Below are 57671 nucleotides of genomic sequence, written 5' to 3'. Positions count from 1 at the left end.
TCTCGCCCGCCGACAGGTCGAAGGCGTCGAAGGCCGGGGTGTTCTTCTTGCGGGCGCCGACGTGGGTGAGGAAGTCCGCCCAGGAGAAGGAGGCCCTGCCGTTCTCCCAGGTGATGAAGGTGTTGGCGGCGAGGTACGTCTCGCGGGCGGTGTCGGAGAGGGCCGCGAGGTAGCTGGTGGCCGACGGCTCCAGGTACTGCTTGACCAGGTATTCGTCGTAGTTGCGGGCGTTCAGCGTGCCGAAGCCGTTCAGGCCCTTGAGCTTCAGTGCGGCCTGGTACTCGGCGAACTGCGACCGGAGTGCCTTCGACACCGTCTGGTCGACCTGCTTGCCCGTGTTGAGGGCGTTGTCGCCCCAGTTCCACTCGTAGGAGCCGTCGGCGTGCTCCAGGTCGGTGATCGGGCACCAGGTGCCGGTCGCGAAGATCGCGTCGGAGGCGTCGGCCGCGCCGAGCTCCTCGAGGTACTTGTCGTAGAGCGGGCTGTCGCCGGACGCGCCGAGCAGGGCGGACACGGCGCCGCCCGCGCTGGTGCCGGCGGAGACGATCCGGTCGGTGTCGCCGGGGATGCGGCCCTTGTTGGCCCGGACGTACCGTACGGCGGCCTTGAGGTCGACGATCACGGCGGGAGCCACGCCGTAGTACTCACCGGCGGAGTTCTTGAGGGTACGGCCGCGGGCGCCGGGCTCGACGACGACGTAGCCGGCGCCCAGCGCCAGGTACTGGTTGGTGTTCAGGGCGCCGCCGTTGGCGTTGGTGTTGCCGTTGGCACCCGGAGCCGAGGCCGAGGCGCCGGGTGCGGGGCTGCTGGAGGCGGTGCCGCCCCCGGCGCCGCCCCCGCCGCCGACGGGAGCGCCGGACGCGCCGACGCCGGTGGCCTCGGTGACCGTGGACGGCATGTAGCCGCCGACGGTGTTCGCGAGCAGGATCGGCGCGTCGCTCGCGTCGACGGCCACGCCGTCGATCTCGACCGGCACGCTGACGTTCAGGCTCTGGTACTTCTCGTCGACCGGCTTGGCGACGTAGGTGATCGCCTTCCAGAAGTGGTACTTGACCTCGTGGTCGGTGCCGGCCGTGTCGGTGACGGTCGTGGTCAACTCGGTGTAGCCGTCCGGGTCGAAGACCAGGGAGTCCGAGGCGGACGCCGAGGACGACGTGTCGTCGGAAGCCTGCGCGCTCAGGGCGATGCCGCCCACTGCCGCGACGCCCGCGGTGGCGCCGAGCCCCAAGACGACCGACCTGCGCTTGACTGCCCTGTGCTTCACGATGCTGCCCCTTTGCGGATGGCGTGCCGACTCCGTGCCGGAGTGCGCGTCGAGTACGCGCTCCGGGCTTGCGTCGGTGAACGTAATTCGCGGCCAACAAAATCGTCAACAATCTGCGCGACATTCACGGGGGACGCACAGCTTCATGGCGGACGCACAGGGATCTCTCATGCGAATGGCGCGGTCTTCCCGGATCCGACTGCCTGACGTACCGTCAGATCCATGGAGATGGGCAACCGTTTCGACGTCCCCGAGGTCGACGCCTTCACGCGCGCCTACTGGGACGCGGCCGCCGAGGGGAGGCTGCTGATCCGGCGCTGCGGGGCCTGCGGACGGGCCCACCACTACCCCCGGGAGTTCTGCCCGTACTGCTGGAGCGAGGACGTGACCTGGGAGGACGCGAGCGGCCTGGCCACGCTGTACACCTGGTCCGTCGTCCACCGCAACGACCTGCCGCCCTTCGGGGGGCGCACGCCGTACGTCGCGGCGGTGGTCGACCTCGCGGAGGGGCCGCGGATGTCCACGGAGATCGTGGGGGAGGCGGCCGGGGAGCCGTCGGCGGGGCTGCGGGCGGGGCTTGAGCTGGCGGTCGCGTTCCGGGACGGGATACCGGTGTTCCGGCCCGCGCCGTGAAAGACCGGCGGTGTTCAATGGCCGGATGACCGACATACGCGAGCCGTACCCGGCCCCTCTCGCCCCCGGTCTCCGCGGCCACGGCCTGGCCCTGCGGTCCTGGGACCCGGAGTCCGCCACCGACGTGGACGCCTGGCTGCGCGGGCACGTCGACCCGGAGTTCGTGCGCTGGAACACCCCGCTGCGGACGATCGCCGACGCCGCCGGAGCCCGGGCGTCCCTGGAGGGCAGAAGCGCGGACGCGGCCGCCGGGCGTGCCATGGCGTTCTGTGTCACGGACGCGGCCGATGGCACGATCCTCGGGCAGGTCGGAGTCAACATGATCGACCACGTGCTGAGCTTCGCCAGAGTCGGCTACTGGATCCTGCCGGAGGCACGCGGCCGGCACGTCGCGACCCGCTCCCTGCTGCTCGCGGCCCGGTGGGCGTTCACCGAGATCGGTCTGCACCGGCTGGAACTGGGCCACGCGCTCGGCCACGACGCGTCCTGCCGGATCGCCGAACGCTGCGGCTTTTGGTGCGAGGGGACCCTGCGCGGCGCGATGTGGGAGTCGGGCCGCCGAGACGCCTTCCGGGACGTCCACCTGCACGGGCGACTGACCACGGACCCGGAGCCCGTGTGGCCGTGAGGCCGTGGGGCAGCTGGGTTGTGGGGCCGTGGGGGCCGTGAGGCGGGATCCCTGACGGGCCGTGGGGGAGTCGTGCCGTCTCCCGCGTCCTATGTCACCGTCGGATCACCTTCGCCGGGACGGGCCACCGTCGTGCCACGGGCCACCGTCGTGCCACGGGCCACCGTCGTGCCACGGACCACCCCCGCGGGGCGTCCTCAGGGCCACAACTGTTCCCTGGACCAGGACTCTCCCGACCGGCGGTAGCGCAGCCGGGCGTGACGGCGGGCGCTGTCCCCCTGGAAGAACTCGACCTCGTCCGGACGCAGTCGGTACAGGGTCCAGGTCGGGGACGGGGCCGTCGGGTTCGCGCGGGCGTGCTCCCAGGCCGCCTCCGACGCGCGCGCGAGCTCCTCCGCCGAGGCCAGGATCTCGCTCTGCCGTCCGGTCAGGGCGGCGGCCAGGGCACCGGTCGAGCGGGCGTGCAGATCGGCCTGGGCCTCCTCGGACGGGGCGGAGGTGACCGGGCCGCGCACCCGGATCTGGCGGCCCAGCACCGGCCAGTAGAAGGTGAGGGCCGCGTACGGGCGCGCGGCGAGCTGACGGCCCTTCCGGCTGGTGGCGTGGGTCGCGAAGGCCCACCCGTCCGCGTCGGCGCCGTGCAGCATCACGATGCGGGCGTCCGGAAGGCCGTCCTCGCCGACGGTGGCGAGGGTCGTCGTGTGCGGCTCCCGCTCGCCCGCCGCCACCGCCTCGGCGAACCAGTCCGTGAAGAGGGACAGCGGCTCGGCGGGAGCCTCCTCCGGAGCGAACGTCGGCAGCGCGGTCACCTCCGGGTCCCACACCCGCAGCGACCTCAGCAGTTCGTGAAGATCCTTGGCCATACCGCGAGGGTAAGCGGTCAGTGCCGCGCGAACTGGACCCGCGTCGACTGCACCACGTCCGCCCGGACGGCGATCCCCTCGACCGTCAGCCGCTCCCCGTAGATGTCGGTGAGCCGCAGCGCGCTGCCGCAGCCGGTGCCCTGCTCGGAGAGGAAGTAGTTGTAGTCGGTGCGCGCCAGACGGGTCCAGCCGGCGCTCGTGCGGACCTCCAGCCGGGCCAGCGGATTGCGGTGGCCGATCGCCTGGATGCCGCACCAGTACCGGGTGGAACCGGTCTTGTAGCGGATCGAGATCGTGTCGGACGTGGCGGGGCTCAGCAGGCTCCACGTGACCGGGATCCGGCCCGCCGAGAGCGGGGCCAGCTTGGCGAAGGCCTGCCGGCTGAGGTCGAGCTGACCGGCCTCGCAGGGCGCCGGGCACTCGTTGGTGATCCGGACCGTGATCGACGCTCCGCTCCCGGCCCGGACGAGGACGTACGCGCCGCACGCCTTGGACGTCTCGTAGTCGGCGGTGTTCATCGCCGCGGTCATGACGTCGGAGGTCGGGCCGTAGGAGCAGGCGCCGTTGCCGTCTCCGGCGTCGTACGAGGTGGCGACGCCCCGGTAGGAGGTCCCGGGCGCGATCCGCCCCGCCGACGGTGCCGCGCCGGACGCGGTCCGCGCGGCGGGTGCGGCAGAGCGCCCGCCCGACGCGCCGGACGCACCGTCCGGGGTGGCGGCGGGCGTGGACGCCCGGCCCGCCGTCGCGCTCGGGGACGCGGTGGACGGCCTGGGCTTCGGCGACGGCGACCCGGTGCTCCCGGTCGCCGTCGGCGAAGCGCTCACCCCGGCCCCGGCGGCGGGTTCGACCGCGCGGGCCCCGCCGTCCGCCCCGGTGCCGGCCCCGCCGTCCGGACGGAAGGCCACGACCAGGGACACGACGAGGGCGACGGCCGCCACGGCGACCACCGTGACGACGGGAACGCGGCGCGTGCGTCTCTCGGGGCGGGCTCGACGGTGTGAGGAGGAAGCCACGGATGCATCCTTTAGCGGTTCGGCGGAGCACGTACGGGAAAGCTTTCGACTCGTCAGTCGCCACCGGTCCCGGAAAGGTTGCCGTGCCCGGCGGAACTCCCGGGCACGCCTGAGTACGCGTACTCAGTGGGGCTGGGTCGCCCGGCCCTGACGTGACCGGTCCACGCTCCCGACGATGGGTGTCCCCGCGTCGAGAGAGGTGCCCATGGGCCGTGACCTTCAGCTGCGTACCGCCACTTCGGAGGATCTGGAGTGGATCCACGCGTTGCGTCACCGGGTGTACGCCGAGGAGTTGGGCCAGCATGCGCCGCATCCCGCCGGGCAGCTCCGTGACGGGCTGGACGGCGACAACGTCTACCTGGTCGCGGCACGGGGAGCGGTACGGATCGGCTTCGTCAGCCTGACCCCGCCCTGGCTGGGGCGGTACGCGCTGGACAAGTACCTGACCCGGGACGAGCTGCCGCTGCTGGACGACGGCGACCCGTTCGAGGTGCGCATCCTCACCGTCGAGCCCCGCTGGCGGGCGACCGCGGCGGCACCGCTGCTGATGTACGCGGCCCTGCGCTGGATCGCCTCCAGGGGCGGCCGCCGGGTGGTGGCGATGGGACGCGCCGACCTGCTCGACATGTACCTGGCCGCCGGGCTGCGCCCGGTCGGCCGTACCGTCCACAGCGGCGCGGTCACGTTCGAGGTGCTGACCGGCGGCGTGACCGAACTGACCAAGGGGGCGACGGACCGCTACCGCGCCCTGCTGCGGCGCTTCGAGTCCGCGGTGGACTGGCGGCTGGACATGCCGTTCACCCCCCGGCCGGACGGCTGTGAACACGGCGGCGCCTCGTTCACCGCCATCGGCGCGGACTTCCGCAGCCTGCACCGGCGGCATCGGATCGTCGCGGCGGATGTGCTGGACGCCTGGTTCCCGCCCGCCCCGGGGGTGCGGGCGGCGCTCACCGAGGATCCGGCCTGGGCCGCGCGGACCTCGCCGCCGACCGGCGCCGAGGGACTGCTGGCGGAGATCGCCACGGCCCGCGCGCTGCCGGTGGAGACCCTCGCGGTCGGCGCCGGTTCGTCCGACCTGATCTTCAGGGCGTTCGGCCGCCTGCTGACCCCGGACAGCCGGGTGCTGCTCATGGACCCGGGCTACGGCGAGTACGCCCATGTCACGGAGCGGGTGATCGGCTGCCGGGTGGACCGGTTCCGGCTGCGCCGAGAGGACGGCTGGCGGATCGACCCCGACCGGCTGTCCGCCGCCGTCGGGTCCGGCCGCTACGACCTCGTGGTGGTGGTCAACCCGAACAACCCGACCGGACGTCACGCGCCGGCCGCCGAGCTGCGCGCGCTGATCGCCGCCGCGCCGGCCCGGACCCGCTGGTGGATCGACGAGGCCTACCTGGGCTATGTCGACCCGGCCGAGTCGCTCGCCGGGCTCGCCGCGACGGACCCCCGGGTGGTGGTCTGCACCTCGCTGTCCAAGATGTACGCGCTGTCCGGGATGCGGGCCGCGTACCTGGTGGCCGAGCCGGACACCGCGGCGCTGCTGCGCCGGTGGACCCCGCCCTGGCCGGTCAGCCTCCCGGCGCAGCTCGCCGCGGTGGCGGCCCTGCGCGACCCCGAGCACTACACCGGGTGCCGACTGCGCACCCACGCGCTGCGCCGACGGCTGGCCGCCGACCTCGCCGCGCTGGACGGGTCCGTGGTGGTCGAGGAAGGTGTCGCCAACTTCCTCAACCTGACCCTGCCCCCCGGCGGACCGAGCGCCGCCCGCCTGGTGGCCGAGTGCCGCCGCCACGACGTGTACCTCCGCGACCTGTCGCCGTTGTCGTCGCAGTACCAGGGACGCACGGTGCGGGTCGCGGTGAGGGACACCGCCGAGAACGCCCGCATCGTGGACGCGTGCCGAGCAGCCCTGAACGCGCTGAGCCCGCGTCCGGCCTCGGGACCGGGACCGGCCCTGGCCCTGGTCTCGGCCTCGGCACCGGCACCGGCACCGGCACCGGCACCGGCCTCGGCCCCGGCCCTGGCCTCGGCCCCGGCACCGGCACCGGCCTCGGCCCCGGCCCTGGCCTCGGCACCGGCACCGGCCTCGGCCCCGGCCCTGGCCTCGGCCTCGGCCCCGGCCCCGGCACCTGCCATGACCGTGGCACCGGACCCTGCCGTGGCACCTGACCCGGCCCTGGCACCGGACCCGGACCCGGCCCCGGCTCCTGTGCCTGCCCCTGTCCCGGCCCCGGTCCCTGCCCGAGACGCGGGACCGGCACCTGCCCCGGACCCTGCCCGGGACGCGGACCCGGTTCCGTGCGTCGCGACGCGCGCGGATGCTTCCACCGTGGCCGGATCAGGTGTCGGACCCGTCGCTGAAACCCTCTCCGGGCCCGCCGTTGCAAGCTCCGGTGCCGGACCTGTCTCTGCATCCGTCGTCGGGCCTGCCGGCGGGTCCGACGACGGTCCCGCCGCCGGATCCGGCCGCAGACCCGACGTGGGATCCGCCGCCGGAACTGGCGCCGGTACCGGCCGGTGATCACCGTGGCCTCGCTGGCGCCCTACCTTGGTGGGGCGCTGGCGTTGGGAGGTGTCGCTGTGGTGGCGTCCCGGCGGCGCGAGCTGCTGATCCGGTGGTGCGCCTGGGCGGTCGGCGTGCCCCTGGTGACCGCCGCGTTCTGGTGGGGTCGGCCGGGCGCGGCGCTCGTGGCCCTCGCGGCCGGGGTGATCGCGGTGTTCGAGTTCGGCGGGCTGCTGCGGCTGGGCCGGCCGGACCGGGTGGTGCTGGCCGCGGCCGTGGCAAGCGTGGTGCTGGCGGCCTGGCTGGCCCCCGGACAGGTCCTCCGGGTGGTGGCGATCGGGGCGCTCGCGGTGGCCGCCGTGCCGCTGCTGGCCGGCGACGCCGAACGCGGCCTGCACCGGGTCGGCGCCGGGCTGCTCGGGCTGGCCTGGCTGAGTGTGCTGGCCGCGCTGGTGCCGCTCGGGGCGAGCGCGCTCGCCCTGTTCGTGGCGGTGTCGATCGCCGACATCGTGGCGTACTTCGCCGGGCGGCGGCTGGGCGGGCCACGGCTGTCACCGCTGTCACCGGCCAAGCGGTGGAGCGGGACCCTGGCGGGGTCCACGGCCGGGCTCGGGGCGCTGGCCGTGCTGTCCGCGCTGAGCTGGCCGACGGCGGTCGCCGTCGCGGTCGGCGGTCCGGCCGGGGACCTCCTCGAATCCATGGTCAAGAGGGGCGCGGGGACGAAGGACGCAGGCCGTTGGCTGCCCGGCTCCGGTGGTCTCCTGGACCGGATCGACTCCCTGCTCGTCGCCCTGGCGGTGCTGCTGGTCCTGACCTGACCCTCGTCGGCGGTGCCGTACTGGCCGGACTGGCAGGACTGGCTGGGGTGGCCGGGGTGGCCGGGGTGCACTGGACTGCGGTGGCCGGAGTGGTCGGGCTGGGCTGGCGGGCTGGCCGGGTCGGCCCTGGCTGGACTGGGCTGGCCGGGTTGGACCGGGCCGGGGCTGATCTGCCGGGAGGGGCGGCGCGGCGCGGCGGGGCTCAGTCGCGTCCCAGGACCACCGTGCCCGACGAGCAGAACCACCCGCCGGTCCCCGAGGCGACTCCCAGGCGGGGCAAGCCCCCGTCCTTCGCCGTCACCTGACGGTCCCCGCCCTCGCCCCGCAGTTGCCGCACCGCCTCCACCAGCAGGAACAGCCCCCGCATGCCCGGATGCTGGGCCGAAAGACCGCCCCCGTCCGTGTTCACCGGCAGCGCGCCGGACAGGGTCAGCCGCCCCTTCTCCACGAACGCGCCGCCCTCGCCCTTCGCGCAGAAGCCCAGGTCCTCGAGGGTCACCAGCGTCATGTAGGTGAACGCGTCGTAGATCTCGGCGAAGTCCATGTCCTCCGGCCGCAGCCCGGCCCGTTCGAAGGCCAGCCGGCCGCTCACCGCCGCCGGGGAGACCGTGAAGTCGTCCCACTCGGACATCGAGGCGTGCGAGACGTGCTCTCCCGTGCCGAGGATCCACACCGGGGCCGTGCGGCAGTCGCGTACGTACTCCTCGGCCGCCAGGAGCACCGCCGCGCCCCCGTCGGAGCGCAGACAGCAGTGCAGTTTCGTGAAGGGGTCGGCGATCATCGGGCCGGAAAGGACGTCGTCCACCGTCACCGGGTCGCGGAACATCGCGTCGGGGTTCAGGGCCGCGTTCGCGCGTGCCTGGACCGCCACCTCCGCCAGCTGCTCGATCGTCGTGCCGTACTGGAGCATGTGACGGCGGGCGGCCATCGCGTACTTGGCGATCAGGGTGTGGCCGTAGGGGACCTCGAACTGGAGCGGGCCGCGGCCGCCGAAGGCGAAGGTGCCGGTGCGGCGGCCCGCCTTCACGTCCGCGCGGGCCGTCGAGCCGTACGCGAGCAGGACCGCGTTCGCGTGACCGGCGGCGATCGCGTCGGCCGCGTGTGCCGCCATCACCTCCCAGGCCGAACCGCCTACGGAGGTGGAGTCGACCCAGGTGGGCCGCAGGCCCAGATAGTCCGCCACCTCGACGGGGGCCAGCGTGCCGAGCCCGGCGGACGCGAAGCCGTCCACCCGTGACCGGTCGAGTCCCGCGTCCGCGAGCGCCCGCCGGGCCGCCTGGGCGTGCAGGGTGTAGGGGGTGGCGTCGTCCGCTCGGCCGCAGTCGGAGAGGGCTACGCCGACCACGGCCACTTTCCGGGTCCCGGACGCGGATGCGGGTGCGGATGCGGATGCGGATGCCATGAATCTGACGGTACATCAGATGATGCTCGCCCTGACAGGCGTCGCCTCTCTGGGCATTCCCGGCCCCTCGCCCTAATATGACGCCCCGTCAGATCAGGATGAGAGGGGTGGCCATGGACCCCGGCTTCACCGCCGAACAGGACGGGATCCGCCGCACGTTGCGCGAACTGCTGCACAAACGCTGCGGCCCCGAAGAGCTGCGCGCGGCCCTGGACACGCCCCTCGGCCACGACCCCGCCCTCTGGGCCGCCCTCGCCGAGCGGCTCGGGCTGCCCGGCCTCGCGCTGCCCGAGGCGTACGGCGGTGTCGGCTGCCCGGTCACCGACCTCGCCCTCGCCGCCGAGGAGACCGGCCGGGCGCTCGCGCCCTCCCCGCTCCTCGCGACCTCCGTCCTCGCCGCGCCGCTGATCCTCGCCCTCGGCACCGACGCCCAGCGCGCCGACCTGCTGCCCCGGATCTCCGACGGCACCCTGACCGCCGCCCTCGCCGTGCCCGCGCCGGCCCTGGCCACCGCCCTCGCCCTGACCGGTCCCCAGGACGGCGACTGGGCCGGCGGCGGGCGCGCGGGCGGGATCCAGGCCCGGCGGGTCCAGGGCGTCTGGCGGCTGTACGGGGAGGCCGCGCAGGTGCTCGACGGGCACAGTGCGGGGGCGTTGGTGGTCGCCGCGCACACCGGGGGGTTCGTGCGGTCGCGCACCCTGCTGTTCGTCGTGGCGGGGGACGCCGTCGGGCTCGTCCGCACCCGGCAGACGGCCCTGGACGCCACCCGCCCGCAGGCCCGGGTCCAACTTCGCGAGGTGCGGGCAGAGTTGCTCGGCAGCGAGGAGGAGGATGCGGGCGCGCCCGAGGCTCTCTCCCGCGTCGGTGACTTCGCGGCTGCCTTCCTGGCCTGCGAGGCCGTCGGCGCCGCCGACCGCGTGCTGGAGCGGACCGTCGAGTATCTCGGCCGACGGGAGCAGTTCGGGCGGGTGATCGGCTCCTTCCAGGCGGTCCAGCACCGGCTGGCCGACGTGTACGTGCGGATCCAGGCGGCCCGTTCCGCCGCGTACTACGCCGCCTGGGCGGCGGGCGGCTCGGGCGGCTCGGGCGGTCCCGCCGGCCCGGACGGCCGGGTCGGCGGGCTGGCGCTGGCCCAGGCGCTGGAGGCGTTGCGCAGGGCCGCCGCCGAGGGCATTCAGCTGCACGGTGGCATCGGCTTCACGTGGGAGCACGAGGCGCACCTGTTCTTCAAGCGGGCCGCAGGCGACGAGCTGCTGTTCGGGCCCGTGCACCGGTTGCGGGCGCACGCGGCCGAGGGGGCCCGGCTCTTCGAGCGGACGGAGGTGTCGGTGTGATCGGCGTCCGTTTGGTGCAGAAGGTCTCCTCGACGAAGGCCTTCGCGAAGGTCGCGCCCCGTGTCATCCCAGCCCTCGACCGGGCCGTCCATCGCCTCACCCGGGGAAAGGTGCTGCTCAGCGCCCAGATGCTGCCCGGCGTGATCCTGACGTCCACCGGGGCGAGGAGCGGGCTGCCTCGGCGTGCGCCGCTGGCCTGCATGCCCGAGGAGGGCGGCGGGAGCTGGATCCTGGTCGGCTCCAACTTCGGCCGGACCGGCCACCCCGCCTGGACCGGCAACCTCCTGGCCCACCCCGACGCCGAGATCAGCTGGAAGGGCAGGGACATCCCGGTGACGACCGTGCTGCTGACGGGGGAGGAGCGGGCGGCCGTATGGAAGACGCTGCTGACCTTCTGGCCGCCGTACGCGACCTATCAGGCCCGGGTGGAGCGCGAGATCCGCCTGTTCCGCCTCACCCCGAGGACTTCGAGAGGCTAGGTGCCCCCCGGCGCCACGGGCCAGGGGGCAGCGGCCCGCAGGGTGGGGAGGGCCCGGGGGCAGCGGCCCGGAAGGTGAGCAGGGCCCGGGTGCAGCGGCCCGTATGGCGTCAGAAGGTGTGCTGGATCAGCAGGAAGGTGCCGATGCCCAGCATCGCCGCGCCGGATGTGCGGGTCACCGCCCGTGCCGCCGCCGGGCGGGCGCCCAGCAGTCTGCGGGCCAGGACGCCCACCGCGAGGTAGACGGCGGCGCAGCACGCCATGTGCAGCAGCCCGAGGGCGGTCGTCTGGGCGGCCACGGGCAGCCGCCCGTCCCCCGTGGTGAGGAACTGCGGCAGGACCGAGAGGTAGAGCAGCAGACCCTTGGGGTTCAGGCCGCTGATCGTGGCCCCGCGCAGGAACACCCGGGCACCGCCTTGGGCGATCTCCGCGCCCGCGCCCGGGGTCCCCGGCCGCCGCAGCACGGCCCACCCCAGCCACACCAGGTACGCCGCGCCCGCCACCGTCAGTCCGGTGAGCAGCGTCGGCGACCCCGCGACCAGCACCGCGAGGCCCGCCGCGGCCAGCACCGTGTGCAGGGCGTACCCGCTCACCAGGCCGCCGACCGCCGCGCCCACCGAACGGCCGCGCAGCCCGGCGGAGATCACGTACGCCCAGTCGGCGCCCGGCACACACACCAGCAGCAGGTCGACGGCGAGGAAAGAAATCAGCGTTCCCGAGTCCATACCGGGGACATTAGGCGCTATGCGGCCGAAAGTGTTCCCGAAGTTTTCGCAGATCAGGGTGATCTGGGGGAAGATCTGTCTCATGGATGACGTGGACCGGAAGATTCTTGCCGAGCTTCAGCAGGACGGGCGGCTGACCGTGACCGAGCTGGCCGCGCGGGTGCGGCTGAGCGTCTCGCCCTGTCACCGGCGGCTGCGGGAGCTGGAGCGGTCCGGGGCGATCAGCGGCTACCGGGCGGTGGTGGAGCCGGCCGCCGTCGGGCTGACCTTCGAGGCGCTGGTCTTCGTCTCGATGCGGCAGGAGGACCGGGACACCGTCGCCGAGTTCGAGCGGGCGGTGGGCGAGGTGGAACACGTCCTGGAGGCGCAGCGGCTGTTCGGGGAGCCCGACTATCTGCTGCGGGTGGCCACCGCCGACCTCGCGGCCTTCCAGCGGCTGTACGACGAGCGCCTCGCCACCCTGCCGGGGGTGCAGCGGCTGACGTCGACGCTGGTGATGAAGCACGTGGTGAAGGACCGGGCGCTGCCCGCCTGAGGCCGGGAGCGCGGCAGGCGGCAGCTCACCCGGGTGAGCTGCCGCCTGGCAGACAGGACTTGACCGAAAATCGAGTGGGGGCCGGGCTACTTCGTCGGCTTCTTGCCGGTGATGCCCAGGTGCACCAACAGGGCCAGATTCGGCTTGAGTTCAGCCTGCTTGACGCCCCACGTCTGGAAGCCCTTCTGGTGCGAGGCGACCGCCGCGAGCATCGCGACGAGCGCGCCGGCGACCGCGGCCGGGTTCACGTCCTTGTCGACCTTGCCCTTGGACTGCAACTCGGCGACCGCGTCCGAGAGGGAGTTGTTCACCGAGTTGAGGATCTTCATGCGGAGTTTGTAGAAGCGCTTGTCCCCCTCCGCGGCGCCGAGGTCGACGACCCGGAGGATCGCGTCGTTCTTCCGCCAGAACTCCAGGAAGCCGTCGACGAGTTCCTGCGCCGTCTGCCAGCCCGCCTTGCCGACCCAGGACCGCCCTTCGACGAGGCCGGTCAACTCGGCTCCCTCGGCGGCCATTTGCTCGGCGATCTCCAGTACGGCACCTTCGACGTCCGGGAAGTACTGGTAGAAGGTCGCGGGCGAAGTGCCCGCCTTCCGGGCGACGTCGATGACCTTGACGTCGCGGTACGGAGAGGAGCTGAGCATCTCGCTGAGGCAGTCGAGCAGCTTCTGCCGCGTCGCCTGCCCGCGCCGACCGGCCACGCGGCCGTCGACGGTACGCACTTGTCCTGTCATGCCGTCAGCTTACCGAGGGGTGATCGGAGCGCTATTCGGCCGACTGCAAATGGGGTGCGAGGGGGTGCGGAGGCGGGTGTGCCTGGTCTGCGGCTTGCGTGCGGCGCCGTTAGTTTGGCTGTATGGCCGAAAACAGGGCATCGGTGTACGCAGAGGGCGTCCCCTGCTGGGTGGACGCGCAGCTCCCCGACGTGGACGCGGGCAAGCGTTTCTACGGTGAGCTCTTCGGGTGGGATTTCGAGGAGGCGTACGGCTCCTCCGTGTGGGCCCGGCTGGCGGGCGAGCCGGTGGCCGCGCTCGCCCACAAGACGGACGGCCGCATGCCCACCGTCTGGACGGTGTACTTCTCGACGCCGGACGCGCAGAAGACCGCCCGTCGTATCCAGCACGCGGGCGGGCAGGTCATCATGGCGCCGCTGCCGGTCGGCGGGGCGGGCACCACCGTGCTCGCCGCCGACCCCGAGGGCGCGGTGTTCGGGCTGTGGCAGCCGGCCGGCCACCCCGGCTTCGGCGTACGGCACCGGCCCGGGGCCTTCGCCTGGGCGCAGCTCTACGCCCGGGACACCGAGGCCGCCAACACCTTCTACGGGCATCTCTTCCACGAGGCCCTGTTCGGGCCGGGCGCCGAACCCGACTTCGGGCGGGCGCCGGTCGGCGATGTCTTCTCGGAGGTCATGCCGCCGCACTTCCTCGTCCACTTCGGTGTGGAGGACTGCGAGGCGGCCCTCGGCGCGGTGAGCCGGCTCGGCGGGCGGGTGCAGGCGGGCCCGTTCACCGCTTCGTACGGAATCGTGGCGGTCGTCACGGACAATCAAGGGGCGTCGTTCGCGCTGCTGCAGCGCTGACGGGTGCCGTATGCGTGCTGTATGCGCGGATATGAAATGAGACACCCCGATTGCCCCCGGGTTCGCAACCGGCCGTCCGGCCAGGAAGAATCAGGGTGCGTGCCGCCATGGCGGTGCGGTGGTGAGACGCTGCACGGGGCCGTGTACACAAGTGGGTGACGCGGTTCGTACGGGGAGGTGGCAGGCAAGTGGTGGATCAGCTGACGCAGCACGATCCGCGGCGGATCGGGCCGTTCGAGGTGCTGGGACGGCTGGGTGCCGGCGGCATGGGGCTGGTCTATCTGGCCCGCTCGGCCTCGGGCCGGCGCGTGGCGATCAAGACGGTCCGGACCGAGCTCGCCGAGGACCAGCTCTTCCGGGTCCGCTTCACGCGCGAGGTGGAGGCGGCCCGGGCGGTCTCCGGGTTCTACACGGCCGCCGTCGTCGACGCCGATCCCCGCGCCGCCGTGCCCTGGCTGGCCACCGCGTACGTGCCCGCGCCCTCCCTCGAGGAAATAGTGAACGACTGCGGGCCGATGCCGGCCCAGGCGGTGCGCTGGCTGGCGGCGGGCGTCGCCGAGGCGCTGCAGTCGATCCACGGCGCGGGGCTGGTCCACCGTGACCTCAAGCCGTCCAACGTGCTCGTCGTCGAGGACGGGCCCCGGGTGATCGACTTCGGTATCGCGTCCGGCGTCTCGAACACCCGTTTGACTATGACGAACGTGGCGGTCGGCACCCCCGCCTACATGTCCCCCGAGCAGGCGAAGGACTCGCGCAGCGTGACCGGCGCGAGCGATGTCTTCTCGCTCGGCTCGATGCTGGTCTTCGCCGCCACCGGACACCCGCCCTTCCACGGCGCCAACCCGGTCGAGACGGTCTTCATGCTGCTGCGCGAGGGACCTGACCTGGAGGGCCTGCCGGACGAGCTGCGTCCGCTCATCGAGTCCTGTATGCAGATGGAGGCCACGGCCCGGCCCAACCCGGCCGACCTCCAGGCCCAGCTCGCCCCCCACCTCTTCGGTTCCGGCTCCGACGACAGCGGCACGGCGTCGGCGTGGCTGCCCGAGAAGGCGGTCACCCTCATCGAGACCCGCCGTGGCGGCCGCCAGGTGAAGCCGGCGCCGCCGAGCCCCCGCAGCGGCGGCGGAGGCGGCGTGGGCATGGCCCGGCCGGCGGTACCGCCCCCGCCGCCCCACGCGCCCGTGGTCCTCTCCCGCCCGGCACCCGCGCCCGTGGCCGTCGGCGCCCCCGACATCGGTCCGGTCCGGCTGGCGGGCGCCGCCGTGCCGATCGGACCGGGTCCGCGCGTCGCCGACGTCCGTGCCACGGCCGCCGTGAAGGCGCCGGTGGCCGAGCCCGGCCTGGTCGCCAACTGGTCCCGCCCGCGCCCCGGGGTCAACGGCGCCGACACGACCGTACCGGCTCCGCAGGGCGCCCCCTCGGAGACCCCGGCGGGCTGGCGGCCCTGGCGTTTCCGCATGTCGAACGATGTGTGGGGCACGCCGTCCGTCGCCGGGGACCTCGTCTACGTGACCTCCTTCGAGGTGCACGCCCTGGATGTGGCCACCGGTCGCCGTCGTTTCAAGACGCGGGACGTGGCCTGGTCGATGGCGGTCGCGGACGGCAGGGTGCACGCCTCCGACGGGCCCACCCTGTTCGCCCTGGACGCCCGTGAGGGCGCCGACCTGTGGCGGCTGTCGACGGACGCCTGGGTGTACTCGCTCAAGGCCGACCGGGGCACGGTCGTCACCGGCACGCGCGGCGGCGGCGTCCAGGCCTGGGAGGCCTCGTCCGGCCAGCGGCTCTGGGAGATCACCGGCTGCCAGACCGACTTCGAGTCCCCGGAGGCCGGCCCCGTCCTGCACGAGGGCACGGTCTATGTCTGGCAGGACGCCCGGCTCAGAGCCCTGGACGCCCGCACGGGCGAGGAACGCTGGTCGTACCCCATCGGCGACACGGCCTCCTGCGGCGGTGTCCCGGTCCGCGTCACCCCCGCCCCCGACGGCTATGCCTATGTCGCCGCGGGCACCCGTGTCCTCGCCGTCGACGTCGCGAGCGGCATGGTGCGCTGGCACTTCGAGGCCCCGGCGGTGTTCCTGTCCCCGCCGACGTTCGTGCCCGGCCCGGCGGTGACCGGCGGAGGCGTCTACCTCGCCGACTACCTCGGCACCGTGTACGCCATCGACGCCACCGACGGACGCGACCGCTGGCGCATCGCCACCGAGGCCCGGTCGTCCGTCGACCCGGTGCTGGTGGCCGCCGGTCACGTCCACGTCGGCAGCGGCAAGGGGCTCTACACCCTGGACGCGGTCACCGGCACCCCCAAGTGGCGCTTCCAGGCGGGCGGCGACATCGTGGGCGCCCCGGCGGTCGCGGAGGGCCGTATCCACTTCGGCTCCACGGACCATCTGCTCTACACCCTGAAGGCCGACGACGGCCGGCTGCGCTGGAAGCTGGCGACCGGCGGCGAGATCACCGGCTCCCCGGTGGTCCGCGACGGCGTCGTCTACGCGTCCAGCAAGGACCGGTGCGTGTACGCCCTGGACGCGGAGAAGGGCACGGGCACGGCCCGGACGGCCTGAGCCGACCGCTCACCGCCGGGGGGACGGCCGTCGTACCGGGACGGCCGTCGTGCCGGGTGCACGGAAGGGACCTGGACGGCGGCCGCCACCGCAGACGCTACGCCGGGGACCGGCCGGTCGCCACGCGGTGACATGGTCGTGACAGGCGGTGCCTACGCTGTCCGTATGGATCGACGGGGGCAGCAACTCAAGTTGGCGGCGGTGGCGGTGTGCGTCGTGCTGGCGCTGACCGGATTCTCGACGAGCAAGGGCCACGGCAGGAGCCACAGTGGCGGGGGCGGCGGCGGGTGCAGCAGCTCCGGCCAGGACCACGACAGCTCGTCGTCGACGTCGGGTTCGACGTCGAGCGGTTCGTCCGGCAGCACCTACCACGACTACGACGATGACGACTACTCGGACGACACCTACGGCGACGGCGGCTCCTCGGGCACGTCCACGGCGCAGAAGGACGCCACGGTGGAGCTGATCGACTGCGCGACGCCGAGCGAGGCGTACGCGACGGTCGAGGTCACCAATCCGAACGCGACCGGCGGCTACTTCACCGTAACGGTCGATTTCCTCGACGCGGGTTCCCGGCGGGTGGAGCAGCGGAGCGCCGAGGAGTACGTCGCCGCGAACGACACGTCGACGGTCCAGGTCGACCTGTCCGCCCCGGGTGTCGCGGCGAGGGTCGACACTTGCGACCCGGAGCCCTACGCGCCGGCCCGCTGACCGCACCTCCTCGTCGGGCCGACGCCTCCACGGGCACCTCCGCCCAATCCGTCCTGCCCACGGGCACGCGCGGACACCCGGGGCGGAACGGCGGGCGGCCGCTCGGCGGAGGGGCGTCCGCGACCGGACGCCCTCGGGGGTGACCGCCGGGCCGGAGCGGCTCCGCGCGGCCGGCTGAGGCGAGGACCGGGTGCGGGGTCCACCCGCGGTGTGAACCGGCGGGTGTTCCGCCCACCGGAGCCGGGATCCTCCGCACCCGTCGGCTCAGCGGACCCGGGGTTCGGCGGCCGAGCGGCCGGCGAACAGCTCCGCCTGGTCCTCGGTCGGCAGGTTCCCCAGCGAGATGAGATGCGGTGCCTGCGCGAAGCCCATCGCGCGGGCCGCCTCCTTCGCCGACCAGAGCGCCCGCACGGTGCCCTGGACCCCGGCGGGGGGAAACCCGGCGACGACCGCGGCGCGGGCGACGGCGGCGGCCGAAGCCCCACCGGTGTCGGTGAGTTCGGACACCAGCCCGACGTCGAAGGCGCGCCGGGCGGAGATCCGTTCCGCCGTCCCCATGAGCATCATCCGCGCGACCTCCCCGTACGGCATCCGCTGCGCCAGGAGCACCGACTCGTACGCGCTGACCATCCCGTACGTGGTGTGCGGGTCGAAGAACACGGCGCCGGCGCCCGCGACGACGAACTCGCACTCGCCGAGCAGATAGAAGGCGCCCCCGCAGGCCATCCCCTCCACGGCGGCGACGACCGGCTTCCACAGGTCGTTCGCCTTCGGGCCGACGGTGAGCAGCGGATCGTCCTGCATGTACGGGGAGCCGGGCTGCGGCACGACGGCGTCCCGGTCGAGGCCGGTGCAGAACGCCCGCTGTCCCGCCCCGGTGAGGACGACGGCCCGCACCGAGTCGTCGAAGCGCAACTCCCGCCATATGCGCTGCAGTTCGCGGACACTCTCGAGGTCGAGGGCGTTCAGCCGGGCCGGCCGGTCGAGGGTGACGACGGCGACCCCGGTGTCCTTGTCGATGTCCAGTCGCACGCTCACGGCCGCTCCGGAACCCACTGCGGGAGCCCGTCGCCGTCGAAGACGACCTGTACGCGGGCGCCGATGCGGATGCGGTCGGGGGAGAAGGAGTCGATCGCCGCCCCGGGGCCGCTCACCAGGTTCCCCACCAGCCGGATGCGGGGCGCCTCGGCCAGCTCGACGAGGATCACGTTGTAGGGGGCGTGGGCGGCGTAGTCGGGCAGCAGGGGTGGATGCGGGACGACGTAGGACCAGATCCGGCCGCGTCCCGACGTCCGCCGCCACTCGCTCGCGAAGGACTGGCAGTGCGGGCAGCAGGGGCGGGGCGGGAAGCGGGGTTCGCCGCAGTCGGCGCAGGCCTGGACGCGGAGTTCGCCCTGGGCGGCGTATCGCCAGAAGGGGGCGCCGTCGGCGTCGGTGACGGGGGTGAGCATCGCGGGATCGACTCCTCGGTGGGTTCTCCTCGGTGCGGTCAGTTCCTGAGCAGCAGGGCGGAGGTCGGGACGCCCTCGCCGGCGGTGACGAGGCAGGTCGCGGCGCCGGGCACCTGGGCGGTGCTGGTCCCGCGCAGCTGCTTGACGCCCTCGTTGATGAGGTTGAAGCCGTGCACATAGGCCTCGCTGAGCCCGCCGCCGCCGGTGTTGAGGGGCAGCCGTCCGCCGGTCTCCAGGGCCCCGCCCTCGGTGAACGCGCCCCCCTCTCCCCGGCCGCAGAACCCGTACCCCTCCAGGGAGAGCGGGACGAGGGGCGTGAAGGCGTCGTAGATCTGCGCGACGTCGACGTCGGACGGGGTGAAGTCGGCGTGCTTCCACAGGTGCCGGGCAGCCGCCCAGGCGGGGCCGGTGAGCGGATCGTCGTTCCAGTAGTTGACCATGCCGTGGTGCTGGGCGGGCAGGCCCTGGGCGGCGGAGTGGACGTAGACGGGTCTGCGGCGGCAGTCCCGGGCCCGCTCGCCGCTCACGACCACGCACGCCAACGCCCCGTCCGTCTCCAGGCAGTTGTCGTACAGGCACAGGGGCTCGCTGATCCACCGGGACGACATGTACATCTCGCGGGTGAGCGGCCGTTCGTACATCACGGCGGCCGGGTTCTGGTTGGCGCGGTTGCGGCAGGCGAGGGCGACGTTGAAGAGGTGGTCGCGGGTGGCGCCGTACTCGTGCAGATAGCGGCGGGCGAGCATGGCTATCTCGTCGGCGGGCCGCAGCAGCCCGAAGGGCCGGGTCCACTGGGCGGGGGTGGGGAGCTGGACGGCCGTGTTGGTCCACGGGCGCGGCCCGGAGCCCCGTTTGCGCGACCGCCAGGCGACCCCCACCGTGGCCTGCCCGGAGGCGATGGCGGCGGCGAGGTGGGCGACGGTGGCGCAGGAGCCGCCGCCGCCGAACCCGATCTTGCTGAAGAAGGTCAGGTCCCCGAACCCGACGGCCTTGGCGAGCTCGACCTCGTCGGTCTCCTCCATGGTGTAGGAGGCGAGGGCGTCGACCTCGCCGGGGGCGATCCCGGCGTCGTCGAGGGCGGCGAGGACGGCCCGGCAGGCGAGGGTCCGTTCGTCCTCGGGGAGGTGCTTGGCGAAGGACGTCTGCCCGATGCCGACGATGGCCGTGGCGTCCTTGATTCCGGTCACTGCGGGCATGCCGCACCCACCTCCACACGGCGACAGTGCTGCTGACAGTCCGTCAGGTTACCGCTAATCTGACGGTCAGTCAGCTAGTGCTCGCGTGTGGGGAGGCCGGTCGTGCGTGGTGACGTGGAGTGGGGGACGATCCCCGGCCTGGTCCGCTGGTCCGCCGAGAGGTACGCGACGACCGAGGCGGTGGTGGAGGGCCGCACCCGGATCTCGTACACCGAACTCGGCGCCCGCGTCGAACGCGCGGCGGCGGCCTGTCTGGCGAACGGAGTGCGGGCGGGCGACCGGGTCGCCGTCTGGGCCCCCAACTCGCTGGACTGGATGGTGGCGGCGCTCGGCGCGGTGGGCGCGGGAGCGGTGCTGGTGCCCCTGAACACCCGTTTCAAGGGCACGGAGGCGGCGGACGTGCTGCGCCGCAGCGGGACGCGCCTGCTGTTCGTGACGGGCACCTTCCTCGGGACCTCGTACGTGGCGTCCCTGCGGCGGGCGGCGGCGGAGGGCCCCGGTGGCGGCCCGCTTCCGGGACTTCCCGCGCTGGAGCAGGTGGTGGTGCTCTCGGACGACGCCCCGGCGGACTTCCTGACCTGGAAGGACTTCCTGGCGAGCGGGGAGGGCATCGGGGCGGCGGAGGTCCGGGCGCGAGCGGACCGGGTCGCGGGCGAGTGGCCCTCGGACATCGTCTTCACCTCGGGCACGACGGGCCGCCCCAAGGGCGCGGTGATCACCCACGCGCAGACCCTGCGGGCGTACGGGATCTGGACCGACCTGGCGGGGCTGCGGCAGGGCGACCGCTATCTGATCGTGAACCCCTTCTTCCACACCTTCGGCTACAAGGCGGGCGTGATCGCCTGTCTGATGCGGGGCGCGACGATGATCCCGCAGCCGGTGTTCAACGTGGACACGGTCCTCGCGAACGTGGCGTCGGAGCGGGTGTCGGTCCTCCCCGGGCCGCCGACCCTGCACCAGTCGCTCCTGGACCACGCGTCCCGGGACAAGCACGACCTGTCGGCGCTGCGGCTGGTCGTGACGGGCGCGGCGGTGGTGCCGCTGCGGCTCGTCGAACGCCTGCGGGGCGAACTGGGCGTGGAGACCGTCCTGACGGCGTACGGCCTCTCGGAGGCGAGCGGTGTCGTCACGATGTGCCGTCGCGGGGACGACCCCACGGTCATCGCCTCGACGTCGGGCCGCGCGATCCCCGGCACCGAGGTGCGGGTGGACGCGGCACCGGGCGAACCCGGGGAGGTCCTGGTCCGGGGCTTCAACGTGATGCGCGGCTACTACGAGGACGAGACGGCGACGGCGGAGGCCCTGACGGAGGACGGCTGGCTGCGCACCGGTGACGTGGGCGTCCTGGACGCCTCCGGCAACCTCCGGATCACCGACCGCCTCAAGGACATGTTCATCGTCGGCGGCTTCAACGCCTACCCGGCGGAGATAGAGCAGCGCCTCGGCCTGCACCCGGACGTGGCCGACGTGGCCGTGATCGGCGTCCCCGATCCCCGCCTGGGCGAGGTGGGCAAGGCGTTCGTGGTGCGGCGGCCGGGCGCGGTCTGCACGGCCGACGACCTGATCGCCTGGGCCCGGCGGGAGATGGCCAACTACAAGGTGCCGAGGGCGGTGGAGTTCGTGACCGCCCTGCCCCGCAACGCGAGCGGCAAGGTGGTCAAGGGCGAGCTGCGCTCCCGGTGACCGCGCGGCCCCCGGACGCGCGTCGGCCGCGGCGGCTCCCCTCCGCGCCGCCGCGGCCGATCCCCGTCGAAGTGGTGACGGGTGGTGCCTACTTGCCGCCCAGGGCGGGCGGGACCGGCGAGTGGTTCTCGAGCGTGGTGATCTCCTCGCCGGCCGACGTGGCGGACGCGGTGGACGCGGTGGTCTCCTGCGTCGTGGTCTCCTGCGTCACCACGTCCTTGAGGGCCGGCGGCACGGGCGAGTGGTTCTCCAGTGTGGTGATGTCCGTCGTCTGCTTCTCGGTGCTGCTCATGTTCCCGCTTCCCCTGTGAATGGTGTTCCAAGTGAATGAGACGCCTCTGTCCGGCGATTCCCCCGAGTATCGCCGGACAGAGGCGTGGACCGGAGTCCACCCCCATGGACTCCCCGGCCCGCATGCCCCCCGACGCGACGGACCGTTGGGTCGATTCTGCCGACCGGTCATAAACGTTTGATGAACGCCGTCCGCGCCGGGCTCATGACGCGTCCAGCGGGGCCAGCAGCCGACGCACCTCGGCGGCCTCGGGCGCCCCCGCATTCTCCAGCAGGAGCAGGGCCTCGTGCCAGCAGGCTCGCGCGCGGTCCGACTGGCCCAGCGCACGCAGGCTCTTGCCCAGCGTGTTCAGGACGCTGCCGCGGATCAGGTCCCCTCCGATGACCCCGATGGCGAGGGACTGCTCCGCGTGCTGAGCGGCCTGCGCGGGGCGCTGGGCGGCCAGATGCAGCTGGGCGATGCGCAGATGCGTCGTGCCCTCCCACAGCCGCTGCCGGTTGGAGGCGAAGATCAGCATGGCGTCGGTGAGCTGGGCCAGCCCCTCCGGCAGGCGCCCGGCGCGGGTGAGCGCCACCCCCAGGGAGTAGCGGCCGTTCGCGAGACGCAGGCTGAGACCGAGCTGCTGGAAGATGTCGACGCCCTGCTGCGCGAGCGAGACCGCGCTGTCGGCACGGTCCATGCGCTGGTGCAACTGGGCGAGATTGCAGAGCGCGCTGGCCTCGCCGGGGCGGTTGCCGTCGGCGCGATACCCGTCGCGCGCCGTCGTCAGCAGCCGCTCCGCCTCCTCGTACCGCCCCTGGTTGAGGGCGATGATCCCCCGGTCCGTCGCCGCCCAGCTCACCGGCGTCGCGTCCTGCGCCGCCGTGGCGAGCTCGATCGCGCGCCGGGCCTCCTCGTCCGCCTCGGAGTAACGTCCGGCGGCCAGATGGACGTTGGACAGCGCCGTCCGCGCGCGGCTCTCCGCGCGGATGTCGGCGGCGTCCTGCGCGGCGTCCCGCAGGGCCGTGGCCGCCCACTCGTACTGCTTCGCGTTCGCGCCCGACTCCGCCAGGTCCTTGGCGGCCCACAGCAGATCGACGGCACGGCGCAGCCCACTGCCCGACTGCTGCTGCCGTGCGCACGCCAGCAGGCACTGCGCCTCGGCGAAGAGCCAGTCGAGGGCCTGGGCCCGTTCACCGAAGGACAGCCCCCGGTACGACGTGGGCTCCAGGTGGACGACCGTGCGGTCGCCGGGCCGCTCGATCGTGTAGACCCCCGCCGCCGTCGCCAGATAGAAGTCCAGCAACCGCGACAACGCCGCGTCGCGCTCGCCGGGTGGCTCGTCGCGGTCGGCGCAGGCACGCGCGTAGAGCCGTACCAGGTCGTGGAACCGGTAGCGGCCGGGGGCCGCCGATTCCAGCAGGGAGGTGTCCACCAGGGACTCCAGCAGGTCCTCGGTGTCCTCCGCCGGCAGGTCCAGGACCGCCGCGGCCGCCGCCAGGGAGGTGTCCGGGCCGTCCGCCAGGCCGAGCAGCCGGAACGCGCGGGCCTGGGCGGGCTCCAGCGCGCCGTAGCCGAGTTCGAAGGTCGCCTTCACCGCCAGGTCGCCCGCCTGGAGCTCGTCGAGCCGGCGCCGTTCGTCGGCCAGCTTGGCGGCGAGGACGGACACCGTCCAGGTGCGGCGGGCGGCCAGCCGGGAGGCCGCGATCCGGATCGCCAGCGGCAGGAACCCGCACGCGGCCACCACGTCCAGCGCGGCCTTCCGCTCCGCCGCCACCCGCTCCTCGCCGACGATCCGGGTGAAGAGGGCGAGCGCCTCCTCGGGGGACATCACGTCCAGGTCGACGAGATGGGCTCCCGCCAGGTCCACCATCCGCACCCGCGAGGTGACCAGTGCCGCGCAGCCCTCCGTGCCCGGCAGCAGGGGGCGTATCTGGGCCGCGTCCTTCGCGTTGTCCAGCAGTACCAGCACCCGGCGGCCGTCCAGCACCGAGCGGTACAGCGCCGCCCGCTCCTCCAGGGAGTCGGGGATCGCCGAGTCCGCCGTGCCCAGGGCCCGCAGGAACGACCCGAGGACCGTCTCCGGCTCCGCCGACCGAGGCCCCGCGCCCTGGAGGTCGACGTACAGCTGCCCGTCGGGGAAGGCCGGACGGGCCTGGTGGGCCACGTGCACGGCGAGGGTCGTCTTGCCCACGCCCCCGATGCCCGCGAGCGCGGACACCGCCATCACCCGGCCGCCCGCGCCCGTGCCGTCACCGGCCCCGGCCAGCACCTCGCCCAGTTCCCGCACGAAGGCGGAGCGGCCGGTGAAGTCGGGCACCGTGGCCGGGAGCTGCGCGGGCCGCACCCGTACCACCGCCGGTTCCGCCGCCGGTGCCGAGGGCTCCGCCAGTTCCGGGTCGGCCTGGAGGATGCGGTGCTGCAACTGCCGCAGTCCGGCCCGCGGATCCACGCCCAGTTCCTCGGCCAGCAGCCGCCGGGTGTCCGCGTAGACCGCGAGCGCCTCCGCCTGCCGGCCGCTGCGGTACAGCGCCAGCATCAGCAGTTCGCGCAGCCGCTCGCGGAGCGGGTAGGCCGCGGTGAGCGCGGTGAGTTCGGAGACGGCCTCCGCGTGGCAGCCCTGCTCCAGGTCCATGTCCAGCCGGGACTCCAGCAGTCCCAGCCGCCATTCCTCCAGCCGGACGCGCTGCGCCTCCGCGTACGGCCCGGGGACGCCCGCCAGGGCCTCCCCGTCCCACAGCCCCAGCGTCCGGTTCAGCACCTCGCGGGCGTGGGACAGGTCCCCGGCGTTCCGTGCCTTCTCGGCCTCCGCCGCCCACTCCTGCGCCACCGCCAGGTCCAGCGCGCCCTCGGCCAGGCCGCGCACCGCGTAGCCGCCGGACTCGCTCACCAGGACGCCCGGGTCGAGCACCTTGCGCAGCCGGGAGGCGTAGGTCCGTACCGCCGCCAGCGCCTGCGACGGAGGCTCCTCGCCCCACAGCGCGTCGATCAGCTCGGCGGCCGTCGCCGTACGGCCCTCGCGCAGCAACAGGGCTGCCAGCAGGGCGCGTTGCTGCGGTGAACCGGTGGCCAGCGGCTCGTCGCCGCGGCGTGCGCGCACCGGGCCGAGCACGTCGAAGCGCAGCGTCGCCGGCTCCTCGGTGGAGCCGGGACGCCTCTGCTCCGGCACACGCGGGCCGCGGTGTCCTACCCGGTCGTCCATCAGGGCTCCCCTTAGGCATCCGAATTACCAGGCCAGTTTGCCCTGTCCATGCCGGAAGCGTCAGCTTGCCCGGCAGGTGCACGGGAGTCCACACACCCCTCACATCCGGTGTGCACACATCCCCACAGAGTCGATCAACTCCGGCCCCCGCCCAGTAGCTGACGATCCGTCAGATCGGCGCTACCGTGCCCCCATGGAGAACGCATTGGAGACCGCGAAGACCGAGAAGACCGCGAAGGCCACGGAGAACCTCCCGCTGATCATCTCCGTCGACGACCACACCGTGGAGCCGAGCACCGTCTGGCAGGACCGTCTCCCGAAGAAGTACCTCGACACCGGACCCCGCGTCGTGCGGGCCCCGCTGAAGGAGATGACCTTCCTCGGCGGCCGCTTCAAGCCCGTGATGGGCGAGCCCGGCGACGACGGCCCGATCGGCGACTGGTGGGTCTACGAGGACCTGCACCGCCCCCTCACCCGCCTGGACACCGCCGTCGGCTTCAGCCGGGACGAGATCAAGCTGGAGGTCATCACCTACGAGCAGATGCGCCCGGGGTCCTTCGACGTCCCGTCCCGGCTCGCCGACATGGACGTCAACCACGTCCAGTCCGCCGTCTGCTTCCCCACCTTCCCGCGCTTCTGCGGCCAGACCTTCACCGAGGCCGCCGACCACGAACTGGGCCTGCTGTGCGTGCGCGCCTACAACGACTGGATGGTGGAGGAGTGGTGCGGCCCGCAGGCCCGGGGCCGGCTGATCCCGCTCACCCTCATCCCGCTCTGGGACGCCGAACTGGCGGCGGCGGAGGTCCGGCGCAACGCCGCCCGCGGGGTCCGCGCGGTCGCCTTCTCCGAGATACCCCCGCACCTCGGCCTGCCCTCCGTCCACACCGACGACTGGGACCCCTTCCTCGCCGCCTGCGACGAGACCGGCACGGTCGTGGCCATGCACATCGGCTCGTCCAGCCGGATGCCCTCCACCTCCGCCGACGCGCCGCCCGCCGTCGGCTCCACCATCACCTTCGCCAACTGCTGCTTCTCGATGGTCGACTGGCTGATGAGCGGCAAGTTCGAGCGCTTCCCGAACCTCAGGGTGATGTACGCGGAGGGCCAGATCGGCTGGATCCCCTACATCCTGGAGCGCGCCGACGTGGTGTGGGAGGAGAACCGGGGCTGGGGCGGGGTCGCGGACAAGGTCCACCGTCCCCCGTCCGAGCTGTTCGCCGACCACGTCTTCGGCTGCTTCTTCGACGACGCCTTCGGCCTCAGGAACCTCGACTCCATCGGTGTCGGGAACGTCCTCTACGAGACCGACTACCCCCACTCCGACTCCACCTGGCCGAAGTCGCGCGAGGTCGGCGAGGCGCAGATGGGCCACCTGGCGCCGGACGTGGTGGAGCGGATCGTCCGGGGCAACGCTATCGAGCTGCTGGGACTGACCCCGGACGGCCTCTGGAGCCCGCGGTGAGCCTCGACTACGGCATCCAGCTCCCGGTCCAGTCCCAGTCCACGCTCTACGCCGAACCCTGGGAGGCGGACGCGGGCCCCGCCGACCTCGTCGAGATCGCCCGCGCCGCCGACCGCGCCGGATTCGCCTATGTCGCCGCCTGCGACCACGTGGCGATCCCGCACCGGCTGGCCGAGGCCATGAGCACGGTCTGGTACGACCCCGTGGCCACCCTCGCCCACCTGGCCGCCGTGACCGACCGCGTCCGGCTGCTCGCGCACGTCGCCGTCGTCGGCCTGCGCCACCCGCTGGTCACCGCCAAGCAGTACGCGACCCTCGACCACCTCAGCGGCGGCCGGCTGATCCTCGGCGTCGGCGCCGGTCACGTGCGGGAGGAGTTCGAGGCGCTGGGGGTGGACTTCGAGCGGCGGGGCGCCGTGCTCGACGAGACGATCGACGCGCTGCGCGCCGCGCTCGGGCCGGACGAGTTCCCCTCCCACCACGGCAAGTCGTACGACTTCGAGGGGCTCGGGCAGCGGCCTCGGCCGGCCCAGGCGCGGGTGCCGCTCTGGGTCGGCGGCTCCTCCCCGGCCGCCGTCCGCAGGGCCGCGCTCAAGGGCGACGGCTGGCTGCCCCAGGGCGACCCGAGGGACCGGCTGCCCGCGCAGATCGAGACACTGCGGCGGCTGCGCGGGGACGACGCGCCGCTCACCGTCGGCGCCATCACCGAGCCGCTGTACGTCGGCACCCCCGGCTGGGAGGTGGGCCGCCGCACCCTCACCGGCCCACCGGAGGCCCTCGCCGAGTCGCTGCGGGCCTACGGGGCGATGGGCGTCCACCAGATCCAGGTGCGCTTCCGCTGCCGCGGACGCGCCGAACTCATCGACCAGATTGCCCTGTTCGGAGCCGAGGTGGGGCCGCTGCTCGCCGACGCGTCGTGAAGGGGGCTCCGTCGGGTGAGGACCCGACGCGCGCCGGTTCGCCGCCCGCCTTCTCCGCGCACGTATCTGACGTTCCGTCAGATACGGCGTTACGATGCTGAGCTCCACCGAGGCGAAGGGAGCCGGCATGGGCAAGCTCGACGGACGGGTGGTCCTCGTCACCGGATCGGCGCGCGGCCAGGGCGAGCAGGAGGCGCGGCTGTTCCGCCAGGAGGGTGCCGAGGTGATCGTCGCCGACGTGCTCGACGAGCAGGGGCGGGCGCTCGCCGAGGAGATCGGCGCGCTGTACGTCCACCTCGACGTGGGGGTGGAGGGGGAGTGGACCGCGGCGGTGCGGGAGGCGAAACGGGCGTACGGCCATCTCGACGGGCTGGTCAACAACGCCGGCATCCTGCGGTTCAACGCCCTCGTCGACACCCCGCTCGACGAGTTCATGCAGGTCGTACGGGTCAACCAGGTCGGCTGCTTCCTGGGCATCCGGACCGCCGCGCCGGAGTTGTCCGACGGCGGCACCATCGTCAACACCGCCTCCTACACCGGGCTCACCGGCATGGCGGCCGTGGGCGCGTACGCGGCGACCAAGCACGCGGTGCTCGGCCTCACCCGGGTCGCCGCCCTGGAGCTGGCGCCCCGCCGCATCCGGGTCAACGCGGTCTGCCCCGGAGCCGTCGACACCGCGATGTCCAACCCGTCCCGGCTGGAGCCGGACTCCGACCCCGAGGAGACGACCCGGGCCCTCGACTCCCTCTACCGCAAGCTCGTACCCCTGGGCCGGATCGGGCGCGCGGACGAGGTGGCCCGGCTCGCGCTCTTCCTCACTTCGCAGGACTCGTCGTACATCACCGGACAGCCGTTCGTGATCGACGGGGGATGGCTGGCGGGCGTTTCGGTCATCTGACCGTTCGTCAGCTATTGACCATCCGGGAGCCCGGTGCCACAGTCGGCGGCATCCGCTGAATCTGACGAACCGTCAGTTAATCGCGACCCAGGAACCGGGACGGTGAACCTCCGTGGAATTCGGGCTCTTTGTACAGGGATACGTGGGCAAGCGCGCCGAGACCGATCCGCTCGCCGAGCACAAGGCGCTGATGGAGGAGACCGAGTACGTCATCCAGGCGGACAAGTCCGGCTTCAAGTACGCCTGGGCGTCCGAACACCACTTCCTGGAGGAGTACTCGCACCTCTCCGCCAATGACGTCTTCCTCGGCTACCTGGCCCACGCGACCGACCGCATCCATCTCGGCTCGGGCATCTTCAACCCGCTCGCCCAGGTCAACCACCCCGTGAAGGTCGCCGAGAAGGTCGCCATGCTCGACCATCTCACCGGCAACCGCTTCGAGTTCGGCAGCGGACGCGGCGCCGGCTCGCACGAGATCCTCGGCTTCCTCCCCGGCATCACCGACATGAACTACACGAAGGAGATCTGGGAGGAGACCATCGCCGAGTTCCCGAAGATGTGGCTCCAGGACGAGTACGTCGGCTTCCAGGGCAAGCACTGGCAGCTGCCGCCGCGCAAGATCCTGCCGAAGCCGTACGGGAAGTCGCACCCGGCGATGTGGTACGCGGCCGGGTCGCCGCCCTCGTACGCGATGGCCGCCCGCAAGGGCCTCGGGGTGCTCGGCTTCAGCATCCAGAAGGTGTCCGACATGGAGTGGGTGCTGGAGCAGTACAAGACGGCGGTGGTGAACGCCGAGCCGATCGGCGACTTCGTCAACGACAACGTGATGGTGACGACGACGGCGATCTGCGCGCCCACGCACGACGAGGCGATCCGGATCGCCGTCGAGGGCGGGCTGCACTACCTGCCCTCGCTGGTGTTCCGCTACCACGACACCTTCCCCCGGCCCGAGGGCTTCCCGGTCTGGCCGGAGACGCTGCCCGAGTACAACGCCGAGTTCGTCGAACTCCTCGTCGAGGAGGAGCTGCTGATCTGCGGCGACCCGGACGAGGTGCTGCGGCAGTGCAAGCGCTGGGAGCAGGCGGGGGCCGATCAGCTGTCCTTCGGGCTGCCGGTGGGGGTGCCGAAGGAGGAGACGCTCCAGACGATCCGGCTGATCGGGGAGCAGGTCATTCCGAAGATCGACACGGATCCCGTCCACCGGACGACGCGGTTCCGGCAGGGCGCGTAGTCGCCGCCGCGGACCTGCGGGCGCGTGGTCGCCGTCGTGTGCGGGCTCTCCTGCGGCCGCGGGTCCGTCGTGGCCGGTCGCGCCCACGCGGCGGAGCCGCACGGCGACACAGCCCGGCGCCCCTTGGGGGGCGCCCATCGCATCGGAGTCGAGAAGGAGCCCTCATGCTCGATCACGTCATCAAAGGGGCGACCGTCGTCGACGGGACGGGCGCGCCCGCCTTCACCGCCGACGTCGGGATCCGGGACGGGCGGATCGCCGTCGTCGGCCCGGTCACCGAGGAGGCGCGGACCGTCGAGGACGCGCACGGGCTCGTCCTCGCCCCCGGGTTCGTCGATCCGCACACGCACTACGACGCCCAGTTGTTCTGGGATCCGTACGCCACCCCGTCCCTGAACCACGGGGTGACCACGGTCGCGGCCGGGAACTGCGGGTTCACGCTCGCGCCGCTGAACCCGGACCGTCCCGAGGACGCGGACTACACGCGCCGGATGATGTCCAAGGTGGAGGGCATGTCCCTGGTCGCGCTGGAGGAGGGGGCGCCCTGGAGCTGGCACGGCTTCGGGGAGTACCTGGACGCGCTGGAGGGGCGGATCGCCGTCAACGCCGGGTTCATGGTGGGGCACTGCGCGCTGCGCCGGTACGTGATGGGCGCGGACGCGGTGGGCGGGCAGCCGAGCGAGGAGCAGCTGGCCGACATCGTCCGGCTGCTGCACGAGGCCATGGACGCGGGCGCGTGGGGCTTCTCCACCACCCAGTCCTCGACCCACTCCGACGGGGACGGACAGCCGGTCGCCTCCCGGCACGCCCGGCCGGAGGAGCTGCTCGCGCTGTCCAGGGCCGTCGGCGAGCACGAGGGCACCCAGATCGAGGCGATCGTGGCGGGCTGTCTGGACCAGTTCAGCGACGCCGAGATCGATCTGTTCGTGGAGATGAGCGCGGCCGCCGGACGACCCCTGAACTGGAACGTCCTCACCGTCGACGCGGCCGTCCCGGAACGCGTGCCCCGGCAGCTCATGGCGAGCGAACGGGCACGGAAGGCCGGCGGCCGGGTCGTCGCGCTGACCATGCCGATCCTCACGCCGATGAACATGTCCCTGGGCACGTTCTGCGCGCTGAACCTGATCCCGGGGTGGGGGCCGGTGCTCGGCCTGCCCGTTCCGGAGCGGATCGGGCGGCTGCGCGACCCGGAGGTGCGGGCGGAGCTGTTGCGGCGGGCGAACTCCAAGGAGGCGGGCGTCTTCCGGCGGCTGACCAACTTCGGCCGGTACGTCATCGGCGACACCTACAGCGCGGCGAACGAGGGCCTCACCGGGCGGGTCGTCCGCGACATCGCCGCCGAACGCGGCCTGGACCCCTTCGCCTGTCTCGTCGAGATCTGCGCCGCCGACGAACTGCGTACGGTCCTGTGGCCCATGCCGACGGACAACGACCCGGACTCCTGGGCGCTGCGGGCGGACACCTGGAGCCACGAGGACGTCCTGCTCGGCGGCTCCGACGCGGGCGCGCACCTGGACCGGATGTGCGGGGCGCCGTACACGACGCGCTTCCTCGGCGACTGCCTGCGCGGCCGGAGACTGGTGGGCCTGGAGCAGGCGGTGAAGATGCTGACGGACGACCCGGCGCGGCTGTTCGGACTCCGGGAGCGGGGCCGGATCCAGGAGGGCTGGCATGCGGACCTGGTCCTGTTCGACCCGGCGCGGATCGACGCCGGCAAGGCCACCCTGGTGCACGACCTGCCGGGCGACAGCCCGCGGCTGGACTCGAAGGCGATCGGCGTACGGGCGGTCTGGGTCAACGGCGTGGCGGCCATCCGGGACGACAGGGTGACGGGCGCCGTCCCGGGCCGGGTGCTGCGCTCGGGGCGGGACACCAGGACGGTGAGCACCAGATGACCGACGGAAGCGGCACGACCGACGGGTCCGGCGGGTCTCGCGGCTCCGGCGGGTCTCGCGGCTCCGGTGGGTCCCACGGGGTCGACGAGTCCCACGGGGTCGACGGGGCCCAGGCGTCCCAAGGGTCCGGTGGGTCCCACGGGGTTGGCGGGTCCGGCGACTCCCACGGGTCCGGCGGGTCTCGCGGCTCCGGTGGGTCCCACGGGGTCGACGGGGCCCAGGCGTCCCACGGGTCCGGCGGGTCTCCCGGTTCCGGCGGATCTCGTGGCTCCAGTGGGTCCCGTGAGGACGGCGGGCAGCGGCTGTTCGTCGGTGGGGCCTGGGTGGAGCCCGACGGCGGACACTACGAGGTCGTCGACCCGGCGACCGAGGGGACCGTCGGTCTGGCTCCGGAGACCTCCCGGGAGCAGGTGCGCGCTGCCTGCGCGGCGGCCCGGGAGGCCTTCGGGCCCTGGTCGCGCACCCCGCCCGGGGAACGGGCGGCGATCCTCGCCCGGGCGGCCGACATCATGCGCGCCCGGCTGCTGCCGTACGCCGAGCTGGCCCAGGCGGAGACCGGCGCCACGACCGGCACCGCGCGCGGGATGCAGGTCGGGGTGGGAGTGGCCCGCTTCCGGCGCTACGCGCGCGTGGAGCCCGCCGAGTGGCCGATCGCGCCCCAGATCAACGAGGCCGGGCCGATGGGAAAGGCGGGCGTGATGGGCGCGGTCGCCGTACGGCAGCCGGTCGGCGTCGTCACCTGCGTCACCTCCTACAACAACCCCTGGGCGAACCCGGCCGGAAAGGTCGCCCCCGCACTCGCCATGGGCAACACGGTGGTCGTCAAGCCGGCCCCGCAGGACCCCCTGTCCGTCTACCGGATGGCGGAGGCGCTGGAGGCGGCGGGCGTGCCGCGCGGGGTGGTGAACGTCGTCTCCGGGCAAGCCGTCGAGATCGGCGAGACGGCGGTGTCGTCGCCGGACGTCGACATGGTGAGCTTCACCGGCTCGACGGCGGTCGGACAGCGCATCGCCGAGGTGTGCGGCCGGGACATGCGGCGCCAGCTGATGGAGCTGGGCGGCAAGGGTGCGGCGGTCGTCCTCGACGACGCGGACCTCGCCTCGGCGGTGGCCGGCATCGGCACCACCTTCTCCTTCTACAGCGGCCAGATCTGCACCGCCCCGACGCGGGTGCTGGCGCAGCGCGGGGTGTACGACCGCCTGGTGGAGCAACTCGCCGCGTACGCGGGCCGGTTGGCCGTCGGTGATCCCCGGGCGCCGGACACGGTCGTCGGTCCGGTGATCTCGGCCGCCCATCGCGACCGGGTGGAGTCCTACGTCGAACTCGGCCGCAAGGAAGGGGCGGTGGTCGTAGCGGGCGGCGAACGTCCGCCGCTGGAGCGGGGTTTCTTCGTCGCGCCCACCCTCCTCGCCGACTGCACGAACGACATGCGCGTGGCGCGGGAGGAGATCTTCGGCCCGGTGGTCACGGTCATCCCCTTCGACGAGGAGGAGGAGGGCGTCGCCCTGGCCAACGACAGCGACTACGGCCTGATCGACTACGTCTGGTCGGCGGACGTGGCCCGGGCCTTCCGGGTCGCCCGCGGGCTCCGGGCCGGCGGCGTCGGCATCAACACCGTGGGACGCAACATGGAGGCGCCCTTCGGCGGGTTCAAGCGCAGCGGCGTCGGGCGGGACGTCGGCTCGTACGCGCTGCACGCGTACAGCGAGGTGCAGTCGATCGTGTGGCCGGGGTGAGAACGCCCGCAGGGGTGTGGCTACTTGCCCTTTGAGCCCAGGGAAGTGTCCTCGGCGTGCAGACAGCGTGGTGCCGGAGAGTCGAATTCCTTTGACGGGCCCCGGAATCGGCGGCGGGCCCGTAGCGTCCCCGCGCAAGGGCACGGACGGCGTCGGGGACGCGGACCGCGTCGGGAACACGACGGTGCCGGGAACACGACGGCGCCGGAACGCGGTCGGCGTCGACTTCCCGCCTCGTGCACATGTTCGGAAAACGTTCTGGAGAACAGCCGATGAAGCTCGCCGAGCGACTCGTCCTCACCACCACCGCCCTCGCCGCCGCCACTGCCGGCACCCTCCTCGGTACGACGGCCGGTCACGCCGCGCCCGCCGGGTCCGCCCCCGCCGCGGTCCACGCTCCCGCGGCGCTCAAGGTTCCCGACGGCAACCGGCTGACCGGAGTCTTCGCCGCCCGGGGCGTCCAGACGTACAGCTGCGCCGACGGCGTCTGGAAGCTCCTGGAGCCCGCCGCCACCCTGTCGGACCGGAGAGACCGGGCCCACCGCCCGGTCGCCCTGCACTCCCGCGGCCCGGTCTGGGTGTCCACGGTGGACGGCAGCGCCGTCAACGCCACCGCCGCCGTCAGCTCGCCCAGGACCGGCACCATCCCCGAGCTCCTCCTGAAGACCACCGCCACCCGTGGCACCGGCGTCTTCGCCGACGTCACCTACATCCAGCGCCTCGACACGAGCGGCGGCGTCGCCCCCACGACCGCCTGCACCGGCACCGACCAGGTCAGCGTCCCTTACACCGCGACGTACGCCTTCTACAAGCCCGCCAAGTGACCCCGGCCGAGCGGTAGTCGGCGCGGCGGCGGCCTCCGGACGACCTGGGGCGGCCGCCGTCGTGTCCGGCCGCCGTCGTGTCCGCCCGTCCCGTCCCGCCGAGGGCCCGCGCGTCCGTCAGTCGGCCAGATCCACCCGGATGGTGAGCAGACCCGTGCCCAGCGCCCGGACGGCCGCGCTGTTGCCCCGGGGCAGGGTGCGCAGCCGGGCCACCGGGTCGTCGTCGGGGAGCAGCCGGGCCGTGCCCGAGTGCCACCGTCCCCCCAGCCGCACCCGCACCCGCGGATCGGCCTTGATGTTGCGGACGTACTGGGACCGTTCGCCGAACTCCGAGACCAGCCAGAAGACGTCACCGACCCGGCGGCCGCCCAGCGGGGTGCGCCGGGGCAGACCGGAGACACGGCCCGTGGTCTCCAGGAGCGTGTGGAACGGCAGGCGGCGCATGAGGGGGTTGGCGACGTGCCGCTGGAAGGCGGTGGTCGCGCGGAAACGGAGGTCGCTGGAACGGGTCATGATCCGTGGGACTCCTTCACGCACAGGTTTGTTGCTTCAATGGTCCCCGACGCCGTCGGCGCGACGAGAGCGGGTGGCTGCACATGCGCGTGGTGACCTGGAACCTGTGGTGGCGGTTCGGGCCCTGGCGGGAACGCCAGAAGGCCATCCTGGCCGTACTGCGCGAGCTCGACCCCGACGTGGTCGGCCTCCAGGAGGTGTGGGCGGCCGGCGCCGAGAACCTCGCCGAGTGGCTGGCCGACGAACTCGGTCTGCACTGCACCTGGGCCCCGTCACCGGCCCCCGAACGCTGGCGGAAGCGGATCGAGGACCCCGACGCCGGTTCGGTCGACATAGGCAACGCGGTGCTGAGCCGCTGGTCGGTGGTGGAACGGGAGACGCTCGTGCTGCCCGCGCCCCCCGACCTGGCCGACGGCCGCGCGGCCCTCTACGCGCGCGTGGCCGCCCCCTCCTTCGACATCCCCTTCTTCACCACCCACCTCACCTCGGCCGGCCACGCCTCGGCGGTGCGCCGCGCCCAGGTCGGCGCCCTCGCGGAACTCGTCGCCCGGCACCGCGACGGCACGCCCTTCCCGCCCGTCGTCACCGGTGACTTCAACGCCCGGCCGGACTCCGACGAGGTGCGTCTGTTCGGCGGCACGAGGACCGCTTCGGCCGTCCCCGGACAGGTCCTCCACGACGCCTGGGACTACGCCGACCCGGCCGCTCCCGCGGCCACCTGGAGTCCCGAGAACCCCTACGCGGCCCGCCTGCTGGAACCCGCCGTCCGTATCGACTACATCCACGTGGGCCCGCCCGGCCCGGTCGGCGAGGGCCACGTCCGGCACGTGCGCCGCGCGGGCCACGGTCCCGTGGACGGCGTCTGGCCCTCGGACCACGCGGCAGTGGTCGCGGACCTGGCGGACGAGGAGACGGCGATCATCTAGGCCTTCGCGCCTCGCGCCTTCGTACCTTCGCGCCTTCCTCGCCCTCCCAACCCTCCTAACCTTCCCCGCCTTCCTCGCCCGTCCCCTCCGTCCCGAACGCGCGGGCGACGGCGAGGCTGTCCTCGTACACGTGGTGCCGGGTGACCAGGCCGCCCTCGATCGTGAGGTGCAGCGCGAACCGGGCGCGATAGGCCCGCCCGGTGGAGCGGGCGGTCTGTCGGATCTCGCCGAGCACGACCGCGTCGTCACCGTCGACGAGGACGCGTTCGATCACGGTGGCCGCCCGGCCGGGCACGTGGTGCTCGACGAGTTCGCGGTAGTGGGCGGCGGCGTCGGCACGGGTGGCCCGGTGGCGGATCCACGGGGTGGCGCTGCGCGCGCGACCGTGCTCGTCCTCCGGCCAGTCCAGCCTCCAGTCGCTCCGCTCGGCGTACAGCTCCGCGACGCGCTCGGGGTCCCCTTCGCCGATCCGGCGCAGCAGTTCCCGCACCACGGCGCGGGGAGTCGTGGGCGTGGCTGAGGACACGGGGGATCCTTCCGACGGGGAAGCCGCGTCCCGCTGACGCGACGAGGCCGCCATCATCACCGGCGGCCACGGCCCGGAGCCATTACCTCCGACGTAACCGCCGCCCCAGCACGGGGATTTGAGCATCCCGTCGAGCGGCCGACCGGATGCGGATACGGCAGTGAAAGCCGACAGGGACTGCCGGTGTCCGGCAGCCGGGACCGCCGGGCTCGCGTCACCGGCCCCGAACGCCGGTGGACGACATGTCCGAGGAGGACCTCCGTGTCGCGATCGCTCGCATCCTGGCGGACGAGGACAGCGGCAGGCGGGTCCTCCGCGAGGCCGACGAGGCCCTCGACGGCACCGTGGAGGACATGCGCACGTTCCTGAAGACCGGCTACCGCCTGGCCCGGGCCGAGGATGACGCCGTCGCCATCGCTCGCATCCTGGCGGACAAGAACTCCGGCAAGGGCGTCGTCCGGGAGGCCAACAAGGCCCTCGACGCCGGCACCCCGGAGGCGCTGCGCGCGTTCCTGGAGACGGGCTACCGCCTGGCCCGGGCCGAGGACGACCGCGTCGCCGTGTTCCGCATCCTGGCCGACCCGACCAGCAGCGCCGCCCTGCGCGCGGCCGCCGAGGAGGTCATCGACGGGACGCCGGAGGAGCTGCGGTACTTCCTGGAGGTCGGGCGGTACGAGGTCGACGGCTAGGACTTGTCCGCCGGGTGGGTGCTACCCTCCCGGCGGTCAAGATCGAAACGGGGGAGCCGATGGCGGCCGGACCGAGCAGGGGCACGCGGGCCGTCGCGGCGGCACTCTGCACCGTCACGCTGGTGGCGGGCTGCGCGTCGGGCTCCGGCGCGGACGAGCCCACGAGTCACCCCACGCAGGACAAGAGCATCACCGCCGAGGTGGGCGAGCGCTTCACGCTCTCCGTCCCGGAGAACGCGTCCACCCGCGAGCACTGGCTCGTGGTCGCCCCGCAGCCGGACGCGTCGGTGGTCCGCGCCGCCGACCGCGACTACGAGTCGGCCGACGACGGCAGGTCGGTCGGTGGCGGCGGCACCCTCGTCCTCACCTTCGAGGCCACCGGCAGGGGCAGCACCCGGATCGTGCTGCTGCACTGCACGTTCCCCACGGCGGGCACCGCGGCCTGCGGTGGCGGCGCGGGCCCGTCCCCGACCCCGACCCCGACGACCGAGCCGGAGCGGGTCACCTACCGGGTCGACGTGCGCTGACCGCGTCGAGCAGGGCGGCGAAGGCGGTGCGGGTGGTGGTGAGGACGGAGTGGGAGGGGTCGGCGGATTCGGTGAGGTGGATGGTGCCGGGGTCGGCGGATATGTGGACGCAGGATTCGCCTTGCCCGCAGTAGGACGACTTCTGCCAGGCGTGGGTGGGCATCGGTTCCCCTTACAGGTCGTGGATGAGGTCGTGGATGAAGTCGCGGGACTTCGATGGCTCCAGTGCCACGCGCTCCATGCGGTCCAGCAAAATGCGGTACATCTCCAACTGTGCCTCCGCGTCCAGGAGTACGGGGCCATGGGACTGGTCGAGTGAAACCGTGTCGAGCTGGGGCAGGAGGCCGCACGCGTAGTGGATGTTCTGTCCGGATCCGGGGTAGGCGCCGATGGCGAACGGGATCACCTGGACAGTGATGTGCTCGCGTTCGCTCTGCTCCAACAGGTGCTCAAGCTGCCGCTTGGCGGCGGAGGCGGTGGTGAGGACGAGGGCCAGCGGCAGCGTCGCGGATCGCAGGGCGGTGCGGCCCCAACCCTGCCCGCGGGCGCTCCCGTTCCCGCTCGTACGCATCGGCATCCCTCCTTTTCACCGAAGTTGAACCAAGTCGACGGCTCGGCAGCTCAGTTGCAGCGTTGCCGAGTATGCCGTCGCGTTGTCACGGGTTCGTACGAACGGACGTGGTCCGTACATGGGTTCCTCTGCGTACGGGAAACTCCGGCACGTGAGCCGATCCGCCGGGTGCGGATGGCGTTCCCGTTCGAGAGGAAGCCCACCGTGAGCCAAGTGGATTTGCTCATCGCTGTGTTGACGGTCTTCTGCGTGGTGTACACCGTGCTCGGTGTGTTGTGGTGGCTCCAGGACCGGGCCGACCGGGCCGTCGTCGCGCGGGTGGACGGGGCGCAGGTCGACCCGTACCACGCGGTGGCCACGATCGACGGTGACCAGGGCGCGGACCGGGCCGGGGCCGCCGAGCTGCTGCTGGCCGGGCTGATCCGGATCGAGGACGACGGGCGGGTGGCCGTCACCGCCATGGGCGCGGAAACCGATCGGATGCCGGAGCATCCGGTCCCGGCCGCCGTGCTGGTCACGCTGCGCGGTCATACCAGGCCGCATCCGCTGATCTGGCTGTACGTGGACGCCGAGCACTGCCGGCGGCGTGCTCCCTTCCTGCGGGCCCAGGACGCCAGATGGCCGCGTTGGTCGGATCACGCCGAGGACCGCCTCCAGATCGCCGCGATCCTGGTCGCCCCGCTGCTCGCGGGCTGGCTCGCCGCCCAACTGCTCTACGTAAGTGACGCGTTCGCGCCGAATGCGGCCGAGATCGTGGGGGGTGTGCTCGTGGGCCTGCTGACCTGGGCGGTGTTCGCACTGATCCTGCACGTGCTGGTGATGACGGTGTGGCCGGAGCGCCGGGACCGGTTCGCGGAGTACTGCCGAACCCTTCCCCCGCACCCGGCCGAGGCCGCCCTCGACGCCGGGCAGCGCGAACAGCTCGCCCGGGCCATGGACTACAGCCCTCCGTCGGAGCCGGACCCGTGGCCGCTCGACACCCCCGGCGCGTTCTGAGATCGATGCCGACCAGTCGGTATGGACAGTGGATCGTTCCGCAGGTAGAGATGGGAACGTCACCCGCGACGACGCCGTCGACAGAGCCGTACGCAGCGAAAGGCCCCCCATGCGCATCGCCGTCACGATCTTCCTCACCGACGAGACGATCACCCCCACCCGCCTCGCCCGTGAGCTGGAGCAGCGCGGCTTCGCCGGGCTCTATCTGCCCGAGCACACGCACATCCCCGTCGAGCGCACCAGCCCCTACCCGGCCGGCGGCGACCTGCCCCGCGAGTACGGCCGCACCCTCGACCCCTTCGTCGCCCTCGGCCAGGCGGCGGCTGTGACGAAGACGCTGGGTCTCGGCACCGGCATCACGCTCGTCGCCCAGCACGACCCGATCGACCTGGCCAAGCAGATCGCCACCGTCGACCACCTGTCGGGCGGCCGTCTCACCTTCGGCCTCGGCTACGGCTGGAACGTGGAGGAGGCCGCCGACCACGGCGTCGAGTGGCGTACCCGCCGCGAGCTGGTCCGGGACCGGATGCGGCTGATGCAGGCCCTGTGGGCGGAGCAACCGACGGCGTACGAGGGCGAGTACGGCAGCGTCCGCGCCAGCACGGCGTACCCCAAGCCGGTACAGAAGCCGCGCGGGCGGGTCACCGGCCCGCGCACCCTCGTCGGCGGTGCCGCGGGACCGAAGCTGTTCGCGCACATCGGCGAGTACGCCGACGGCTGGCTGCCGATCGGCGGTCGCGGCCTCTCCGAGGCGCTCCCCGTGCTGCGCTCGGCGTGGGCGGACGCGGGCCGCGAGCCGGACGCCCTCCAGGTCGTGCCGTACGCCGTCCACCCGTCGCCCGGCAAGCTCGCGTACTACGCGGAGCTGGGCATCGAGGAGGTCGTGGTGCAGCTGCCGCCGGTGGGGGAGGCGGAGGCGCTGCGCGCCCTGGACGAGTTCGCGCCGTACCTCTAGGACCCGTCGCGCCGTACCTCCAGGCCCTGTTCCGTCACGCCGACGGCCCGAAGTCGGGCGGCCACAGCCGGTCCCCGGCGGGCTGGTCGTCGCCCTGCCGCCAGTCCGGGTCGACGGCGCAGGGCGTGGAGGTGCCGCCGGTGAAGTAGTCGCGGTCCGCGAACCACTGGAAGGACACGCGCTCGTCGCCGCCCGAGCGGGAGGCGTAGAGGTCCCAGTAGTCCCCGGAGACGTTCTCCCGGTAGGAGGTGATGTCCCAGCCGGTGTCCTCGAGATGGTCGCGCAGCCGGCGCAGACCCGGGACCGCCTGCTCGGCGGGGACCTGGTCGAGCGCCCAGCTGTGACTGATGCGGTAGGCGCCGTCGACGCTCTCGTCGGTCAGACCGCCCCGGTAGCAGTGGTCCGAGCCGATCGTGTTCTCCGTGGAGACGCCGATCTCCTCGACGCCGGGCCTGATGGTGCGGGTGAACCCGAGGACGTCGTACGCCTCCCGTGAGCGGTCGACGGCGCGGCTCACCATCTCCTCGGGCGCGACCCGCGGGAAGTCCGACGCGTCCTTGGTCACCACGGCGATCCAGCCGACGAAGGCGAGGACGAGGAGCAGCGGCACGGCGAGAAGCACCGCGCAGCCGATGCCGAAGGCCTGCGCGGCGGTGCGGCCGGTGGCGGCGGTGGCGGTGGCGGTGGCGGTCGCGGGCACGGGTGCGGGCACGGGGGAGGCGGCGGTGGCGGTGGTGATCTCCTCGGGCATGCGGCGACCGTAGATCCGCCGGGGTGCGCGGGGCATCGGTACGGCTGCGTACGGGGGATGGGTACGCGTACTCAGGGTCCGCGGTCCCGGGGTCCGGGCCGGGACCCCGGGGCCGCCGCCGTTTCCGTTCCGGGCCCCGGTCCCGCCCCGGGCTCGGAAAACGTGATCGTATGCTCGAAGGATGACGACTTCCGCGACCTCCGGAACCGGCCCCGGCCCGACCCCCGGCCCCACCGAGAACTCCATGCGTCGCGCTCTCAAACGGGCCCGTGACGGCGTCGCCCTGGACGTCGGCGAGGCGGCCGTGCTGCTCCAGGCGCGCGGCGAGCAGCTGGAGGACCTCGCCGCCTCCGCCGCCCGGGTGCGGGACGCCGGCCTGGAGGCGGCCGGCCGGCCCGGTGTCATCACGTACTCGAAGAGCGTCTTCATCCCGCTCACCCGGCTCTGCCGTGACAAGTGCCACTACTGCACCTTCGTCACCGTCCCCGGCAAGCTGCGCCGGGCCGGACACGGGATGTTCATGTCGCCCGACGAGGTGCTCGACATCGCCCGGCGCGGTGCCGCCCTCGGCTGCAAGGAAGCCCTCATCACCCTCGGCGACAAGCCGGAGGACCGCTGGCCGGAGGCGCGCGAGTGGCTCGACGCGCACGGCTACGACGACACCATCGCCTACGTCCGCGCGATTTCGATCCGCATCCTGGAGGAGACGGGGCTGCTGCCGCACCTCAACCCGGGTGTCATGTCGTGGACCGACTTCCAGCGGCTGAAGCCCGTCGCGCCCAGCATGGGCATGATGCTGGAGACCACCGCCACCCGGCTGTGGTCCGAGCCCGGCGGCCCCCACCACGGCTCCCCGGACAAGGAGCCCGCCGTCCGGCTGCGCGTCCTGGAGGACGCCGGCCGTTCCTCCGTCCCGTTCACCTCCGGGATCCTGATCGGCATCGGCGAGACCTACGAGGAGCGCGCCGAGTCGCTGTTCGCGCTGCGCAAGATCTCCCGCGCCTACCACGGCATCCAGGAGCTGATCATCCAGAACTTCCGCGCCAAGCCGGACACCGCGATGCACGGCATGCCGGACGCGGAACTCGACGAGCTGGTCGCGACCGTGGCCGTGGCCCGCCACCTCCTGGGCCCGGCCGCCAACCTCCAGGCCCCGCCCAACCTCGTCGACAGCGAGTACGGGCGGCTGATCGGGGCCGGGATCGACGACTGGGGCGGGGTCTCGCCGCTCACCATCGACCACGTCAACCCCGAGCGCCCCTGGCCGCAGATCGACGAGCTCGCCGAGAAGTCGGCGGCGGCCGGCTTCGCACTGCGGGAACGTCTCTGCGTCTACCCGGAGTTCGTCCGGCGCGGCGAGCCGTGGCTCGACCCGCGGCTGCTGCCGCACGTGCGGGCGCTGGCCGACCCGCAGACGGGACTGGCCGTGTCGGACGCGGTCGTCGAGGGCCGTCCCTGGCAGGAGCCGGAGGAGGTGTTCGTGCCGTCCGGCCGTACCGACCTGCACCGCACCATCGACACCGACGGCCGGACCTCCGACCGCCGCGACGACTTCGACGAGGTGTACGGCGACTGGGGCGCCCTGCGCGAGGCGGCCGCCCCCGGCATGGCGCCGGAGCGCATCGACACGGACGTGCGCCAGGCCCTCGCGACGGCCGCCGACGATCCGACGAAGCTCACCGACGACGAGGCACTCGCCCTGCTGCACGCGGACGGCCCGGCGCTGGACGCCCTCACCCGCATCGCGGACGACGTCCGCCGCTCGGCCGTCGGCGACGACGTCACCTACATCGTCACGCGGAACATCAACTTCACCAACGTCTGCTACACCGGCTGCCGTTTCTGCGCCTTCGCGCAGCGCCGCACCGACGCCGACGCGTACACGCTCTCCCTCGACCAGGTCGCCGACCGCGCCCAACAGGCCTGGGAACTGGGCGCGGTGGAGGTCTGCATGCAGGGCGGCATCCACCCGGACCTGCCCGGCACGGCCTACTTCGACATCGCGAAGGCGGTCAAGGAACGGGTCCCCGGCATGCATGTGCACGCCTTCTCACCCATGGAGGTCGTCAACGGCGCGACCCGCACCGGCCTGTCGATCCGCGAGTGGCTGACGGCGGCGAAGGAGGCCGGGCTCGACTCCATCCCCGGCACGGCGGCCGAGATCCTGGACGACGAGGTCCGCTGGGTGCTGACCAAGGGCAAGCTGCCGGCCGCGACCTGGATCGAGGTCGTCACGACGGCGCACGAGCTCGGGATCCGGTCGTCCTCGACGATGATGTACGGCCATGTCGACCAGCCCCGGCACTGGCTGGGCCACCTGCGGACCCTGGCCGGGATCCAGCAGCGGACCGGCGGTTTCACGGAGTTCGTCACCCTCCCGTTCATCCACACGAACGCGCCGGTGTACCTGGCGGGCATCTCCCGCCCCGGTCCGACCATGCGGGACAACCGGGCGGTGACGGCGATGGCCCGGCTGCTCCTGCACCCGCACATCCCCAACATCCAGACCAGCTGGGTGAAGCTGGGCTCGGAGGGGGCCGCGGAGATGCTCCGCTCGGGGGCGAACGACCTGGGCGGCACGCTGATGGAGGAGACGATCTCGCGGATGGCGGGCTCGTCGTACGGCTCCTACAAGTCCGTCAAGGACCTGATCGCGGTCGCGGACGCGGCGGGCCGTCCGGCCAGGCCGCGTACGACGCTGTACGGCGAGGTGCCGCAGGAGCGGCAGCGGGCGGCCTCGGCGTCGGACGGGCATCTGCCGGAACTGCTGCCGGTACTGGACTGAGGGGTCGTGCAGGGACCGGGGGGCGGGCCCCTCGCAGTACGATGATCGGGCCCCGACCGGAGGGGTCCCGTAGCTGAGGAGATGCGTGCCCGTGCCTGCCCGACGGCTTCCCTCCTGGGTCTGGGTCACCGGCCTGACGACCGGCGCGATCGCCGCGGTCGTCTTCCTGACGGCGCAGGCCGAACAGGGCCCGCACCCGACGGCGTCGGCGGCGAACCGTCCGAGCGCCTCGGCGTCGGCGGGCGCGCAGCCCTCGGCCTCTCCGAAACCGTCGGCCACCCCCAAGGCGGCCGAGGTGCCCGCCGGTTCGGGCACCGGCCGGCGGATCGTCTACTCGCTGGAGCAGCACCGGGTCTGGCTGGTCGACGCGGACGACACGGCCCGCCGCACCTTCACGGTCTGGCCCGGCACGGTGGACCCGGCCGTCGGCAGCTTCACGGTCTCGCTCCGCAAGGACGCCACCACGGGCTCCGACGGCGTGGCGATCGAGCACATCGTCTACTTCTCCGCCACCTCGGGCGTCAACATCGCCTTCTCCAACGCCGTCGACGGCTCCTCCCCGCCCCCGGCCGCCGCCGGCACGCAGACCGGCGGCATCCGGATGGCCAAGGCGGACGGGACGGCGCTGTGGGCGTTCGGCGAGACGGGGACGAAGGTCAGGGTCGTCGAGTAGGTCCCGGAACCGAGGGTCCCGGAACCCCGGGTCCCGGAACCCCGCGTCCGGCAACTGCGGGCGTCAGGCCCGGGAGTCGTCCCGCGCCGGTCCGGTCGGCAGCTGGTTCACGATCAGCACGACCCCGGCGAACAGGAAGGCCCGGGTAGCCGCGTCCAGCCCGTTCCAGGTGTCCGACTGCCACATCGAGAACCACTCCCCGCCGATCGCGATGAACCCGGCGCCGAACAGCAGCATCACCATGACCAGTCCGTACGTGGACAGCGAACGGCCGCGTATGCCGTCCCGCCGCGCCCAGAACCACGTCCCGGCGGCCAGCACCACCCCCGCGACGGTCTCCCACGCGATGATCGCGACATAGGCGGCGTCCTGAAGCCCCTTGCTCGTGATCGCCCGCCACATCACGTCGTCGTCCTTGAACGTCGTGTCCATCGCCAGCACATGCCGCACGAACTGCTGGTTCGTGCCGAAGTCGGTGATGTTCCCGAAGGAGACGAGAAGCATGTAGAGCGCGACCGTCCCGGTGAGGAGGGCGGCGCCGAGCGGAAGCACGCGTGACGCGTGGGGGATACGTGTGGTGGGGGTGGTCATGCCGGTGTCCTTACCCCACCAGGTCTTCATCACCCCTCCACCGGACCGCCCGTGCACAGGGCCGGAACGGCACGCTGTTCGATTACAGTGACGGACGTCGTATGTACGCACGGTGCGGGAGGACTGGGTGGGTGCGACTGCCGGGCCCGTCTGGGGCCGTGCCGAACAGCAGGACTTCCGCAGCCGGGTGCGTGGCACGCTGCTGGGCGCGGCCGTCGGGGACGCCCTCGGGGCGCCTGTCGACGGGCTCGGGATCGAGGAGATCCGGCAGGCGCACGGGCCCGAGGGGATCGTGGACCTGGCTCCCGCCCACGGGCGGCGCGGCGCGGTCACCCATCTCACCCAGCTGACCCTGTTCACCGTGGACGGGCTGATCCGCGCCCAGGTGCGGCGGGACACCGGCGCCTGGCATCCGCCGACCGATCTGCACCGGGCCTATCTGAGATGGGCGGCCACCCAGCGCGACTGGGGGCCCGACCTGCGCCGCAAGGACGACGGCTGGCTGGCCCGCGAGGAGTGGCTGTACGCCCGGCGCGATCCGACCCGGACGCTGCTGCTCGGGCTCGGCGACGAGGTCATGGGCACCCTGGACTCGCCCAAGAGCCCCGGCGCGGCCGGGCCCGAGGTGGTTCCCCGTTCGGTGCCCTTCGGACTGCTGGTCGGCTGGGAACCGCAACTCGTCGCCCAGCTCGCCGTCGAGTGCGCCGCCCAGACCCACGGCCACCCCACGGCGTACCTCGCGGCGGCCGCGTACGCCGTCACCGTGCACGCGCTGGCCTGCGGCGAGAGTCTCGACGGCGCGGTGCAGCGGACGCTCGCCCTGCTGGCCGCGCGGCCGGGGCACGAGGCGGTGTCGGAGGCGTTGCAGCGCGCGCTGGGCGCCGTACGGCAGGGGTTGCCGGGGCCCGCGAGGGTGGAGGAGCTCGCGGGCGCGGGGACCGCGGAGGCCGTGCTGTCGGCTGCCGTCTACTGCGCGCTCGTCGCGGAGGACGTCCGGCACGGGCTGCGGCTCGCGGTGAACCACGGTGCGCCCTCGGGGCCGACCGCCGCCCTGGCCGGCGGCCTGCTCGGCGCCCTGCACGGCGAGACGGCCCTCCCGCCGGCCTGGCTGGCCGAGCTGGAGGGCCGTCCCACGATCCTGGAACTCGCCGACGACTTCGCCATGGAGATGACCCAGGGGCCGGCCCTGCACGGTCCCGCCGGGGCGTCGCCGGGCTGGCTGGCCCGCTATCCCAGGGGCGGTTAGTCCGTCACCGCCGTGGGGACCTCGTCCTTGGGCCGCGGCACCTGCGCGGCGGCCGAAGCGCCGCCGTCCCCGTCCGTGTTGATCTGTTCGATGATCGCCAGCCGTTCCGGGGTGTCCTCGGGCTTGATGAATCCGACGAGGACGTAGAGGACCAGCGACACGGCCAGCGGGATCGACACCTGGTACTGGAGCGGCACTCCGCCGTCGACGTTCCAGTTGATCGGGTAGTTGACCAGCCAGAAGGCCAGCAGACCCATCGACCAGCTGGTGAGCGCGGCCGTGGGGCCGGAGCGGCGGAACGGGCGCAGCAGGCCCAGCATCATCGGGATCGCCATCGGGCCCATCAGCCCGGCCACCCACTTGATGACGACCGTGATGATGTCCTTGAAGGCGGGGGAGTTGACCTGCGTGGCCGCCGCCATGGACAGACCCAGGAAGACGACGGTCGCCACCCGCGCCGCGATCAGCCCCGACCGCTGGTTCCACTCCCGCGCCCTGGCCCAGATCACCGGCGCGCAGTCCCGGGTGAAGACGGCGGCGATGGCGTTGGCGTCGGACGAGCACATGGCCATGGTGTGGGAGAAGAAGCCGACGATGACGAGCCCCAGCAGGCCGTGCGGCAGCAGCTGTTCGGTCATCAGGGCGTAGGAGTCGGAGCCGTCCGGCTTGTTCGACGTCACCAGCAGCGGCGACATCCACATCGGGAAGAACAGCACCAGCGGCCAGACCAGCCACAGCACCGCCGACAGCCGCGCCGACCGCTCGGCCTCCTTGGGGGTGGCCGTGGCCATGTACCGCTGGGCCTGGTTGAGCATGCCGCCGTTGTACTCGAAGAGCTTGATGAACAGGAACGCGAGCAGGAACACCGTGCCGTACTGGGCGACCAGGGGCTTGTCGTGGCCCTGGAGCGCCGGCTCGTCCCAGGCGTCCAGGAACCCGATGCCCTTGTCGTTCAGCTTCAGCACGACGGCGACGAACATCGCGACGCCGGCCAGCAACTGGATGACGAACTGGCCGAGTTCGGTCAGTGCGTCCGCCCACAGGCCGCCGATCGTGCAGTAGACGGCGGTGATCGCGCCGGTGATGAGGATGCCCTGGTTGAGGGAGATGCCGGTGAAGACGGACAGCAGGGTCGCGATGGCGGCCCACTTCGCGCCGACGTCCACGATCTTCAGCAGCATCCCCGACCAGGCCAGCGCCTGCTGGGTCTTGAGGTCGTAGCGGTTCTTCAGATACTCCAGCGGGGAAGCCACGTGGAGCCGCGACCGCAGCCGGTTGATGCGCGGCGCGAACAGCTTCGAGCCGATGGCGATGCCGAGCGCGATGGGGAAGGACCAGGTGACGAACGAGGTGACGCCGTAGGTGTAGGCGATGCCCGCGTACCCGGTGAACATCACCGCGCTGTAGCCCGACATGTGGTGCGAGATGCCGGACAGCCACCAGGGCATCCTGCCGCCGGCGGTGAAGAAGTCGCTCACGTTGTCGACGCGCTTGTGCGACCAGACGCCGATCGCGACCATCACGCCGAAATAGCCGATGAGCACGGCCCAGTCGAGACCGTTCATGTGCGCCCTCCCAGGGTTCAGACCGGCGTTCAGTCCGGCGCTCATCGTGGGCGCTGCCGCGTGAACACGACAAGTAAGCGTAAGGTCAAAGGGAGGTAAAGGAATTCGGTATGGTGGTTCGCGTTCACCTACATGAACTCATCGCATCAGCTCCCCGGCGTTGACCAGCAACGATTGTCCGGTGATCGCCCGCGCCCGGTCCGACGCCAGGAACGCCGCCGCGTCCGCCACATCCCCGTCCGTCGCCAGCTCGGGCAACGCCATCCGCTCGGTGAGCCGCCCCAGCACCTCCTCCTGCGGCACCCCCTCCGTCTGTGCGGCGAACTGGACGTAGGCCTGCACCGGCGGCCCCCACATCCACCCCGGCAGCACGGTGTTGACCCGGATCCGGTGCGGCCCCCACTCCCGCGCGAGCGAGTACATGGCGCTGGTCAGCGCCCCCTTGGAAGCCGCGTACGCCGCCTGCCGTACCTGCGAGGGGGCCGCCACGGCGGACTGCGTCCCGATGAACACCACCGACCCGCCGCGCACCCGCAGCCCGGCCAGACAGGCCCGCGTCATCCGCAGCGACCCCAGCAGGTTCACGTCGATCACCGACTGCCAGGTCGTGAAGTCGGCGTCCTCGACCCCGCCGAAGTAGGAATCCCAGGCCGCCACGTTCACCACGGCGTCGATCCCGCCGAACCGCTCCCGCGCCAGCTCCGCGAGCGCCTCGCAGCTCCCCTCGTCGGTGATGTCGGTGACCCGGTACGCCGTACGCACCCCCTCGGGATCGATTCCGGCCGCGCTCTTCGCGAGATTCGCCTCGGTCCGCGCCCCCAGCACGGCGTTCCCGCCGTCCCGGACGACCGCGGCGGCGACCTGGTGACCGAGCCCGGCGCCGACTCCCGAGACGACGACGGTCTTGCCGTCGAGCAATGACATGAGACCTCCCTGACTCCCGACCCTGGCGCATCAACTGACGGACCGTCAGAGTATGAGCGACCGCAGGAGGACGGAAGGGAAGGGAAGTTCCCATGTCCGAGGAGACCCGCAGCGAGACGTACGCCGAACTGGCCGCCGTCGGCCCCTACGGGGTGCGCCCCGGCCACGCCCTGATCACCATGGTCGAACCGCACCCCGGCCACGAGTACGCCTACAACCGCTGGTACGAGGACGACCACTACTACGCCGGCGCGATGGCGATGCCCTGGATGTACGCCGGCCGCAGGTGGGTGGCGACCCGCGACCTCCAGCTCCTGCGCCGGCCGGAGAAGTCGGCGATCGCCCGGCCGGTCACCGCCGGCTGCTACCTCTCCACCTACTGGATCACCGACGGACGCTACGACGACCACATGAAGTGGACGGTCGCCATCAACAAGCGCCTCAACCGGGACGCCCGCGTCTACCAGGACCGCACCCACGTCTTCACGGCGTTCCAGGACCACGAGACGACCGTGTACCGGGACGGCGCCGCCGGTCCCCGCGACTTCCACGCCCTGGACCACCCGTACGCGGGCCTGGTGCTCGAAGTGATCGACAGTGACTCGGCACGGCAGCGCGCCGAACTCCTGGAGTGGCTGCGCGCCCGCCACCTCCCCAAGCGGGTGGCGGGCTCCCCGGCGGCCATGGTCACCGTCTTCCGCCCCACCCCCCTCCCCGGCGACCGCATGACCTACGTCAAGCAGGTCGAGGGCGTCGACACCCGCCTGACCCTCCTGTGGTTCCTGGAAACCGACCCGAGGGACTGCTGGGAACCGCACTTCACCGGCCTGGAGGAGGCGGTGACGGAGTCGGGCCTGGGACGGGTGGAACTGCTCGCACCGTTCGTCCCGACGGTCCCGGGCACGGACACCCATGTGGCGAACCTCCGCACCACCGGCCTGCCCGGCAGCCCCTCCGGGGGAGAGTGAGGACGAGTCCCGTTCGGGGCCGGAGCGGGAGCCCGGGGGCGGCGGCCCCCGGCGACGCCGGCGTCAGGCCACGCTCACTTCAACTCGTCCGGACACGGCGTGCCCCGCGGCAGCTGATAGGGCGCGGCGAGCCGATAGACCCCCGCCCGCGGAGCGACCAGCATCGTCCACCTGTCCCCCTCCGCGTCCTCCTCCGTCTCGAACAGGCACCCGTCGACGTTGTCGTACGTCTTCGGCTCCCCCTCCGCCCGGTCCTTGGACGCGTCCGTCTCCTGCGGCGGCTTCAGGCTCTTGCCCTGCGCGTCGACGACGCTCAGCCACGGCGAGTACGGGATCCGGATCAGGATCCGCCCCGGCTTCTTCACGTCGATCGTCATCTCGCCCTGCTCGGCCCGCTGCACCACCGCGTTCGGCTCGGCGAGCGAGGCGGGGTCGGTGACCTTGAACAGCTGCCAGTTGGCGTCGCCCCAGATCTGCACCAGATAGGGCAGCCCCCGCTGCACCAGCTCCCGCTCCCGTTCGCCGCCGTCCCCGTCCAGCGCCTCCTTCGGGACGACCACGAAGTGCACGGCCCACCGCTGGAGCCACTCGTGGTAGTTCGCCGAGTTGAGGGTGTCGTCGTAGAAGAGCGGGTTGCGCTCCATGTCGGCCTGGCGGTTCCAGCCCCGGGCGAGGTTGACGTACGGCGCGAGCGCGGACGCCTCGCGGTGCGAGCGGGCCGGTACGACCTCCACCCGTCCCTTCTCCGCGCCGATCTCCTGGAGTTCGTTGACGAGCGGCGCCAGCTCACGCGCCCAGGAGGCCGCCGGGGTCGTCCGCAGGACGTCGTCGACCGACTTGAAGCCGATCCAGCCCACGAACCCGAGGAACGCCACGACGATCGCGTACCACTTGCGGCTGCGCGGCACGGCGAACGGCAGCGCCGCCATCAGCACCACGCCCGTGAACAGCATCGCGAGACGCGTGATGTTGGACCCGATCTGCGAGCTGATCAGCCACACCAGCAGGACCCCGAGCCCGTACACCGCCGAGGTGATCCGCACCGTCTTCCAGTCGCGCGGGACGACCGCGAAGACGACCACCGCGGACAGCAGCGGCAGCGACGCCGAGCCGAAGGACATCGGCTGGGTGCCGGAGAACGGGAACAGCCAGGCGGACAGGGCGACCACGGCCGTCGGCGCGAGCCCCAGCGCCCACGCGCCCGGCCGCCGCTTCTGCAGGAACAGCGCGGCGGCGACGAGCCCCACGAAGAGCCCCGCCACCGGCGAACCCATCGTGGCGAGCGCGGCGAGCGGGGCGGCGCACAGCGCCTTCGCCCAGCGTTTGTAGCGCCAGCGGTACGGCCAGCAGAACACGACGGCGACGGCGCCCAGCGCGAAGGTGTTGCCGAGCCCGAACGTCACGCGCCCGGAAGCCGCGTTGCACAGCAGGGCGAAGACCCCGGCCAGCGCCGGCCACAACGGGTTCTTCACCGGTCGGCAGCGCAGCAGGATCAGGGTGAGCAGCCCCGCCGAGAGCGTCCCGGCGATCATCATCGTCGTCCGGACGCCGAGCAGGGACATCAGATACGGCGACACCATGCTGTACGACACCGGGTGCATGCCGCCGTACCAGGCGAGGTTGTACGCGGAGTCGGGGTGGCGGCCGACGAACTCGGCCCAGGCGTCCTGCGCCGCGAGGTCGCCACCACTGTTCGCGAACGTGAAGAACCAGACGAGGTGCAGGACGCCGGACAGCCCCGTCATGGCGAGCACGGGATGGCGTCGCAGCCGGTCGCCCAGCCGGTCGAGCGCGGATCTCACCCGCGACGGCTCACGCGCGGGGCCCGCGTCGCCCGTACGGCCGTCCGCGCGGTCGTGCGCGGGATCCTGCGCAGGGCCGTCCGCGCGGTCGTCCGCACGGCCGCCCGGCGCCTCGGGGTCCGGGACGTGGTCCCGCTCGAGCTCTACCATCGCGCCCCGGCCGGCGCGGTCGCCGCGGTCGTCACGGTCGTGGTCGCCCGACTGCGGGGCGGGCACCCTGGGTCGCGCGCCGGCGTCCGGGTCCGGACCGGTGTCGTCGGCGCGTGTCGGCTCCGCAGTGGCCACCTGAAGGCACTCCCCGTGTCCCGTCTTCTGCTCTCGGCCGCATGCCGTTCGCGTCCGCTTCACGGCTGCGTCCTTGCGACCGGCGACCTGTCCCGTTTCGTGACGCTAGCACGCACCCCGCCGGGCGGCTGCCCGACGGGGTGACGGAGGCGTACGCGCGGGGTCGCGGGTCAGCCGATGCGTGTCAGCTTGTCCGAGAAGCCCGGCTCGGTCAGATCGGACTGCAGGGCGACGGGCACCTTCACGGCACTGCTGGTGCCGTCCCCGACGGTGAGCGTGCCCACCTGGGTGCCGGCCTTCGCCGTGTGCGGCACCTCGTCGGCGGTGAAGGACAGCTTCACCGTCATGCCCGCCCAGCCGACCGCCGAGACGTCCTTGGTGATGACCACGGGCGTGCGGCCGCCCAGCTTGTCGTCCACGTACCCGACGACGTCGCCCTTCTTGAGGATCTTCGCCGAGGTGAGCGCGTCCTGGGCCGCGAGCAGCGCCGTCTTGCTGACCGCGTTGACCGTTTCGAGGATCTTCGGCTTGTGCTGGCCGAGGACCGCGCCGACGAGGGTCACCGTCTGGCCGTTCACCTTCTTGCGGGAGGCGAAGAGCAGGTTGCCCCCGGCCGCGGTGGTGCTGCCGGTCTTGATGCCGATCGCGCCGATGTAGTACGGCAGGGTGTTGTAGTTGTTCCAGTACTTGCCGGACGGGTCGGTCCAGCTGGCCGCGCTGGAGATGGAGACCAGGGCCGGGACCTTCACGAACGCGCGGCCGAGCTTCACCTGGTCCTCGGCCGTGGAGACGGTGGTCTCCTTCAGGCCCGACGGGTCGGTGTACGTCGTGTCGGCCATCCCCAGTTCCTTGGCGGTGGCGTTCATCTTCTTCACGAACGCCGCCTCCGTACCGGCGTCCCAGCGCGCGAGCAGACGCGCGATGTTGTTGGCGGAGGGGATCAGGACGGCCGACAGGGCCTGCTTCTCGGTGAGCCGGTCGCCGGCCTTGACGGTGTTGAGCGTCGACTCGTCGCCGGAGACGTCGTAGCCGCCCTCCTTCTCCGCCGTCGCGTCGACCTCGATCTCGGGACCTTCCTCCCCGGCCTTCATCGGGTGGTCCTTGAGGATGATGTAGGCCGTCATGGTCTTGGCGACCGAGCCGATGGCCACCGGCGTCTGCTTGCCGAAGCTGCCCACCGTGCCGACGCCGTCGGCGTCCATCCAGCCCTGTCCCTCACTCGGCCAGGGCAGCTGCGTCTTGCCGCCCTCGAAGGTGTAGGAGTCCTCCGCGGTGAGGGCCAACGCGGTGGCCGGCAGCGGCCGTACGGCCTGCGCGATCGCAAACGCGACCAGCAGCAGGATGACCAGGGGCGTCCAGATCTTGAGCCGCCGTCCGAGCGTGCGCAGCGGCGTGGGCGGGGGCGGCGGGGTGTTCGTCAGCTCCGCAAGGAGGTCCAGCGGCGGCCTCGGCGGCAGCGGCTGCTGGGTGGTGCGCTCGGGGCCGACCTGCGGGACCAGCGCGGTGACGTCGGCCTGCTTCGGCGGTCGCGGCTCGTCGAGCGGCTTGAGCGCGACGAACTTGCTGGTCCGCTCGGCGGGGGCCTCGGGCTCGGCCTGCCGCCCGGCCTGCGGGGCGGACTTCGGAGCCGCCTTCGGGTCGGCCTTCGGGTCGGCCTCGTTCGCGTCCGGCTCGGGCTTGGTGGCGGCGCCCAGCTTCAGCATGGTGGTCGGCTGGTCGACGGCGGGCTTGGGCCGGGGTGCCTTGAAGACGGCGGTGGGCTGGTCGACGGGGGAATCGCCGGGCTTGCCGGCGTCGGTGTCGGCGTCGGTGTCGGTGTCGGCGTCCTCGGCCTGACCGGGTACGGCGTCTCCGGCGGCTTCCTCGTCGGCGTCCGACGCCCACTTCGGTGCGGGCTTGGAGGTGGCTTTGGAGGCGGACTCGGGTGCGGGCCTGGCGGTGGCCCCGGCCCCGGCGACCGGCCGGGCGTCGGAGGGTTCGTCAGATTTGCCGGTTTCGTCGGCTTTGGGGGTGTCGCTCGCGGAACGTTCCTCCGCCTCGCCGCCGGCGTCCCGGTCCGGGGTGGTTTCGTCCGAGGTGTCCCGGTCCGGGAGGGCCTCGTCCGCGGCCGAGTCCGTCGCGGGTTCCGCGGCGGGGCTCTTGTCGTCCGCCGAGGCCACCCACTGGGCCACGGCTTCCCGCAGGCGCTCGTCGCCGCCCCCGGAAGCACCCTCGGCGCTCCCGGACGCGCTCCCGGCCGCCCCGGCGCCCTCAGGGCCGCCCTGGGCGCCCTCGGAGCCCCTCTCGGCGTCCTCGGCCTCGGCGGACCCGGTCCCGGTGGCCGTACCGCTGTTCTCGGCCTCCGTGGCCTTCGTGGGCCCCGCGGGCTCCTTGGCCTCTGCGGATTCCTCGGCGCCGTCGGCGTCGGTCCCGCCCTCGGGCTTGTCTGCGTCTGCGTCTGCGTCTGCGGCCTTCGCGGCTTTCATGGCGTCCTCGGCGGACTCGCCCGCCGCGGTCTCGCCGCCGTCCTCGGCCACCGTGGGCTCGTCGCCCTCCTCGGGCTCCTCGCCCTCCGCGGACGCCTCGGGCTGTTCGGACTCCGCGGTCTTGAGGTCCCGTACCGAGAACACGCGCGTCGCCGTGTCCACACCGCCCCGTGACGCCGACGGCTCGGCCTCCCGCGCCACGGCCACCCGCGGATCGCGGACTTCGCGGGAATCGCGAGGCTCACGCGCCTCGGGAACCGTGCTCGCGCTCCCCGACGTCGGTTCTGCCGACGACTCGCGCTGCTTCGACCTGTCGGGGGACTCGCCCGCCACCGATGCCTCCTCCTGTGCCGCACGCCCACCGCGCGCTCGTGCCGAACCGTGAACCGCCCGCCCGAAACACGCCTCACGGCATGTCCGAACCATGTACCAGTGTCCTGTGTAGAGGGCTTGGCTCCTGCGGTAGACGAGAACGACATACCTACTGGTTCCACTACAAACAGGTCACGCACCCTCGACAGACCAATGTGAGAGGGGTCACCCTGTCATTCATCCACGCGGGGAGGCATGGATGGGCAGGAGCCGCAGAACAATTCCGGAAGAGCTTTTGTTGCTGGCGCTGGACCCGACCACGGGTACCACCGCACAGCCGCAGTCGCTCGACCTCGGTCTGGCCGGAGCACAGCTAGTGGAGCTGGCGCTGGCCGGACGGATAGCCCCTGACGGGGATCGTATCGCCGTGGTGTCCCCACGGCCGACTGGAGACCCAACGCTGGACTGCGCGTTGGAGTTGCTGCGAAGGCGTGGCGCTCCTGTACGTGCCGTCCACTGGATCGGCGGGCCGCGTCTCGGGCTACGCCAGACCTACCTCTCGCATCTGGAGCGGTGCGGCATGGTGCATGCCGTGGCGGGACAGATGTGCGGAGTGCTGCCGACGACTCGCTACCAGGCGACGGACACCGACATCAGCCGGGAGATCAAGGCCCGGCTGGACTCCGCGATCCGCACCGGCGTACCGCCGGACCCGCGGACCGCGGCGCTCGCCGCACTGGCGCACGCGGTCGGCCTCGGCAAGCACCTGTACCCGGGCAACGAGGGACGTTCGTCCCGCTCCCGGCTGCGGGATCTGATCAGGCACGACCCGATGGGCGGCCTCGTGGCGCACGCCGTGATGGACGTCCAGAACGGCGCGGTGGCACAGCCGCGCCGCAACCAGGCACCACCCGGCCGGCAGGCCGGACCCGGTGCCAGGCCCGCACCGGAACCCGCCCGTGGCGTTCCGGCGCAGCCGCACCGCGGTCCCATGGCGCGTGTCGTGGCTCACTGAGCCGCAGTACCACGACATCGCGCCGGCCGGGCCGGGAAACCGCAGGACGTAAGACCCGCAGGACGTAAGACCCGCAGGGCCAGTTGGACCCGTCGGACACAGGACCCGTTCCGGGAGCCGCAGCGGTCGCGCGGGGTGGTGGACGTATCGATCCGCCACCCCGCGCGGACGCATGTCGGGGGACGGACCCGAACTGGCGTGTACCCGCCGCATATCCACCGTTTTCCAGCGGTAGAAAGCGCCTTGGTGGCAGTCTGCTCAACAGCAGATACGCAAAGTGTCAGTTACAGACACGCAGCCGGAGGTGCACGTCCCGTGGCGTCCAATGTCAATCCCACCGTCAGGCGACGCCGGCTGGGCCAGGAGCTGCGTCGGCTCCGTGAGCTCAAGGGCATGACGGCCGAAGAGGTCGCCGAGCGCCTGCTGGTGTCCCAGTCGAAGATCAGCCGGCTGGAGAACGGCCGGCGCAGTATCAGTCAGCGTGACGTCCGTGACCTGTGCGGGGTGTACGAGGTCGAGGACCAGCGGATGGTCGACTCGCTGATGGAGATGGCCAAGGACTCCCGCCAGCAGGGCTGGTGGCATGCCTTCGGCGATGTTCCGTACAGCGTCTACATCGGTCTGGAGACGGACGCGGCGAGTCTGCGCGTGTACGACCCGCAGGTCGTGCCCGGGCTGCTCCAGACCCGTCAGTACGCGGAGGCGCTGATCTCGGGCGCGCTGCCGGAGGCCCCGCCGGCGGATATCGAGAAGCGGATCCAGGTGCGCCTGCGCCGACAGGAACGTATTTCCACAGCCGACAACCCGTTGCGCCTGTGGGCGGTACTGGACGAGGCGGCGCTGCGCCGCCAGGTCGGCAACCGGCAGGTGATGATCGAGCAGCTGGACTACCTGCTGGAGATGTCCCAGTTGCCGCACGTGACCGTGCAGTTGATCCCGTTCACCATGGGCGCGCATCCGGGGGTGAGCGGCCAGTACGCGATCCTCGAGTTCCCGGACGCCGCCGACTCCAGCGTGGTCTACATCGAGGGAGTCACCAGCGACCTGTACCTGGAGAAGCCGCAGGACGTGCAGAAGTACAGCGTGATGTACGAGCACCTGAGGGCGCAGGCCCTGAACGCCGACCAGACCCGGGAGTTCATCGCGAAGGTGGCGAAGGACTACGCCAGAGAGGTCGCCCCGTGAAGCGCCGCAAGGTACACCTTCGGCCGGGCCGGAGGGAAGTCCCTATGGAATATGCCATCCGGACGGGTGAATAGTCGCTCCGTATCACGATGTTGGCGAGTAGCGTCGATCACGCCATCAAGCAACAACGGTGGCGCAAACCATGCCGTGCAGACGGAGATCTGCGCACGGCGCGGTGACAGCAACTCAGCAACTGACTACCGGAGCGAACATGGCAATCCAGCAGGGCGCCGCGAACGAGTGGGTCAAGTCCTCCTACTCCCAGGGCAACGGCGCATGCGTCGAGATCAAGTCCCCCCTCCGTGCGGCCATGGCCGTCCGTGACTCCAAGGTCACCGAGGGCCCGACCCTGGCCTTCCCCGCCGACGCGTGGAACACCTTCGTGGCATCGGTCAAGGCGTAAGGGGACTATCCCCTGAGACAACCCCACCGGCACGACCAGCAGGACCAGCAGGACCAGCTTCACCCGTACAACCGGCTTCACCAGCACGACCCAAGAGCCCCCTCGACCAGCTCGCCGTCCTTGCCGAGGGGGCTCGGCACATCCCGGCACATCCCGGCACCTCCACGGCGCGGGCCCGCCGGCAGGCCCGAAGGCCCGACCGACCCCGACAGGCCCGACCGACCCGACGGGCCCGCAGGCCCGGCTAGCCCCGCTTCACCGGGAACGCCACGTCACACACCGGGTCCTCGGCTCCGGCCGCGTCCCAGTCGGCGAAGTAGATCTCCCGGCAGGGGCCGTCGTAGTCCCAGCCCTCCCGTTTCATCCACGCCTCCACCGCCTCGTACGGGGCCAGGATCTGCGGGTGCGCCACCTGCGCCTTGGTGATCCTCGTGTACGCGAGCCGACGGGCGGGCTCCACCCGCGCTTGGAACTGCCGGCCCCGGCCCTGCGCGGCGGCCGCCCAGGCCCGGGCCCCGGCCTCGTCGGCGACCGGTACACAGGACTCGACCGGCCCGTCGCTCTCCATGGACACCGCGGAGTAGTAGACGACGTACGGCGCCCCGGCCACACCCCCGCACTCCCCGGCCGCCCCCTCCAGACGCCCCAGCGAGGCGGGGATCCACAGCGGCAGCTCGTCCGCGAGCGTGTGACGTGTCTCGGTGACGATCACCTGCTCGGGCACGTCGACCAACCGGACCTCGAACTTCTCGTACATCTCGGAGCTCCTCCCCGACAGCCGTGCACGGAGGTAGTCGGCGAGGGTGCGCTGGGCGGCGAACCGGGCCTCGACATCGCCCCAGTAGGCGGCGAGCAGTTCCCCGGACGCGGGCTCGTCAGCGGTCTCCACCACCTCGGCGATTCGCGCGAGCGGCATGTCCAGCTGACGCAGCATGGCCACCAGCCGGGCGCGTTCCACCTGGCCGGTCCGGTAGTAGCGGTAGCCGCTGGCCTCGTCGATGTGCGCCGGGGCGAGCAGCCCGAGCCGGTCGTACAGCCGCAGCGCCTTGGCCGAGAGCCGGGCCCGCGCGGCGAACGCGCCGATCGTGAGCAGCGTGCCGTCATCCCCGATGTCCACCACGCACCCCCGTCTCGTCCTCCGTCGCCGGGCGGCCTTCGCGCCCGGCGACGAGGAGGCTCCGCCCT

At 72.5% G+C, this 57671-nt stretch carries 50 protein-coding genes and 2 pseudogenes (1 of these 52 only partly in view); 30 read left to right on the top strand and 22 right to left on the bottom strand.

The features are described from left to right. Positions 1-1264, bottom strand: partial view of a subtype B tannase gene (locus ASD48_RS08525; RefSeq protein ID WP_242432532.1) — the 5' portion only. 389 nt of this gene lie to the left of the window's left edge; the window shows 1264 of its 1653 coding nt (coding positions 1-1264); the start codon lies at positions 1262-1264; its stop codon lies off the left edge, out of view. Positions 1265-1492: 228 nt separating this feature from the next. Between ASD48_RS08525 and ASD48_RS08520 the strand changes: the two genes are divergently transcribed. After that, positions 1493-1897, top strand: coding sequence for an OB-fold domain-containing protein (locus tag ASD48_RS08520; RefSeq protein ID WP_057601081.1), 405 nt, complete (start codon positions 1493-1495; stop codon positions 1895-1897). A gap of 25 nt (positions 1898-1922) precedes the next feature. Beyond that, a complete protein-coding gene (locus tag ASD48_RS08515) occupies positions 1923-2525 on the top strand; it encodes a GNAT family N-acetyltransferase (RefSeq protein ID WP_057600741.1) in 603 nt (200 codons plus the stop codon). 197 nt (positions 2526-2722) lie between these two features. On the opposite strand, the gene ASD48_RS08510 is transcribed toward ASD48_RS08515, so the two are convergent. Beyond that, positions 2723-3388, bottom strand: coding sequence for a pyridoxal 5'-phosphate synthase (locus tag ASD48_RS08510; RefSeq protein ID WP_057600740.1), 666 nt, complete (start codon positions 3386-3388; stop codon positions 2723-2725). A gap of 17 nt (positions 3389-3405) precedes the next feature. After that, positions 3406-4401: an expansin EXLX1 family cellulose-binding protein gene (locus ASD48_RS08505; RefSeq protein ID WP_057600739.1), complete on the bottom strand. Its 996-nt coding sequence runs from the start codon at positions 4399-4401 to the stop codon at positions 3406-3408. A 205-nt stretch (positions 4402-4606) separates the two neighbouring features. Here ASD48_RS08505 and ASD48_RS08500 point away from each other — a divergent pair. Together ASD48_RS08500 and ASD48_RS08495 are read left to right on the top strand one after the other, a co-directional pair. After that, positions 4607-6319: pseudogene (locus tag ASD48_RS08500) on the top strand (aminotransferase class I/II-fold pyridoxal phosphate-dependent enzyme); the annotation flags it as partial. Between the two features lie 596 nt (positions 6320-6915). Continuing rightward, positions 6916-7719 (top strand): phosphatidate cytidylyltransferase, encoded by an 804-nt coding sequence (locus ASD48_RS08495; RefSeq protein WP_199875679.1) that lies wholly within the window; start codon positions 6916-6918, stop codon positions 7717-7719. A 202-nt stretch (positions 7720-7921) separates the two neighbouring features. Here the strand turns inward: ASD48_RS08495 and ASD48_RS08490 are convergent, their stop codons facing one another. Further along, positions 7922-9121, bottom strand: coding sequence for an acetyl-CoA acetyltransferase (locus ASD48_RS08490; protein ID WP_057600737.1), 1200 nt, complete (start codon positions 9119-9121; stop codon positions 7922-7924). Between the two features lie 113 nt (positions 9122-9234). On the opposite strand from ASD48_RS08490, the gene ASD48_RS08485 reads away from it, so the two are divergent. Continuing rightward, the gene (locus ASD48_RS08485; RefSeq protein ID WP_057600736.1) at positions 9235-10455 is read left to right on the top strand and encodes an acyl-CoA dehydrogenase family protein; all 1221 of its coding nucleotides are present in this window, start codon (positions 9235-9237) and stop codon (positions 10453-10455) included. Then, positions 10452-10934 carry a nitroreductase/quinone reductase family protein gene (locus ASD48_RS08480; protein WP_057600735.1) on the top strand — a complete coding sequence of 161 codons (483 nt, stop codon included), beginning with the start codon at positions 10452-10454 and terminating at the stop codon, positions 10932-10934. Before ASD48_RS08485 ends, ASD48_RS08480 begins: the two co-directional genes overlap by 4 nt. 109 nt (positions 10935-11043) lie before the next feature. Here ASD48_RS08480 and ASD48_RS08475 read toward each other — a convergent pair whose 3' ends face one another. Next, the gene (locus tag ASD48_RS08475) at positions 11044-11658 is read right to left on the bottom strand and encodes a LysE family translocator (RefSeq protein ID WP_057600734.1); all 615 of its coding nucleotides are present in this window, start codon (positions 11656-11658) and stop codon (positions 11044-11046) included. Between the two features lie 82 nt (positions 11659-11740). Between ASD48_RS08475 and ASD48_RS08470 the strand changes: the two genes are divergently transcribed. Continuing rightward, a complete protein-coding gene (locus tag ASD48_RS08470) occupies positions 11741-12193 on the top strand; it encodes an Lrp/AsnC family transcriptional regulator (RefSeq protein WP_057601080.1) in 453 nt (150 codons plus the stop codon). Positions 12194-12279: 86 nt separating this feature from the next. On the opposite strand, the gene ASD48_RS08465 is transcribed toward ASD48_RS08470, so the two are convergent. Then, positions 12280-12915 carry a TetR family transcriptional regulator gene (locus tag ASD48_RS08465; RefSeq protein WP_057600733.1) on the bottom strand — a complete coding sequence of 212 codons (636 nt, stop codon included), beginning with the start codon at positions 12913-12915 and terminating at the stop codon, positions 12280-12282. A gap of 134 nt (positions 12916-13049) precedes the next feature. On the opposite strand from ASD48_RS08465, the gene ASD48_RS08460 reads away from it, so the two are divergent. The 3 genes from ASD48_RS08460 to ASD48_RS08450 all read left to right on the top strand — a co-directional run bounded on the left by ASD48_RS08460 (position 13050) and on the right by ASD48_RS08450 (position 17044). Next, positions 13050-13772, top strand: coding sequence for a VOC family protein (locus tag ASD48_RS08460; protein ID WP_057600732.1), 723 nt, complete (start codon positions 13050-13052; stop codon positions 13770-13772). A 188-nt stretch (positions 13773-13960) separates the two neighbouring features. Beyond that, positions 13961-16333, top strand: coding sequence for a serine/threonine-protein kinase (locus ASD48_RS08455; protein ID WP_057600731.1), 2373 nt, complete (start codon positions 13961-13963; stop codon positions 16331-16333). 165 nt (positions 16334-16498) lie between these two features. Beyond that, positions 16499-17044 (top strand): hypothetical protein, encoded by a 546-nt coding sequence (locus tag ASD48_RS08450; RefSeq protein WP_057600730.1) that lies wholly within the window; start codon positions 16499-16501, stop codon positions 17042-17044. A 264-nt stretch (positions 17045-17308) separates the two neighbouring features. Here the strand turns inward: ASD48_RS08450 and ASD48_RS08445 are convergent, their stop codons facing one another. The 3 genes from ASD48_RS08445 to ASD48_RS08435 are packed head-to-tail and all read right to left on the bottom strand — an operon-like array spanning position 17309 to position 19691. Further along, positions 17309-18082, bottom strand: a complete 774-nt coding sequence (locus tag ASD48_RS08445) for an enoyl-CoA hydratase/isomerase family protein (RefSeq protein WP_057600729.1) — start codon at positions 18080-18082, stop codon at positions 17309-17311. Next, the gene (locus ASD48_RS08440; RefSeq protein WP_057600728.1) at positions 18079-18495 is read right to left on the bottom strand and encodes an OB-fold domain-containing protein; all 417 of its coding nucleotides are present in this window, start codon (positions 18493-18495) and stop codon (positions 18079-18081) included. Before ASD48_RS08440 ends, ASD48_RS08445 begins: the two co-directional genes overlap by 4 nt. 38 nt (positions 18496-18533) lie before the next feature. Beyond that, a complete protein-coding gene (locus ASD48_RS08435) occupies positions 18534-19691 on the bottom strand; it encodes a lipid-transfer protein (RefSeq protein WP_057600727.1) in 1158 nt (385 codons plus the stop codon). Between the two features lie 102 nt (positions 19692-19793). Here ASD48_RS08435 and ASD48_RS08430 point away from each other — a divergent pair, with 102 nt between their 5' ends. Continuing rightward, on the top strand, positions 19794-21374 hold the full coding sequence (locus ASD48_RS08430) for a FadD3 family acyl-CoA ligase (RefSeq protein WP_057600726.1): 1581 nt from the start codon (positions 19794-19796) through the stop codon (positions 21372-21374). An 88-nt stretch (positions 21375-21462) separates the two neighbouring features. On the opposite strand, the gene ASD48_RS08425 is transcribed toward ASD48_RS08430, so the two are convergent. Then, a complete protein-coding gene (locus ASD48_RS08425) occupies positions 21463-21666 on the bottom strand; it encodes a hypothetical protein (protein WP_057600725.1) in 204 nt (67 codons plus the stop codon). A 202-nt stretch (positions 21667-21868) separates the two neighbouring features. Further along, positions 21869-24847, bottom strand: coding sequence for a BTAD domain-containing putative transcriptional regulator (locus ASD48_RS08420; RefSeq protein WP_057600724.1), 2979 nt, complete (start codon positions 24845-24847; stop codon positions 21869-21871). A 193-nt stretch (positions 24848-25040) separates the two neighbouring features. On the opposite strand from ASD48_RS08420, the gene ASD48_RS08415 reads away from it, so the two are divergent. The 7 genes from ASD48_RS08415 (at position 25041) to ASD48_RS08385 (ending at position 33813) form a co-directional block, all read left to right on the top strand. Then, complete coding sequence (locus tag ASD48_RS08415; RefSeq protein ID WP_057600723.1) at positions 25041-26309, top strand: amidohydrolase family protein; 1269 nt, start codon at positions 25041-25043, stop codon at positions 26307-26309. After that, the gene (locus ASD48_RS08410) at positions 26306-27229 is read left to right on the top strand and encodes an LLM class F420-dependent oxidoreductase (RefSeq protein WP_057600722.1); all 924 of its coding nucleotides are present in this window, start codon (positions 26306-26308) and stop codon (positions 27227-27229) included. The genes ASD48_RS08415 and ASD48_RS08410 overlap by 4 nt, the downstream gene beginning before the upstream one ends. Before the next feature lie 127 nt (positions 27230-27356). Then, positions 27357-28127: an SDR family oxidoreductase gene (locus ASD48_RS08405; RefSeq protein WP_057601079.1), complete on the top strand. Its 771-nt coding sequence runs from the start codon at positions 27357-27359 to the stop codon at positions 28125-28127. A gap of 112 nt (positions 28128-28239) precedes the next feature. Next, positions 28240-29358 (top strand): LLM class flavin-dependent oxidoreductase, encoded by a 1119-nt coding sequence (locus ASD48_RS08400; RefSeq protein WP_079073660.1) that lies wholly within the window; start codon positions 28240-28242, stop codon positions 29356-29358. 164 nt (positions 29359-29522) lie between these two features. Beyond that, on the top strand, positions 29523-31253 hold the full coding sequence (locus ASD48_RS08395) for a D-aminoacylase (protein WP_057600720.1): 1731 nt from the start codon (positions 29523-29525) through the stop codon (positions 31251-31253). Positions 31254-31576: 323 nt separating this feature from the next. Next, positions 31577-32989, top strand: a complete 1413-nt coding sequence (locus ASD48_RS08390; protein WP_242432531.1) for an aldehyde dehydrogenase family protein — start codon at positions 31577-31579, stop codon at positions 32987-32989. Positions 32990-33261: 272 nt separating this feature from the next. Next, a complete protein-coding gene (locus ASD48_RS08385; protein ID WP_057600719.1) occupies positions 33262-33813 on the top strand; it encodes a DUF3455 domain-containing protein in 552 nt (183 codons plus the stop codon). A gap of 117 nt (positions 33814-33930) precedes the next feature. Here ASD48_RS08385 and ASD48_RS08380 read toward each other — a convergent pair whose 3' ends face one another. Further along, entirely contained in the window at positions 33931-34326 is a 396-nt protein-coding gene (locus ASD48_RS08380) for a nitroreductase/quinone reductase family protein (protein ID WP_057600718.1), read from the bottom strand. An 83-nt stretch (positions 34327-34409) separates the two neighbouring features. Here ASD48_RS08380 and ASD48_RS08375 point away from each other — a divergent pair, with 83 nt between their 5' ends. Continuing rightward, on the top strand, positions 34410-35252 hold the full coding sequence (locus tag ASD48_RS08375) for an endonuclease/exonuclease/phosphatase family protein (protein ID WP_057600717.1): 843 nt from the start codon (positions 34410-34412) through the stop codon (positions 35250-35252). A 55-nt stretch (positions 35253-35307) separates the two neighbouring features. On the opposite strand, the gene ASD48_RS08370 is transcribed toward ASD48_RS08375, so the two are convergent. After that, entirely contained in the window at positions 35308-35778 is a 471-nt protein-coding gene (locus ASD48_RS08370) for a nuclear transport factor 2 family protein (RefSeq protein WP_057600716.1), read from the bottom strand. Positions 35779-36005: 227 nt separating this feature from the next. Between ASD48_RS08370 and ASD48_RS08365 the strand changes: the two are divergent. Continuing rightward, positions 36006-36467, top strand: a pseudogene (locus tag ASD48_RS08365) (ALF repeat-containing protein); the annotation flags it as partial. A gap of 14 nt (positions 36468-36481) precedes the next feature. Beyond that, entirely contained in the window at positions 36482-36994 is a 513-nt protein-coding gene (locus ASD48_RS08360; RefSeq protein WP_242432530.1) for a protease inhibitor I42 family protein, read from the top strand. Here ASD48_RS08360 and ASD48_RS08355 read toward each other — a convergent pair. Beyond that, complete coding sequence (locus ASD48_RS08355; RefSeq protein WP_057600714.1) at positions 36969-37157, bottom strand: DUF397 domain-containing protein; 189 nt, start codon at positions 37155-37157, stop codon at positions 36969-36971. The genes ASD48_RS08360 and ASD48_RS08355 overlap by 26 nt on opposite strands. A 9-nt stretch (positions 37158-37166) precedes the next feature. Then, entirely contained in the window at positions 37167-37565 is a 399-nt protein-coding gene (locus tag ASD48_RS08350; protein ID WP_242432529.1) for a Scr1 family TA system antitoxin-like transcriptional regulator, read from the bottom strand. 204 nt (positions 37566-37769) lie between these two features. Here ASD48_RS08350 and ASD48_RS08345 point away from each other — a divergent pair, with 204 nt between their 5' ends. Next, positions 37770-38561: a hypothetical protein gene (locus ASD48_RS08345; RefSeq protein ID WP_157880608.1), complete on the top strand. Its 792-nt coding sequence runs from the start codon at positions 37770-37772 to the stop codon at positions 38559-38561. Positions 38562-38670: 109 nt separating this feature from the next. Continuing rightward, complete coding sequence (locus ASD48_RS08340) at positions 38671-39516, top strand: LLM class F420-dependent oxidoreductase (protein WP_057600712.1); 846 nt, start codon at positions 38671-38673, stop codon at positions 39514-39516. 34 nt (positions 39517-39550) lie between these two features. Here the strand turns inward: ASD48_RS08340 and ASD48_RS08335 are convergent, their stop codons facing one another. Beyond that, positions 39551-40267 (bottom strand): hypothetical protein, encoded by a 717-nt coding sequence (locus ASD48_RS08335; RefSeq protein ID WP_057600711.1) that lies wholly within the window; start codon positions 40265-40267, stop codon positions 39551-39553. Positions 40268-40448: 181 nt separating this feature from the next. Between ASD48_RS08335 and ASD48_RS08330 the strand changes: the two genes are divergently transcribed. Both ASD48_RS08330 and ASD48_RS08325 read left to right on the top strand, forming a co-directional pair. Next, on the top strand, positions 40449-43052 hold the full coding sequence (locus tag ASD48_RS08330; RefSeq protein WP_057600710.1) for a bifunctional FO biosynthesis protein CofGH: 2604 nt from the start codon (positions 40449-40451) through the stop codon (positions 43050-43052). 85 nt (positions 43053-43137) lie between these two features. Next, complete coding sequence (locus tag ASD48_RS08325) at positions 43138-43725, top strand: L,D-transpeptidase (protein WP_057600709.1); 588 nt, start codon at positions 43138-43140, stop codon at positions 43723-43725. 63 nt (positions 43726-43788) lie between these two features. Here the strand turns inward: ASD48_RS08325 and ASD48_RS08320 are convergent, their stop codons facing one another. Next, positions 43789-44316 carry a DUF2165 domain-containing protein gene (locus tag ASD48_RS08320; RefSeq protein ID WP_057601076.1) on the bottom strand — a complete coding sequence of 176 codons (528 nt, stop codon included), beginning with the start codon at positions 44314-44316 and terminating at the stop codon, positions 43789-43791. A gap of 127 nt (positions 44317-44443) precedes the next feature. On the opposite strand from ASD48_RS08320, the gene ASD48_RS08315 reads away from it, so the two are divergent. Next, positions 44444-45562, top strand: coding sequence for an ADP-ribosylglycohydrolase family protein (locus tag ASD48_RS08315; protein ID WP_057601075.1), 1119 nt, complete (start codon positions 44444-44446; stop codon positions 45560-45562). Here the strand turns inward: ASD48_RS08315 and ASD48_RS08310 are convergent. Both ASD48_RS08310 and ASD48_RS08305 read right to left on the bottom strand, forming a co-directional pair. Further along, positions 45559-47127, bottom strand: a complete 1569-nt coding sequence (locus tag ASD48_RS08310) for a sodium:solute symporter family protein (RefSeq protein WP_057600708.1) — start codon at positions 47125-47127, stop codon at positions 45559-45561. The genes ASD48_RS08315 and ASD48_RS08310 overlap by 4 nt on opposite strands. Positions 47128-47265: 138 nt before the next feature. After that, positions 47266-48051, bottom strand: a complete 786-nt coding sequence (locus ASD48_RS08305; protein ID WP_057600707.1) for an SDR family oxidoreductase — start codon at positions 48049-48051, stop codon at positions 47266-47268. A gap of 92 nt (positions 48052-48143) precedes the next feature. Between ASD48_RS08305 and ASD48_RS08300 the strand changes: the two genes are divergently transcribed. Further along, positions 48144-49019: a hypothetical protein gene (locus ASD48_RS08300; protein WP_057600706.1), complete on the top strand. Its 876-nt coding sequence runs from the start codon at positions 48144-48146 to the stop codon at positions 49017-49019. Between the two features lie 74 nt (positions 49020-49093). Here ASD48_RS08300 and ASD48_RS08295 read toward each other — a convergent pair whose 3' ends face one another. Together ASD48_RS08295 and ASD48_RS08290 are read right to left on the bottom strand one after the other, a co-directional pair. After that, positions 49094-51106: a DMT family transporter gene (locus ASD48_RS08295; protein ID WP_057600705.1), complete on the bottom strand. Its 2013-nt coding sequence runs from the start codon at positions 51104-51106 to the stop codon at positions 49094-49096. A gap of 170 nt (positions 51107-51276) precedes the next feature. After that, positions 51277-53904: a D-alanyl-D-alanine carboxypeptidase gene (locus tag ASD48_RS08290; protein WP_199875677.1), complete on the bottom strand. Its 2628-nt coding sequence runs from the start codon at positions 53902-53904 to the stop codon at positions 51277-51279. Positions 53905-54142: 238 nt separating this feature from the next. On the opposite strand from ASD48_RS08290, the gene ASD48_RS08285 reads away from it, so the two are divergent. The 3 genes from ASD48_RS08285 (at position 54143) to ASD48_RS08275 (ending at position 56486) form a co-directional block, all read left to right on the top strand. After that, positions 54143-54898: a GPP34 family phosphoprotein gene (locus ASD48_RS08285; protein ID WP_028807190.1), complete on the top strand. Its 756-nt coding sequence runs from the start codon at positions 54143-54145 to the stop codon at positions 54896-54898. A gap of 315 nt (positions 54899-55213) precedes the next feature. After that, positions 55214-56083, top strand: coding sequence for a helix-turn-helix transcriptional regulator (locus ASD48_RS08280; protein ID WP_057600704.1), 870 nt, complete (start codon positions 55214-55216; stop codon positions 56081-56083). Positions 56084-56294: 211 nt separating this feature from the next. Further along, the gene (locus tag ASD48_RS08275; RefSeq protein WP_020131958.1) at positions 56295-56486 is read left to right on the top strand and encodes a DUF397 domain-containing protein; all 192 of its coding nucleotides are present in this window, start codon (positions 56295-56297) and stop codon (positions 56484-56486) included. A gap of 244 nt (positions 56487-56730) precedes the next feature. Here ASD48_RS08275 and ASD48_RS08270 read toward each other — a convergent pair whose 3' ends face one another. After that, positions 56731-57603, bottom strand: a complete 873-nt coding sequence (locus tag ASD48_RS08270; protein ID WP_107104239.1) for a MerR family transcriptional regulator — start codon at positions 57601-57603, stop codon at positions 56731-56733. Between the last annotated feature and the right edge of the window lie 68 nt (positions 57604-57671).

This window comes from Streptomyces sp. Root1310 (assembly GCF_001426425.1).
Lineage (GTDB): Bacteria > Actinomycetota > Actinomycetes > Streptomycetales > Streptomycetaceae > Streptomyces.
This window is presented reverse-complemented; position numbering and strand designations above follow the sequence as displayed.

Coding starts and splice junctions, on each gene's coding strand:
- ASD48_RS08520 (WP_057601081.1), top strand. CDS start 1,493: ATGGGCAACCGTTTCGACGTCCCCGAGGTCGACGCCTTCACGCGCGCC.
- ASD48_RS08515 (WP_057600741.1), top strand. CDS start 1,923: ATGACCGACATACGCGAGCCGTACCCGGCCCCTCTCGCCCCCGGTCTC.
- ASD48_RS08510 (WP_057600740.1), bottom strand. CDS start 3,388: ATGGCCAAGGATCTTCACGAACTGCTGAGGTCGCTGCGGGTGTGGGAC.
- ASD48_RS08490 (WP_057600737.1), bottom strand. CDS start 9,121: ATGGCATCCGCATCCGCATCCGCACCCGCATCCGCGTCCGGGACCCGG.
- ASD48_RS08485 (WP_057600736.1), top strand. CDS start 9,235: ATGGACCCCGGCTTCACCGCCGAACAGGACGGGATCCGCCGCACGTTG.
- ASD48_RS08475 (WP_057600734.1), bottom strand. CDS start 11,658: ATGGACTCGGGAACGCTGATTTCTTTCCTCGCCGTCGACCTGCTGCTG.
- ASD48_RS08470 (WP_057601080.1), top strand. CDS start 11,741: ATGGATGACGTGGACCGGAAGATTCTTGCCGAGCTTCAGCAGGACGGG.
- ASD48_RS08460 (WP_057600732.1), top strand. CDS start 13,050: ATGGCCGAAAACAGGGCATCGGTGTACGCAGAGGGCGTCCCCTGCTGG.
- ASD48_RS08450 (WP_057600730.1), top strand. CDS start 16,499: ATGGATCGACGGGGGCAGCAACTCAAGTTGGCGGCGGTGGCGGTGTGC.
- ASD48_RS08440 (WP_057600728.1), bottom strand. CDS start 18,495: ATGCTCACCCCCGTCACCGACGCCGACGGCGCCCCCTTCTGGCGATAC.
- ASD48_RS08435 (WP_057600727.1), bottom strand. CDS start 19,691: ATGCCCGCAGTGACCGGAATCAAGGACGCCACGGCCATCGTCGGCATC.
- ASD48_RS08425 (WP_057600725.1), bottom strand. CDS start 21,666: ATGAGCAGCACCGAGAAGCAGACGACGGACATCACCACACTGGAGAAC.
- ASD48_RS08420 (WP_057600724.1), bottom strand. CDS start 24,847: ATGGACGACCGGGTAGGACACCGCGGCCCGCGTGTGCCGGAGCAGAGG.
- ASD48_RS08415 (WP_057600723.1), top strand. CDS start 25,041: ATGGAGAACGCATTGGAGACCGCGAAGACCGAGAAGACCGCGAAGGCC.
- ASD48_RS08405 (WP_057601079.1), top strand. CDS start 27,357: ATGGGCAAGCTCGACGGACGGGTGGTCCTCGTCACCGGATCGGCGCGC.
- ASD48_RS08395 (WP_057600720.1), top strand. CDS start 29,523: ATGCTCGATCACGTCATCAAAGGGGCGACCGTCGTCGACGGGACGGGC.
- ASD48_RS08385 (WP_057600719.1), top strand. CDS start 33,262: ATGAAGCTCGCCGAGCGACTCGTCCTCACCACCACCGCCCTCGCCGCC.
- ASD48_RS08380 (WP_057600718.1), bottom strand. CDS start 34,326: ATGACCCGTTCCAGCGACCTCCGTTTCCGCGCGACCACCGCCTTCCAG.
- ASD48_RS08375 (WP_057600717.1), top strand. CDS start 34,410: ATGCGCGTGGTGACCTGGAACCTGTGGTGGCGGTTCGGGCCCTGGCGG.
- ASD48_RS08355 (WP_057600714.1), bottom strand. CDS start 37,157: ATGCCCACCCACGCCTGGCAGAAGTCGTCCTACTGCGGGCAAGGCGAA.
- ASD48_RS08350 (WP_242432529.1), bottom strand. CDS start 37,565: ATGCGTACGAGCGGGAACGGGAGCGCCCGCGGGCAGGGTTGGGGCCGC.
- ASD48_RS08340 (WP_057600712.1), top strand. CDS start 38,671: ATGCGCATCGCCGTCACGATCTTCCTCACCGACGAGACGATCACCCCC.
- ASD48_RS08335 (WP_057600711.1), bottom strand. CDS start 40,267: ATGCCCGAGGAGATCACCACCGCCACCGCCGCCTCCCCCGTGCCCGCA.
- ASD48_RS08330 (WP_057600710.1), top strand. CDS start 40,449: ATGACGACTTCCGCGACCTCCGGAACCGGCCCCGGCCCGACCCCCGGC.
- ASD48_RS08320 (WP_057601076.1), bottom strand. CDS start 44,316: ATGACCACCCCCACCACACGTATCCCCCACGCGTCACGCGTGCTTCCG.
- ASD48_RS08310 (WP_057600708.1), bottom strand. CDS start 47,127: ATGAACGGTCTCGACTGGGCCGTGCTCATCGGCTATTTCGGCGTGATG.
- ASD48_RS08305 (WP_057600707.1), bottom strand. CDS start 48,051: ATGTCATTGCTCGACGGCAAGACCGTCGTCGTCTCGGGAGTCGGCGCC.
- ASD48_RS08300 (WP_057600706.1), top strand. CDS start 48,144: ATGTCCGAGGAGACCCGCAGCGAGACGTACGCCGAACTGGCCGCCGTC.
- ASD48_RS08285 (WP_028807190.1), top strand. CDS start 54,143: ATGGGCAGGAGCCGCAGAACAATTCCGGAAGAGCTTTTGTTGCTGGCG.
- ASD48_RS08275 (WP_020131958.1), top strand. CDS start 56,295: ATGGCAATCCAGCAGGGCGCCGCGAACGAGTGGGTCAAGTCCTCCTAC.